General features: G+C 69.4%; 64 protein-coding genes and 1 tRNA gene (1 of these 65 running past the window's edge). 14 read left to right on the top strand and 51 right to left on the bottom strand.

Annotation, left to right across the window (positions count from 1 at the left end):
• The 22 genes from QM638_RS01300 to QM638_RS01195 all read right to left on the bottom strand — a co-directional run.
• Positions 1–75 carry the 5' portion of a hypothetical protein gene (locus tag QM638_RS01300; protein WP_415140122.1) on the bottom strand. 267 nt of this gene lie to the left of the window's left edge, so only the first 75 of its 342 coding nucleotides appear in the window; its start codon is at positions 73–75; the stop codon falls past the left edge of the window.
• A 17-nt stretch (positions 76–92) separates the two neighbouring features.
• Positions 93–2,357, bottom strand: a complete 2,265-nt coding sequence (locus tag QM638_RS01295) for a hypothetical protein (RefSeq protein WP_415140121.1) — start codon at positions 2,355–2,357, stop codon at positions 93–95.
• Complete coding sequence (locus QM638_RS01290; protein ID WP_415140120.1) at positions 2,350–2,628, bottom strand: hypothetical protein; 279 nt, start codon at positions 2,626–2,628, stop codon at positions 2,350–2,352. The genes QM638_RS01295 and QM638_RS01290 overlap by 8 nt, the downstream gene beginning before the upstream one ends.
• Positions 2,625–3,413: a hypothetical protein gene (locus QM638_RS01285; RefSeq protein WP_415140119.1), complete on the bottom strand. Its 789-nt coding sequence runs from the start codon at positions 3,411–3,413 to the stop codon at positions 2,625–2,627. Before QM638_RS01285 ends, QM638_RS01290 begins: the two co-directional genes overlap by 4 nt.
• Positions 3,410–6,955, bottom strand: a complete 3,546-nt coding sequence (locus QM638_RS01280; protein ID WP_415140118.1) for a phage tail tape measure protein — start codon at positions 6,953–6,955, stop codon at positions 3,410–3,412. The genes QM638_RS01285 and QM638_RS01280 overlap by 4 nt, the downstream gene beginning before the upstream one ends.
• A gap of 59 nt (positions 6,956–7,014) precedes the next feature.
• Positions 7,015–7,428, bottom strand: a complete 414-nt coding sequence (locus QM638_RS01275; RefSeq protein ID WP_415140117.1) for a DUF5361 domain-containing protein — start codon at positions 7,426–7,428, stop codon at positions 7,015–7,017.
• Positions 7,428–7,868 carry a hypothetical protein gene (locus tag QM638_RS01270; protein ID WP_415140116.1) on the bottom strand — a complete coding sequence of 147 codons (441 nt, stop codon included), beginning with the start codon at positions 7,866–7,868 and terminating at the stop codon, positions 7,428–7,430. The genes QM638_RS01275 and QM638_RS01270 overlap by 1 nt, the downstream gene beginning before the upstream one ends.
• Positions 7,869–7,981: 113 nt before the next feature.
• Entirely contained in the window at positions 7,982–8,572 is a 591-nt protein-coding gene (locus QM638_RS01265) for a hypothetical protein (protein WP_415140115.1), read from the bottom strand.
• A gap of 83 nt (positions 8,573–8,655) precedes the next feature.
• On the bottom strand, positions 8,656–8,856 hold the full coding sequence (locus QM638_RS01260) for a hypothetical protein (protein ID WP_415140114.1): 201 nt from the start codon (positions 8,854–8,856) through the stop codon (positions 8,656–8,658).
• The gene (locus tag QM638_RS01255) at positions 8,853–9,245 is read right to left on the bottom strand and encodes a hypothetical protein (RefSeq protein WP_415140113.1); all 393 of its coding nucleotides are present in this window, start codon (positions 9,243–9,245) and stop codon (positions 8,853–8,855) included. The genes QM638_RS01260 and QM638_RS01255 overlap by 4 nt, the downstream gene beginning before the upstream one ends.
• 4 nt (positions 9,246–9,249) lie before the next feature.
• Entirely contained in the window at positions 9,250–9,516 is a 267-nt protein-coding gene (locus QM638_RS01250) for a hypothetical protein (protein WP_415140112.1), read from the bottom strand.
• Between the two features lie 11 nt (positions 9,517–9,527).
• On the bottom strand, positions 9,528–9,857 hold the full coding sequence (locus QM638_RS01245; protein WP_415140111.1) for a hypothetical protein: 330 nt from the start codon (positions 9,855–9,857) through the stop codon (positions 9,528–9,530).
• A gap of 4 nt (positions 9,858–9,861) precedes the next feature.
• Complete coding sequence (locus QM638_RS01240) at positions 9,862–10,245, bottom strand: hypothetical protein (protein ID WP_415140110.1); 384 nt, start codon at positions 10,243–10,245, stop codon at positions 9,862–9,864.
• A gap of 13 nt (positions 10,246–10,258) precedes the next feature.
• Positions 10,259–10,693, bottom strand: a complete 435-nt coding sequence (locus QM638_RS01235) for a hypothetical protein (RefSeq protein ID WP_415140109.1) — start codon at positions 10,691–10,693, stop codon at positions 10,259–10,261.
• A complete protein-coding gene (locus QM638_RS01230; protein WP_415140108.1) occupies positions 10,690–11,625 on the bottom strand; it encodes a hypothetical protein in 936 nt (311 codons plus the stop codon). The genes QM638_RS01235 and QM638_RS01230 overlap by 4 nt, the downstream gene beginning before the upstream one ends.
• Positions 11,626–11,640: 15 nt before the next feature.
• A complete protein-coding gene (locus tag QM638_RS01225; protein WP_415140107.1) occupies positions 11,641–12,081 on the bottom strand; it encodes a hypothetical protein in 441 nt (146 codons plus the stop codon).
• Position 12,082: 1 nt separating this feature from the next.
• Positions 12,083–13,360 carry a head maturation protease, ClpP-related gene (locus QM638_RS01220; RefSeq protein ID WP_415140106.1) on the bottom strand — a complete coding sequence of 426 codons (1,278 nt, stop codon included), beginning with the start codon at positions 13,358–13,360 and terminating at the stop codon, positions 12,083–12,085.
• The gene (locus tag QM638_RS01215) at positions 13,357–13,509 is read right to left on the bottom strand and encodes a hypothetical protein (protein WP_415140105.1); all 153 of its coding nucleotides are present in this window, start codon (positions 13,507–13,509) and stop codon (positions 13,357–13,359) included. Before QM638_RS01215 ends, QM638_RS01220 begins: the two co-directional genes overlap by 4 nt.
• Entirely contained in the window at positions 13,506–14,783 is a 1,278-nt protein-coding gene (locus QM638_RS01210) for a hypothetical protein (RefSeq protein ID WP_415140104.1), read from the bottom strand. The genes QM638_RS01215 and QM638_RS01210 overlap by 4 nt, the downstream gene beginning before the upstream one ends.
• A gap of 52 nt (positions 14,784–14,835) precedes the next feature.
• Positions 14,836–16,494, bottom strand: coding sequence for a hypothetical protein (locus QM638_RS01205; RefSeq protein ID WP_415140103.1), 1,659 nt, complete (start codon positions 16,492–16,494; stop codon positions 14,836–14,838).
• A complete protein-coding gene (locus QM638_RS01200) occupies positions 16,460–17,005 on the bottom strand; it encodes a hypothetical protein (RefSeq protein WP_415140102.1) in 546 nt (181 codons plus the stop codon). The genes QM638_RS01205 and QM638_RS01200 overlap by 35 nt, the downstream gene beginning before the upstream one ends.
• Positions 17,006–17,170: 165 nt before the next feature.
• Entirely contained in the window at positions 17,171–17,527 is a 357-nt protein-coding gene (locus QM638_RS01195; RefSeq protein WP_415140101.1) for a hypothetical protein, read from the bottom strand.
• Positions 17,528–17,589: 62 nt separating this feature from the next.
• Here QM638_RS01195 and QM638_RS01190 point away from each other — a divergent pair, with 62 nt between their 5' ends.
• Positions 17,590–18,048 carry a hypothetical protein gene (locus tag QM638_RS01190; RefSeq protein WP_415140100.1) on the top strand — a complete coding sequence of 153 codons (459 nt, stop codon included), beginning with the start codon at positions 17,590–17,592 and terminating at the stop codon, positions 18,046–18,048.
• Positions 18,049–18,096: 48 nt separating this feature from the next.
• Here QM638_RS01190 and QM638_RS01185 read toward each other — a convergent pair whose 3' ends face one another.
• From QM638_RS01185 to QM638_RS01065, 25 genes are all read right to left on the bottom strand, one after another.
• Positions 18,097–19,011 carry a hypothetical protein gene (locus QM638_RS01185; RefSeq protein ID WP_415140099.1) on the bottom strand — a complete coding sequence of 305 codons (915 nt, stop codon included), beginning with the start codon at positions 19,009–19,011 and terminating at the stop codon, positions 18,097–18,099.
• Positions 19,008–23,846, bottom strand: coding sequence for a DNA polymerase (locus QM638_RS01180; RefSeq protein ID WP_415140098.1), 4,839 nt, complete (start codon positions 23,844–23,846; stop codon positions 19,008–19,010). The genes QM638_RS01185 and QM638_RS01180 overlap by 4 nt, the downstream gene beginning before the upstream one ends.
• Positions 23,843–23,989, bottom strand: a complete 147-nt coding sequence (locus tag QM638_RS01175; protein ID WP_415140097.1) for a hypothetical protein — start codon at positions 23,987–23,989, stop codon at positions 23,843–23,845. The genes QM638_RS01180 and QM638_RS01175 overlap by 4 nt, the downstream gene beginning before the upstream one ends.
• Before the next feature lie 2 nt (positions 23,990–23,991).
• Positions 23,992–24,447 (bottom strand): hypothetical protein, encoded by a 456-nt coding sequence (locus QM638_RS01170; RefSeq protein WP_415140096.1) that lies wholly within the window; start codon positions 24,445–24,447, stop codon positions 23,992–23,994.
• Positions 24,444–25,574, bottom strand: coding sequence for a hypothetical protein (locus QM638_RS01165; RefSeq protein WP_415140095.1), 1,131 nt, complete (start codon positions 25,572–25,574; stop codon positions 24,444–24,446). Before QM638_RS01165 ends, QM638_RS01170 begins: the two co-directional genes overlap by 4 nt.
• Entirely contained in the window at positions 25,571–25,747 is a 177-nt protein-coding gene (locus QM638_RS01160) for a hypothetical protein (protein ID WP_415140094.1), read from the bottom strand. The genes QM638_RS01165 and QM638_RS01160 overlap by 4 nt, the downstream gene beginning before the upstream one ends.
• Positions 25,744–25,935 (bottom strand): hypothetical protein, encoded by a 192-nt coding sequence (locus QM638_RS01155; protein ID WP_415140093.1) that lies wholly within the window; start codon positions 25,933–25,935, stop codon positions 25,744–25,746. Before QM638_RS01155 ends, QM638_RS01160 begins: the two co-directional genes overlap by 4 nt.
• Positions 25,932–26,432 carry a hypothetical protein gene (locus QM638_RS01150; protein WP_415140092.1) on the bottom strand — a complete coding sequence of 167 codons (501 nt, stop codon included), beginning with the start codon at positions 26,430–26,432 and terminating at the stop codon, positions 25,932–25,934. The genes QM638_RS01155 and QM638_RS01150 overlap by 4 nt, the downstream gene beginning before the upstream one ends.
• Positions 26,429–26,719 carry a hypothetical protein gene (locus QM638_RS01145; protein WP_415140091.1) on the bottom strand — a complete coding sequence of 97 codons (291 nt, stop codon included), beginning with the start codon at positions 26,717–26,719 and terminating at the stop codon, positions 26,429–26,431. Before QM638_RS01145 ends, QM638_RS01150 begins: the two co-directional genes overlap by 4 nt.
• Complete coding sequence (locus QM638_RS01140; RefSeq protein WP_415140090.1) at positions 26,716–26,943, bottom strand: hypothetical protein; 228 nt, start codon at positions 26,941–26,943, stop codon at positions 26,716–26,718. The genes QM638_RS01145 and QM638_RS01140 overlap by 4 nt, the downstream gene beginning before the upstream one ends.
• Positions 26,940–27,488: a hypothetical protein gene (locus QM638_RS01135; protein ID WP_415140089.1), complete on the bottom strand. Its 549-nt coding sequence runs from the start codon at positions 27,486–27,488 to the stop codon at positions 26,940–26,942. Before QM638_RS01135 ends, QM638_RS01140 begins: the two co-directional genes overlap by 4 nt.
• Positions 27,489–27,779: 291 nt before the next feature.
• Positions 27,780–28,466, bottom strand: coding sequence for a hypothetical protein (locus QM638_RS01130; RefSeq protein WP_415140088.1), 687 nt, complete (start codon positions 28,464–28,466; stop codon positions 27,780–27,782).
• Complete coding sequence (locus QM638_RS01125; protein ID WP_415140087.1) at positions 28,463–30,322, bottom strand: SNF2-related protein; 1,860 nt, start codon at positions 30,320–30,322, stop codon at positions 28,463–28,465. The genes QM638_RS01130 and QM638_RS01125 overlap by 4 nt, the downstream gene beginning before the upstream one ends.
• Positions 30,323–30,324: 2 nt before the next feature.
• Positions 30,325–31,158, bottom strand: coding sequence for a hypothetical protein (locus QM638_RS01120; protein ID WP_415140086.1), 834 nt, complete (start codon positions 31,156–31,158; stop codon positions 30,325–30,327).
• Positions 31,159–31,787: 629 nt separating this feature from the next.
• Positions 31,788–32,654 carry a hypothetical protein gene (locus QM638_RS01115; RefSeq protein WP_415140085.1) on the bottom strand — a complete coding sequence of 289 codons (867 nt, stop codon included), beginning with the start codon at positions 32,652–32,654 and terminating at the stop codon, positions 31,788–31,790.
• Positions 32,651–33,022, bottom strand: a complete 372-nt coding sequence (locus tag QM638_RS01110) for an HNH endonuclease (RefSeq protein WP_415140084.1) — start codon at positions 33,020–33,022, stop codon at positions 32,651–32,653. The genes QM638_RS01115 and QM638_RS01110 overlap by 4 nt, the downstream gene beginning before the upstream one ends.
• Positions 33,019–33,222: a hypothetical protein gene (locus QM638_RS01105; RefSeq protein ID WP_415140083.1), complete on the bottom strand. Its 204-nt coding sequence runs from the start codon at positions 33,220–33,222 to the stop codon at positions 33,019–33,021. The genes QM638_RS01110 and QM638_RS01105 overlap by 4 nt, the downstream gene beginning before the upstream one ends.
• Positions 33,219–33,353, bottom strand: coding sequence for a hypothetical protein (locus tag QM638_RS01100; RefSeq protein WP_415140082.1), 135 nt, complete (start codon positions 33,351–33,353; stop codon positions 33,219–33,221). The genes QM638_RS01105 and QM638_RS01100 overlap by 4 nt, the downstream gene beginning before the upstream one ends.
• On the bottom strand, positions 33,350–33,613 hold the full coding sequence (locus QM638_RS01095; protein ID WP_415140081.1) for a hypothetical protein: 264 nt from the start codon (positions 33,611–33,613) through the stop codon (positions 33,350–33,352). The genes QM638_RS01100 and QM638_RS01095 overlap by 4 nt, the downstream gene beginning before the upstream one ends.
• Positions 33,610–33,951 (bottom strand): hypothetical protein, encoded by a 342-nt coding sequence (locus tag QM638_RS01090; RefSeq protein ID WP_415140080.1) that lies wholly within the window; start codon positions 33,949–33,951, stop codon positions 33,610–33,612. Before QM638_RS01090 ends, QM638_RS01095 begins: the two co-directional genes overlap by 4 nt.
• A 100-nt stretch (positions 33,952–34,051) precedes the next feature.
• Positions 34,052–34,402 (bottom strand): hypothetical protein, encoded by a 351-nt coding sequence (locus QM638_RS01085; protein ID WP_415140079.1) that lies wholly within the window; start codon positions 34,400–34,402, stop codon positions 34,052–34,054.
• Entirely contained in the window at positions 34,402–34,878 is a 477-nt protein-coding gene (locus tag QM638_RS01080; RefSeq protein WP_415140078.1) for a hypothetical protein, read from the bottom strand. The genes QM638_RS01085 and QM638_RS01080 overlap by 1 nt, the downstream gene beginning before the upstream one ends.
• Entirely contained in the window at positions 34,878–35,318 is a 441-nt protein-coding gene (locus QM638_RS01075; RefSeq protein WP_415140077.1) for a hypothetical protein, read from the bottom strand. The genes QM638_RS01080 and QM638_RS01075 overlap by 1 nt, the downstream gene beginning before the upstream one ends.
• Positions 35,318–36,211 carry a hypothetical protein gene (locus tag QM638_RS01070; protein ID WP_415140076.1) on the bottom strand — a complete coding sequence of 298 codons (894 nt, stop codon included), beginning with the start codon at positions 36,209–36,211 and terminating at the stop codon, positions 35,318–35,320. Before QM638_RS01070 ends, QM638_RS01075 begins: the two co-directional genes overlap by 1 nt.
• An 83-nt stretch (positions 36,212–36,294) precedes the next feature.
• The gene (locus tag QM638_RS01065) at positions 36,295–36,504 is read right to left on the bottom strand and encodes a hypothetical protein (RefSeq protein ID WP_415140075.1); all 210 of its coding nucleotides are present in this window, start codon (positions 36,502–36,504) and stop codon (positions 36,295–36,297) included.
• Positions 36,505–36,683: 179 nt separating this feature from the next.
• Between QM638_RS01065 and QM638_RS01060 the strand changes: the two genes are divergently transcribed.
• A complete protein-coding gene (locus tag QM638_RS01060) occupies positions 36,684–36,971 on the top strand; it encodes a hypothetical protein (RefSeq protein WP_415140074.1) in 288 nt (95 codons plus the stop codon).
• A 122-nt stretch (positions 36,972–37,093) separates the two neighbouring features.
• Here the strand turns inward: QM638_RS01060 and QM638_RS01055 are convergent, their stop codons facing one another.
• On the bottom strand, positions 37,094–37,315 hold the full coding sequence (locus tag QM638_RS01055) for a helix-turn-helix domain-containing protein (RefSeq protein WP_415140134.1): 222 nt from the start codon (positions 37,313–37,315) through the stop codon (positions 37,094–37,096).
• Positions 37,316–37,574: 259 nt separating this feature from the next.
• Between QM638_RS01055 and QM638_RS01050 the strand changes: the two genes are divergently transcribed.
• Positions 37,575–38,120 (top strand): hypothetical protein, encoded by a 546-nt coding sequence (locus QM638_RS01050; RefSeq protein ID WP_415140073.1) that lies wholly within the window; start codon positions 37,575–37,577, stop codon positions 38,118–38,120.
• A 51-nt stretch (positions 38,121–38,171) separates the two neighbouring features.
• Positions 38,172–38,594 carry a hypothetical protein gene (locus QM638_RS01045; RefSeq protein WP_415140072.1) on the top strand — a complete coding sequence of 141 codons (423 nt, stop codon included), beginning with the start codon at positions 38,172–38,174 and terminating at the stop codon, positions 38,592–38,594.
• A 22-nt stretch (positions 38,595–38,616) separates the two neighbouring features.
• Here the strand turns inward: QM638_RS01045 and QM638_RS01040 are convergent, their stop codons facing one another.
• A complete protein-coding gene (locus QM638_RS01040; RefSeq protein ID WP_415140071.1) occupies positions 38,617–39,732 on the bottom strand; it encodes a tyrosine-type recombinase/integrase in 1,116 nt (371 codons plus the stop codon).
• Between the two features lie 194 nt (positions 39,733–39,926).
• Between QM638_RS01040 and QM638_RS01035 the strand changes: the two genes are divergently transcribed.
• The 5 genes from QM638_RS01035 (at position 39,927) to QM638_RS01015 (ending at position 45,066) form a co-directional block, all read left to right on the top strand.
• Positions 39,927–40,051, top strand: a tRNA-Ser gene (locus QM638_RS01035).
• 426 nt (positions 40,052–40,477) lie between these two features.
• Complete coding sequence (locus QM638_RS01030; RefSeq protein WP_415140070.1) at positions 40,478–41,902, top strand: aldehyde dehydrogenase family protein; 1,425 nt, start codon at positions 40,478–40,480, stop codon at positions 41,900–41,902.
• 136 nt (positions 41,903–42,038) lie between these two features.
• Positions 42,039–42,644, top strand: a complete 606-nt coding sequence (locus QM638_RS01025) for an HtaA domain-containing protein (protein WP_415140069.1) — start codon at positions 42,039–42,041, stop codon at positions 42,642–42,644.
• On the top strand, positions 42,641–43,732 hold the full coding sequence (locus tag QM638_RS01020) for a zinc-binding dehydrogenase (protein ID WP_415140068.1): 1,092 nt from the start codon (positions 42,641–42,643) through the stop codon (positions 43,730–43,732). Before QM638_RS01025 ends, QM638_RS01020 begins: the two co-directional genes overlap by 4 nt.
• A 53-nt stretch (positions 43,733–43,785) precedes the next feature.
• Positions 43,786–45,066 (top strand): cytochrome P450, encoded by a 1,281-nt coding sequence (locus QM638_RS01015; RefSeq protein ID WP_415140067.1) that lies wholly within the window; start codon positions 43,786–43,788, stop codon positions 45,064–45,066.
• Positions 45,067–45,126: 60 nt separating this feature from the next.
• Here QM638_RS01015 and QM638_RS01010 read toward each other — a convergent pair whose 3' ends face one another.
• A complete protein-coding gene (locus QM638_RS01010) occupies positions 45,127–46,293 on the bottom strand; it encodes an alkene reductase (RefSeq protein WP_415140066.1) in 1,167 nt (388 codons plus the stop codon).
• A 132-nt stretch (positions 46,294–46,425) separates the two neighbouring features.
• Here QM638_RS01010 and QM638_RS01005 point away from each other — a divergent pair, with 132 nt between their 5' ends.
• The 3 genes from QM638_RS01005 to QM638_RS00995 all read left to right on the top strand — a co-directional run bounded on the left by QM638_RS01005 (position 46,426) and on the right by QM638_RS00995 (position 50,092).
• A complete protein-coding gene (locus QM638_RS01005; protein ID WP_415140065.1) occupies positions 46,426–47,664 on the top strand; it encodes a cytochrome P450 in 1,239 nt (412 codons plus the stop codon).
• Between the two features lie 108 nt (positions 47,665–47,772).
• Positions 47,773–49,086: a Rieske 2Fe-2S domain-containing protein gene (locus QM638_RS01000; protein WP_415140064.1), complete on the top strand. Its 1,314-nt coding sequence runs from the start codon at positions 47,773–47,775 to the stop codon at positions 49,084–49,086.
• Positions 49,079–50,092: a hypothetical protein gene (locus tag QM638_RS00995; protein WP_415140063.1), complete on the top strand. Its 1,014-nt coding sequence runs from the start codon at positions 49,079–49,081 to the stop codon at positions 50,090–50,092. The genes QM638_RS01000 and QM638_RS00995 overlap by 8 nt, the downstream gene beginning before the upstream one ends.
• Before the next feature lie 30 nt (positions 50,093–50,122).
• On the opposite strand, the gene QM638_RS00990 is transcribed toward QM638_RS00995, so the two are convergent.
• Entirely contained in the window at positions 50,123–50,560 is a 438-nt protein-coding gene (locus tag QM638_RS00990; RefSeq protein WP_415140062.1) for a nuclear transport factor 2 family protein, read from the bottom strand.
• Positions 50,561–50,701: 141 nt separating this feature from the next.
• Between QM638_RS00990 and QM638_RS00985 the strand changes: the two genes are divergently transcribed.
• Both QM638_RS00985 and QM638_RS00980 read left to right on the top strand, forming a co-directional pair.
• Positions 50,702–51,787, top strand: a complete 1,086-nt coding sequence (locus QM638_RS00985; protein ID WP_415140061.1) for a phosphotransferase — start codon at positions 50,702–50,704, stop codon at positions 51,785–51,787.
• Positions 51,777–53,546: an AMP-dependent synthetase/ligase gene (locus QM638_RS00980; protein ID WP_415140060.1), complete on the top strand. Its 1,770-nt coding sequence runs from the start codon at positions 51,777–51,779 to the stop codon at positions 53,544–53,546. The genes QM638_RS00985 and QM638_RS00980 overlap by 11 nt, the downstream gene beginning before the upstream one ends.
• Positions 53,547–53,666: the final 120 nt, after the last annotated feature.

The following is a 53,666-nucleotide window of genomic DNA, read 5'->3' as shown; positions in this document are numbered from 1 at the left end:
GGCGGCGGTCACCGCGTCGTCGATCGCGGCTTGGATGTTGGCGCGTGAGGGGATGCCGGAGGCTACGAGTGCCATCGGAGTCAGGCTCCTGTCTACCGTGATGCAGTCGGGTTGTCGTCGAAGTCGTCCCAGGTGGACGCGGCCCAGGCGGTGTCGAAGTCGGCCCAGGTGGACGCGGCCCAGGCGGTGTCGAAGTCGGCCCAGGTGGGCGGCAGCAGCACCAGGTCGAGCGTCTGGTCGTACTGGCCGGCCGAGCCGTCGTAGGAGACCTTGGAGACGATGGCCTTCTGTGCCAGGCCGGTGCGCGCGTGGACGAGCGCGAGCACGTCGCCGATGTCGTGGGTCCAGTCGAGCTGGGTGTGGACGCTGGAGGCCTTCCACATCGGCGCCGAGACCCGCGACCAGATGAAGTCGGCGATCTCCTCGGCGTCGGCGGTGGTCTGCACGTACTTCCCGAGGTCGACGGTGACCGTGTTGACGGAGACGTCGGCGTCGAGGCCGCGGGCGATCGTCGCGGTGTCGGCCTGACGCACCACGTAGGCCGGCGTCAGGTACAGGCAGGGGTCGCCGTTGGCGTCCACGGTGTAGAGGTCGGTGGAGGTCTGGTTCTTGATCTTGATCTGGGCCGTGCCGGTGGTGGGCGCGGTGACGGTGATCGAGACGTTCTGCGACGTCGACCCGGTGCCGTCCGATGCGGTGTTCAGGCCGATGATCCCCGTGGCCACGCTGTCGGCGTCCTCCGCGAAACGCCAGGTGAACTCCAGCGGCGCGACGTTCGCCCACGCGTCCAGCGTGGCCAGCACGGTCACGGTCTTCTTGGCGGGGATCGTGACCACGCCGTCGCTGCTCCAGGCGATGGGCCAGTACGGCGAGGGGTCCTCGGCGACGGTGATCACGGTGGCCGGGTTGTAGGTGACCTCGAGCCGGTCGGCGGTGTCGTCGGGGTCGAGCGACCACGGCACGTCCTCGGCCAGGGTGCCCACGTCGAACGCCGTCGCGGTGGCGCCGAGCCCGGCCATCGACTCCTTGTTCTTGACGTACAGGACCCCATCGGCCCCGACCCAGGCGGCACCGCACCAGGCGGCCACGAGCCCCTGGAGGGTGTCCCACAGGGTCAGGCTGGAGTCCAGGTAGGGGGTTGCGAGCGTGCCGCCGAGCATCTCCAGCGACGCCGTCCGCGGCTGCCACACCGCCTCGTCCAGCTCGGTGTGGAGCTGGACTCCGGAGACTGTCGAGCCCGCGTTGATCATGCCGTAGAAGAACTGGAACTGGTCGATGCTGCTCGATGCCGAGTGGGTGACCCAGGCGCTCCAGGCGCTGTCGTCGTCGGCGGAGCGGACGCGGCCCTTGTAGCCGGTCCATGCACCGGTGGCGCCGATGCGCTGCATCTCGATCTGTACGCGGTTCGGCAGGTCGCTGTCCGCGCCGGGGGTCCACGTGCCCGAGGTGTAGGTGCTGCCGTCCGCGGACACCCGGAACTCGCCGGTGACCGGGTTGACGTAGACGAACCCGGCCATGCCGGCGGCCCATCCAGGGTCGGTGGCGCCGGAGTTCCAGAACATGAACGCGACGCCGCCGGCGGCGACATCGGCGGTGATGTAGTACGAGTCGGTCGTCACGGTCGGCGAGTCGAGAGACCCGTCGTAGAGGTCTCCTTCGAAGTCGATGCGTGTCGTCGCCGAGTACGCCCCCAGCGCGCCACTGCTCGTGACCCATTCGACGTCGGACGGGAGCGAGATGAAACCAGCGCCGCCATAACCCTTGTACGACCCCGCGAACCCGCACATGGAGGCGTTGTAGAGCGACGACTCGACGGTCGGGGGCGTCGAGTAGAACCCGAGGGCCCTCGCCAGCATGTCGACGAGGACCACCTGGTCGAAGGACGGCAGGTAGAACGTCGTGTTGACGAGCGGCCCCTGGCTGATGCTGGCCGGGAGCACCTTGCCGACGTAGGACTTCTCCAGCAGCTCCACCTCGGAGACGGCTCCGGTCAGGGCGCCCGAAGCGGCACCGACCTGCCAGGCGCCGAGGCTCATGACGTCCGCGGCATCGGGCCCGTCGTAGGAGACGAACCAGGACGCGTCGCCGCCCGTCTCGACCTTGCGGGTGCTACCCGATGGTGCCCACGGCGTGTACCGGCCGGTGCTGTCTCCGTGCTTGATCGTGACGCTGCCCGACCCGATCGACAGGCCGGACATGCCGCGCACGTTGCCCGGGAACAGCGACCCCTGCAACTCACGGTCGAGCGACCACGACGAGACCGCGAGGGTGCCGAGGTTCGGCAGGGTCACGTAGACGGCGGGGAGCGTCTGGACCGGCGCGGAGGCCGGCCAGGACGCCGGGAGCGCACTAGGCACTCCCCGACTCCTCGACCTGGTACAGGTGCCGCTTGCCGTCTCCGGTCGCGGCCAGCCAGGTCCAGTCGGCCGAGATGCCCTGCTCCGGGGACACGGCCTGGACGAGCACTGTGTCGGTGTCGGTGACGTCGCCGGAATCGTCCAGGGTGACCTCGACGTAGGCGGTCATCGTCATGCCGAAGGCGTCGGCGGCGAAGGCCTTGACCGGGAGGGCGGGGATCGTGGCCGGGCTGCCGGACGCCGCGATGGTGTAGCCCTTGATCTGCTTCACTGTGCAGCCACCTCCTGGATCGTCACCGAGTAGTCGGCCCATGAGGTCTCACCCGCCGTGTTGCCGCCGTACCAGGCGCGGTTGACCGTGATGTCGGGGTCGACGATCGCGACCGGGCACGGGGTGCCCTGACCGATCACGAACGCCGTGGGCGTGGTGGCGGTCTCGGCGAAGATCGGGCCCCACGCCGTCTTGCCCGCGGCCGCGGCGAGGGTGACGGTGATGGTGGTGTCGGCCAGCGTCGTGAAGCTCGCCGAGACGCCGGGGTTGCCCGACTGGCGCGTGAGCGTCACATCGGTGTCGCCGTCCGTGTCGGTGATGCTGCCGACCGTGGTGCCCACGGAGTGGTCGGTCACGACGCCGAAGAAGTAGGTGGTGTCGGCGCGGCACGAGATCTCCCACGAGACGCCGGTGTCGAGCGGGATGCCGTCGATGTAGACGCCTGCGCCGAGTGCCCAGCCTGCCGCGCCGTCGCCCCAGCAGTCCTCGGGTGCGAGCATGTTCTGCGCGCTCATCGTCGTGTCGAGCAGCAGGGTGTCCGTCGACCCGCCGACACCCGCGGCCGCGGCCTGGAGCGCGGCGATGGCGTCCGGCGTGGCGTAGGTGTAGTTCAGCTCCCATGACCGCGGGCCACGGGGAGCACGCTGCCAGATCTGGTAGCCGTCCGTACTGATGAACGAGGACGAGGGGCGCGCCATCGCGACGTCGACGCCCGGGGTCACGCCCTCGAGGTGCACCCACAGCCCGTTGAGCCGCAGCCAGTACGGCGACTGTGTGGCGATCATCCCAGTGCCTCCGCGAAGACCTTGCCGTCGAGATACCACTGGGCCTTGGTGCGCTTGTCCGCGCCGAGCTTCACGTTCAGCGTGAGCCGGCTCAGCGCCGAGGCCAGAGCGGCGTCGCTGCTGGTGCTGCTCGCTGTCGAGCTGGCGGCCGGCGCGGCGACCGAGGTGGACGTCAGAGCTGCGGCGACCCGATCGGACTGATCGACGATCGTGTCGACCATGCCGTCCATGGTGCCCTGGCCGGACGGGGTGCCGACCTGCTTGTACAGCAGCCGCGAGGGGGAGTGGATCCCGAGCGCCTCGCGGACGGCCTTGGTCAGGTGCTTGGCCAGCTTCTTGGCTGCCGCCTTGATGGTGGCGGTCTTCAACAAGCCCTTGAGGATGCCCTGCTGGGCGGCGATCCCGGTGCCGTAGAAGGCGTTCGCGAGAACCTTCCCCGCGGTTGTGGCTCCGGAGCTGATCGCGGAGTAGTCGGCCTTGAGGCTCTTGATCTGGGACTTCGAGCCGGTCAGCAGCGCCTTGAAGACGGGGATCGCCTCGTCGGTGCCAAGGTTCAGCACCTCCTGCACGAGCCCCTTGGGGATGCCGGCGGCCAGCGCCTTGCGCATCAGGCTCGTGACCTGCTTGATCCGGGCGGCCAGGCCGGAGACCACCGAGGCTACCGCGGTGAACGAGGTGGTGGTGGAGCTGAAGCCGAACGAGTTCGTCGTGGTAGTCAGCGCCGAGGACAGGTCGAGCTCGCCGGTCAGGCTCGACTTCACCGAGGAGACCATGTCCTTGTAGGAATCCTTGAGCTTGGCCAGCGTCTTCGCGTGCGCGGCGTACTGCTTCGCGATCGCGGTCAGGCTCGTCTTGGTGGACCGCACCCACGCCTTCATCGAGTTGGCGCTGGCGTTGGCGGCCTCGCGCATGCTCTTCGCGGCGGCCTTGCTGATCTTCTTGTTCTTGAGCAGCTTCTCGATGTGGTTCAGCCGCTTCTCGGTGACCGTGGTGATCGCGTCGGTGACCTTGCTCAGGGTGTCCTTGAGCCCGGGCACGCCCTGCGTGATGCCGGTCACCAGGCCCTGCATGATCATGCGGCCGGCCGGGGTCAGGATCCGGGCGTCCCGCTTCGGCGGGCCCTTCCACGAGGTCAGCTTGTTGGTGATGCCGCCCAGGGTGCTGGCGACGTCGCCGATCTTGGACTTGATGCCGTTGATGAAGCCGGTGATCAGCGAGACGCCCGCGCCGTAGAGCAGGTTGCCGAGGTTGCCCAGCGCGCTCTTGATCCGGCCCGGGATCGACTTCACGAACGAGACGACCTTGCCGAAGGCGGACTTGACGCCGCCGATCACCCGCTGGGCGCCGGCGGTGATCTTGTCCCAGTTCCTCACGACCAGGATCACGGCGGCGCCGACCGGGCCGGTCAGGATGGAGACGATGGTGGCCCAGTGGGACCTGATCCAGCCGAGCACGGAGGAGACGGCTGACTGCACGGCCTTGAAGCCCTTGGTGACCGCGTTCTTGACCGCGTTGGCCCCGGCCTTGGTGACGCTGGTGACCTTGTTCCAGGTGGCCGGGATCGTCTTGGAGAAGAAGGCGGCGACCGACTGGGCGGCCTTCTTCACCCCGGCGAAGGCGGCCTGCACGATCGCACGGAAGGTGGCCGACTTCTTGTAGGCCAGCACCAGCGCGGCGCCCACGGCGGCAAGGCCGGCGACCACCAGAAGCAGTGGGTTGGCGCTCATGGCGGCATTGAGCAGCCACTGCGCCGCGGCGTACGCCTTGGTGGCCGCCGCAGTGGCGACCATGGCCACCTTCTGCGCAACGAGCGAGACGACCTGCGCCGCGGCCGCGGCTGTTGCGCGCACCTGGGTGGCCACCCAGAGCGCCGCCGTACGGGTGGCCGAGACGAAGGCCTTGCCCTGGGTGACGAGCGCCTGCGCGCCAGCTGAGATCTGGCCGGGCAGCGCTCGGAGCTGGCCGCCGACCTCGACCAGGTCGTCCTTGAAGCCGATGACCTTGTCTTTGGCCTCGAGCAGACCGTCGCGAAAACCGAGGACCTTGTCCTTGGTGTCGCTCAGTGTGGAGGCCACGCCCTTGACGCCGTCGACGACGCTGTTGCCGATCTTCACCGCCGCGAGGGTGGCGAGCGCACCGGCCATCCCCTTGGCCGCGACCTCGCCGCCGTGGCCCCCGGTGATCGCGGAGAAGAGCGCCTCGATCCCCGGGACGACGGTCTTCACCAGGAATCCGCCGATGGGCTGCAGCGTCTGCCACAGATCGACGAAGATGTCCCGGAACTGGCCGCCGGCGCCGGTGCCCTTCTGCATCTGGGTGATGAAGATGGTGACCGCCGGCAGCAGGACGTTCGAGAGCCACTTGGCTACCTGCTGGACGGTCGGCGCAAGGGCCTGACCGAGCGCGAGCTCGGCGGTCTCGACGGCGCCCGAGAGCTGCTCCATTGCGCCGGCGGTGCCGGACATGTTGGCCTTGGCCATCTTCTGGGCGGCGCTCTGGTCGTAGGTGGCCTTGATGTACTTCCGGATCCCCTTGGTCCCCTCGTTCATCAGCACCGTGGCTGCGCGAGAGGCGTCCGATCCGAAGATCTGAGTCAACGCCTGCTGCTTCTCCGCATCGGTCAGGCTGCCGAGCTTCTTCTGCAGCAGACCCGAGATCTGAGTCAGCGACTTGAACGAGCCGTTGGTGTTCAGGAACGCCGATCCGGTCTTCTCCGAGTACAGGCCCAGGGACTTCATCGAGTTGAGTGCGGCCTTCGTGGAGGGCTGCAACCTGGTCAGCATCGTCTTCAGCGACGTACCAGCGTCGGAGCCCTTGATGCCAGCGGCGTCGAAGGCCGAGAGCGCTGCCACGGTCTCCTGCAGCGAGAGGCCGGCGTTCTTCGCACCAGGGCCGACCTGCTGCAGGCCCTGGCCAAGAGACTCCACGGAGGCCGAGGACGCGTTGGCGCCGCCGGCGAGAGCCGCCGCGATCTTGTTCATGTCGCGGCCTTTGAGGTTGAACGTGTTCATCGCGTTCGAGGCGATGGTGGCCGCGGTGGCAAGGCTGGTGCCGCCCGCGGCAGCGAGGGTGAGGGTGCCGCTCAGGCCGCCGCCCATGATGTCCTTGGTCGAGATGCCGGCCTTGCCCAGCTCGAGCATTGCGTCGGCCGCCTCGTTGGCCGAGAACACGGTGTCTGCGCCGAGCTTCATCGCCAGTTTGCGCATCTTGTCCATGGCGCTGCCGCCGGCGTTGGTCGAGACCTGGACCTGCGCCATGGTCTTGGAGAAGGCGGCCTCGAGGTTGACCGAGTCCTTCACCACGCTGGCGATGCCGATACCACCCATCAGTCCGGTGATCGCTCCCAGCGGAGACTTGAGCGCAGCTATGAACTTCGAGCCATACCGCTTTCCCGACTTGCTCGCCGAGGATTCGATGCCCCTGCTCAGTCGGGTACCGGCGTCACGGCCGACGCTGTCGAGCTGCCGAGTGAGCTCCGTGCTGGAGGTGTCCAGCCGGGCGGTGAGGTTGATGTAGGCCGTAGCCAGATCGACACCGCTCACGGGCACCTCCTCTATTCAGTTCAGGGCCACGACTCGCCGCGGCGAGCCGGCTGCGTCGGCTATGCGATCTTGGGGAGCGGCCAGTTGAGGGCCTTCGCCATCTGCTCGATCGGGACGACGTCGAAGTCGACCCAGTTATCGGCGCGCTTCTTGCGCTCGGCGGTCCGCTCGGCCTGCGTGATCGCCAAGGGCTTCGGTGGGTTGCGGCCCTTCTGGCCGTCCTCGGTTCGTTGCCAGGCGAGCACGCGTAGGTCGAGCTCGATCAGGCGCTGGAACGCGATCTCGGGGGTGATCCACCAGTCGTCGTCGAGGGCGCGCCGCGTGGCGGCGTCGTAGGGCAGGTGTGCGACGTAGTCGGCGATCTCCCGGGCCGGTATGCCGTAGTCGGCGAGGTGGGCCAGGGTGAGGTTGTAGTAACGCCGGAGGTCGGCGGCGAGTGGCCCGCGGTGCTCGGAGAGGAGCCTCGCGAGCATCAGGAGTTTGGGTCGAGCCCCTTGATCACCTCGGCCACGAAGGTTACGCCCGCCTCGACGCCGACACGCCCGGTCTCCGGGTCCCGCAGGTTCCGCATCGCGACCCTCATCTGCTCGGCGCCCAGAAGCCGGCGCAGGACGGACGGGATGCGGGTGGCGTCCTCGTCGTCGATGCGCGCCAGGTCGTCGAGCAGCTCGAAGTCGTCGGCGGCTTCGGGGAGGATCGTGTAGTCGTGGCCGTCGATCGTCACGACGCGCTGGTCCGGATCGGACGCGCCGGCCCTCTTGGGCTTCCGGTCGGCCGGCATCTTCACGCCGGCCGGGACCGTGGTGGCGGCCTCCAGTACCTCGCGGGTCCCGTCCGGTAGTCCGGAGAGGTCGGCGTCGGCCTTGATCTCCTCGATGGTCCTGCCGGTCTTGCTGGTCTGTTGCTTGCCCATGGCGCTAGCCCTCTCGTGCGGTTGCCGGCCCTGTGCTGGTGTGTTGATGTGGTGGCCCGGTGCGGCGGCGGGCTAGCGGACGGACCGCCGCACCGGGTGCTGTGAGGCGGCGATCAGCCGGTGGCGTCGTCGAGCTCGTAGTAGCGGTAGCGGACGTTGCCGAGCTCGTCGGGCAGGCAGGTGACCTGCACCTCGAGCCCGGAGACGGCCGAGTGCACCATCGGGTCCTCGGAGTTGAGGATGGCCGAGGCGTTCGGCACCACGATGCGGGCGAGCTTGCCGCCGTAGAACCCGGTGATGACGATGATGCCGCTCTTGGGGTCGGTGCCGTTCTCCGCGACCGCGATCTTGGTCGGGGTCGACTCGGTGGCCGCCGTGACGGTGACCTGGTCGTCGCCGAAGGTGTACTGCAGCACGTCGGAGTCCAAGACGCCGAGCAGCTTCGCGGTGAAGCGGGCGACGCGCTTGGTCGAGGTCAGGGTGGCGACCACATCGCCGCCCCAGGCCACGGTGTCGTCGGTCGAGGCCGCGTCGGAGGCGTCGGCGATGCCGTCCTCGGAGACGTAGCCGAGGGCGACCGCAGCGGCGGGGAGCGCGGTCGAGGCGTCGGTGGGCAGGGCCGTGCCCGGCGGCAGGTAGGCGATGCCGCCCGCGACCTTGTCAGGCGACCAGGCCGCGACGGCAGCGGTGGTGGGAGTGGCCATCAGGCGTTCCTCTCTGGTTGGGTGCTAGCCCTGTCCGCCGGCGGTCGCCTGAGCGGGAGAATCCTGGGTGGCTGGTGGGGTGGCTACTTGCCCTCGACCCAGCCCTGTGCGACCCACTCGGCGAGCTTGCTCGCGGGGACGGTCTTGGTGACCTTCTCGCCGAAGATCGGGTGGACGACCTGCACGGTCTCAGTGCTGGCCGTACTGGCCTTCTCAGCGCTGGCAGTGCTGTCGGTGCTGTCAGCGCTGTCGGTGCTGTCGGCCTTCTTGGTGGTGGTGGTCATTCGAGCTCCTCCAGGTCGGTGGTGATGGTGGCGATGAACTGGTACCGCGGGCTGGCCGTGTCGGGGTCGGGGTAGTTGACCGGCTCGGTCAGCGAGATCCGGCCGCCCCAGACGCCGGAGCCGCCGTAGTTGGCCCACAGGTGGCCGTAGGCCAGGCGCGCGAGGTCGAAGGCGGCGACGTCGTCCGGCGCCCAGCACTCGACGAGCACGCGGGGGTCGGACTGGATGAGGTTGCGGGGGCTGCCGCCGGATCGGGTGACGCGCCCGTAGGCCTCGCCGGACGGCCGCGGGTTGGGGACGCGGGTGGCGAAGGTGAGACCGGTCTTGGTGGTCAACAGGTCACAGACCGCGGTCTCGATGTCGACCGGGGCCAGGATCGGCTCACTCACGGCGTCATGCTCCGGCGTCCATGAACCGGATGAGGCGCTGCCGGCGGGCCTCGTCGTCGTTCTCGCCGATGGACCACACGTTCACGCTGGCCACCTCGGCGCCGTCGACCGGGCCGGACTCGTAGCCGCCCCAGCTGGAGTCGGCGTTGCAGGCGTCCGCGATGGCCTGGCCACGGCGGTTGAGGTCGTCTTGGACCTCTTCGGAGCTGAGCAGCTTCTTGATGGCCGCCTCGTCGAACTTCAGGCCGGTGATGGTGCCGTTCTTGGCCATGGTGGTCTCCTTCAGCCCTCTGCGCGCTTGAGCTCGACCACGGCGCCGGCGGTCGGCTGGTACCAGCGACCGCGGGTCCAGTCGCCGGCGCGGCCCTCGACGTCGTAGTCCACGTCGTCGAGCACAACCCGGTCGAGCTCGCCGGGCAGCGAGTCGTCGTTGGGGGCGTAGATCGTCCACAGGATCAGCGAGAGGTCCCGGTTGGTGCGCCAGGGCTCGGCTGAGGCGCCCGGGGCGATGTCCCACACCTCCCAGTCGACCGGGTCGGCGTAGGTCACCACGGGGTTGTTGTGGGCGTCCAGGGCGCCGATCTGGCGGCGCTTGACCTGCAAGGTGGTCACGACGTCACCAACAGCCGAATCGATCGGGGAGATCGGGCAGCGCCGGGTCGGGGAAGCGCTGGGGCGGCGGGAACGATCCCGTGGGCTTGCCGGCGCCCACCGACTGGGCTACCTCCTCGAGGATCGCCGTTCGCCGGGCGGCGTCGAACTGCACGCTGAACGGGCCTGAGGTGTTGGTGGTGAACCCGCCGGGATTCTCGTGCGCGATCCCGCCGAGCTCGATCGCCCAGCCGAACAGCTCGTCGGGCACCGGGTCGGGGCGCTCGTCGAGCTTGAGGATCGGCTTGAGCCAGCCCCAGACGACGCGCTCGGCCACCGTCGCGTCGGCCTCGGTCACGGGCTTGTGCAGCCAGCTGGTGAGGTCGTCGGCGGTGAAGAGCGTCGTCATCTGGGGCCGCCTCTCAGGACCCGGACGCGGTCACGGCCTGCGCGGCGTCGAGGATCGCGGTCAGCGCCTCGACGAGGGTGGAGCGCGGCTTGTCCTTGGCCTGCTCGGCGTCGAGCGCGGCCTGGGCGCGGTCGGTGTCCTCGCCGACCCACGCCAAGACGTCGTCGACGCTGCCGGACGGGACCCCGGCATCAGTCGAGTCCGCAGTCGAGTCCGCAGTCGAGTCCGCAGTCGAGTCCGTGGCCGAGTCCGCAGCCTCGACGGGCTTGACGGCGCCGGCCTTGACCAGCCGCCGGGCCTCCTCGACGTTGAGTGTGACCACGGCGCCCTTGCGGTGGGTGACGTAGTCGTAGGGCTCGCCCGGCTTGCTGGTGATCTGGCGCCAGCGGTGCGCGACCAGCTCGTAGTCGCCGGCCTTGACCTGGCTCAGGTCGATGCGTCCGCTCACGGGGTCACCACCCCGGTGATCCAGCACGCGGCGAGCGGCTGGTCGACCCCCATGGTGCGCTTGGCCGAGGTGTCCGAGCGCCAGGCCTGGCGCGGGCCGCCGTTCGGGCCGTTGCCCTCCGGGTAGAGCCCGGTGGACTCCAGGGGCCGCGAGTCGCTGTAGAAGCCGACCGTGCCGCGCTCGAGGACGAGCACCCGGTCCTGGGGCCAGTGCCGGGCCTCCAGGGCCGCCATGCCCATGATGTCGCGCTCCAGCTTGCCGGTGTAGCGAATGTCCTGGCTGGACAGGCTGTCCTTGTACACCGACAGGAAGTTGTCGTTGTCCATCAGGATCGGCTTGATCGAGCTCGGCAGCACCGTCGTGTCGGCGCTGAAGCCGAACTCGTCCTCGGCGTCGGTGTCGCCGGAGACGGACGCCGATGCGATGGTCTCCTGCGCCTGGGCGATGTCACTGCGGGGCTTGCCGCTGGAGGTGTCCCACGCGGCCGAGGCGGCGATGGTGGGGATGGTGTCGTCCTGCAGCAGCGCTCGCAGGGCACGGGCCCGGGACCGGATGAAGGTGTTGACCAGCTGGATGATCTGGTCGTTGACCTCACCGGTCTTGTTCTCGTCCCGCATCCTGCGCGAGATCCGGATGCCGAGTGCGTTCTCCACGCCGATGGCCATGGCCGGAGTGCCCTTGCCGCCGGCGGCGACCGGGATCTCCTCGAACTCACCGATCTCGGCCGGGTCGTCGTCGAAGTAGAGCGGGCGCGACTTCTCGAAGGCGACCAGGCCGTTGATGCTGTCACCGGCGTCGCGGAGCAGGGTCTCCTCGATGAAGGCGTTCTGCAGCAGCTCGATGACCCGGGTCGGCAGCCACATCGGGTTGCCGAGGATGTCGCTGACGGTGACCTTGTAGCCGTCGTTGACGGTCACGATCTTGGTAACCATGTCTGGGCTCCTTCCTCAGAGAATCCGGGCGAGCCCGGTGGCCTTGGTCGCGACGGTGACGCCGGCCGGCTCCGTGCAAATCGCCACGACAAGTGCGGGGTCGGTGTCGGTGCCGGACACGAACGGGGTGACCGCGCCGGCGGCGGCGGCCTTGAGTCGCTGCCCGAAGTCGGCGTCGGCGGCGTAGGTGAGGGCCACCTCGTGGCCGGACTTGGCCACCACGGCGCGGGTCGGGAGCGGCGCGGCGTTGAGCACGTTGTTGGCGTCGACGCCGGTGCTGATCGAGGCGGCCGTGACCGCGTCGTTCAGCGCGACGCCGAGCACCGTGGTGCTGTCGGCGGCGGCGACGCCGACCTGCGAGTCGTCGCGGGCCTCGACGAGCTGACCGCCCGTGATGGCCTCGGCGACGTCGTAGGACTGCGGGCCGCCCTGGGTGCGGACGGGGATGCCGGCCATGTCAGAACCTCCAGTTCTGGTAGTGCGGGTCGTCGGAGACCGACGCCTCGGCGTCGTCCTCGTTGGCGTGCCCGGTCTCGGTCACGGGGATGATGTCCGGCATCGCGCTCAGCGCCGCCGAGGCGGCAGCGGGGTCGAGGTCGTACTGCTGGGACCAGGCGTCCCGCAGGCCGGTGGGGTACTTGGCCCGGTTGGCGTCGAGGAACGCCTCGCGGTCGCGCTCGTGCAGCGTGGCGGCGGCCGCGGCGCCCGCACGCGCGCCGGCGCGCAGGGTCTCCAGCTCGGCGCTGGCGATGACGGTGTGCCCCTGGGGCACCTCCGCGCTGAGGGACGGATCGGGCTCCGCGCGCTCGTCGAGGGCCTCGTCGAGGGCCGCCAGAATGGTGGCCTCGTCCGCGTCCTCGGCGACGCCGAGCCTGGTCCGCAGGGTGTTGGTTCCGGCGTCGCTGAAAGCCACGGCCGACTCCTCTCCTTCGGGGGTGGACCCGCCCGCGGACGCGGTCGGGGGCTTGGGGGTCAGGCCCTCGGGGGCCTTGTCGAACAGCGAGAGGTCGTAACTCGCGCGAGCCCGCTCCTCGATGTCGTCGGGGTCGACCGGCTCCGGAGTGTCGTCGCCCGCGGTCTCTGCCTGGCCGACGTCGGGCACGGTGGCGACGCGCTTCATGAGGCCCGACTCGACGGCGCTCGCGGCCGTATACCAGGTCTCGGCCTTCTGAAGCTCGCGCCACTCCTCAACCGTGCCGCCAGCGATCTCGGCGTAGAGCTCGGCACCGCTGTTGGAGAGCACGTCGAGGGTGTCGGCGGCCTTCCGCATGGCGTCGGCGTTGCCGTAGAGGAAGGTGCTGGTGTCGTGGATCATCAGCGTGGTGCCGGGGCTCATAACGCTGTCATCGCCGCAGGCCGCGATGTAGGAAGCGGCGGAATACGCCGCGCCGTCGACCACGGTGATGATCTCCGCGCTGTGTGCGCGGAGCAGGTTGACGATCGCGCGGCCCTCGGCGGACTCGCCGCCGGGGGAGTTGACGCGGACGATGATCCGGTCGGCGTCGCCGAGCAGATCGAGAGCCTGCGCGACCTCCTTCGAGGAGACGCCCCACCAGCCGCCCCAGGAGTCGACCGGCCCGTAGATCCGCAGTGTGCCCGTCCTCGACGGCTGCTCGACAGGAGCGGTGCGCGCCGTGGCGGAGACCGCCTCCTGGGGCCGGGTGACGCTCAGGAGCGGGCGGCTTGTGTCGGGCTTCTGGTCGCCCCAGTAGCGGTAACGCCCCATCTTGGTCATGCGGCCACCTCTCGCCTGCGCTGATTGCGCTGTTGCTCGCTCGCCGTAGCCCATCGGCAATTGCCGGGCTCATAGTCGCCGTCGTTGTCGATCCGGTCGATCGTCGTCAGGCGGTTGAAGCTGTGCCCGGTCAGGTCGATGAGTCTCATGCGGTCTCCTCCAGGGGTGCACTGGCGCCGCGCGCCGGCAGGCCCAGCGCCGTACGGATGAACTGCTCCAGGGGCTCGTCGGGCTTGAGCACCCCGGCACCGACGAGGGTGGCGATCGCCGCGACGATCGACTCCTGGTTCGAGCCGATCTCGTCGAACACCAGCCGCGGTGCCCGGGCGCCGGGCCAGTTCCAGTGCACGAGGTCGCGGATGATGTGGCGCGAGGCGGTGCGCGCGATGTCGCCGGCGACCGCCTGCAGGCTGAGGGTGAAAAAGTCGGCGAACGTCGAGCCGAGCGCCCAGGAGCCGGTCATCGTTCCCAAGTTCAAGAAGTGGGCCAGCACGGCGCGGGCGATCTGCTCGTCGTTGTAGCGCTTGACCTTGTCGACGTCGGGCAGGGTGCCGGTGTAGCCCTTGGGCTCGAGGCTGGCGCCGTTCGGGATCGCGGCGCCGGCACTCTGGCCGGAACGCGCCTCGGTGGCGATCGTCTTGCCGGCGGAGAGGTCCTTCTCGTTCTCGGCGGCCTCGTAGACGTAGAGCGGACTGCCGGCACGCTCGATGAGCGTCATCTCCACGCGCATGGCGCGGTTGTTCAGCAGCCACGGCGTGTAGGCCGGACGCAGCAGGGAGCGGCCGCGCCAGTTGCCGCCCTTGCGGCCACGGACGTAGGCCACCACCCGCCCGACCGGGAGACGGACAGGGCCCGGGGTGCCGGTGACCAGGCTGGAGATCAGGGTCTGCTCCAGCGAGACCAGGCCGCCGTCGCGGGCGATGTTGATCTTGCTGATGGTCCGGCCGGGCCGCCAGCCGAGCTTGACCAGGTGCCAGCGCTCGTCGTCGCCCCAGGCCGCCTTCTGCTCGTAGAAGCTGTGGCCGTAGCGCAGCACCTCCTCACCGGCGACCTCGAGGTGCTCGCCCCACGAGAAGCGCTCCTCGGCGTTGCCTGTGTCGGGGGTCTTGTCCTGACCGAGGATCGGCAGGCCCAGATCGCCGGCGACGTGCGCGGTCACGTCCGCGTCGCAGCCGGTGCCGTCGATACGCCAGCCGGTGCGCAGGATGGGCATCAGCACGGCCTGGAAGACCGAGGAGACCTGCGGGTTGTCGGCCATCTGGTCGTACACGTCGTACGCCGCGGGCCAGCGCAGCTCCGGGACGCGCTCGGCGGCCAGGTCGTCCCACCACCCGGTCTGGGTCGTGGTCACCGCGGCACCGAGCTCGCGGCTGGGCGCGGTCACGGGAGCCAGCTCGGCAGGAGCCACAGGGCTCTCGGTCATGGCTGCCTCCCTTCAGGATCGAGTCGGCTCAGAACGCGACTCAGAACGCGACTCAGAACGCGACGGTGTCCCAGTCGATGGCGCTGTTGCCGTCGAGGTTGTTGCTGGTGTTGCTGTTGGTGATCGACTCGGCTGAGCTGTCGGGGATCGACTCCGGCGAGGGCGGCGAGGTCTTCGCCTTCTCGGCCTCGGCGAGCTCGAAGCGGTACAGCGCGGTCGAGGTGGCGACCAGCGGCGAGATCGGGATCGGCGTGTTGCGGCTGTCGAAGTACCGGCCCTGGCGGCCGACCTGACGGGTACGGGCCACGGTCACCGCGGTGTCGAGCGCGGTCTGGCCGAGGTGGGTGACCTCGCCGCCGGCGATCTTGGTCAGCAGCGCCGAGCAGCCCCCGGACAGGTCGTTGTGCACCAGCTTGTGCCACTCGATCTCGGCGGCGTTCAGCGCCGGGATGAGGGTCTTGGCCTCGGTCGAGGGGTGCAGGGCCACCTCGAGCACCTCGATGTTGGCCCGAACCCGCTTGAGCCGGTCGATGACCCAGGCCTCGCCCGACCCGGCCGGCTCGGTGTGCTCGAGGATCACCAGGTCGCCCGCGGAGTTGCGGCCGGCCACGCCGATCGAGGTCACCGACCGGTCGGGCTCGGTGTACAGCACCACGCAGGCCCGCTTCGGCGCGGGGGCCTTCGGGTCGCGCAGCTCCTTGCTGGCCCACCGCGTCGCGTTGATCGCCGGTGGTCCGCCGGCGTCGGTGGGCAGATCCTCCCAGCCGAGGCACTCGCGCATGTAGCCCTCCGGCGAGAGCTCCTGGCGCAGGTTGCGCAGTGTGCGGATCGTGATGCGGCCGGTGTCGAGGGGATTGCCCTCGGCGTCGCGGTGAACGGTCGGGTTGGCCTGGAGCAGCAGGTGCTGGCGGTCCAACGCGCAGTCGATGCCGCGGTCCAGGGCGTCCTTGGGGTGGGTGCACTCCGGGTCCGCGCACGGCTCGCGTCGGGCCAGCCACTCCAGGTAGGACAGCTCGGGTGACTTGTGGTTGCGCCCGCGGTCGATCAGGTCGCGCAGCGCCTCGGCGTCGGGGTCCAGCGGGGGAGCGCTCGAGCCGTAGAGCACCTGCGGGTGGTACTGGGCCAGCAGGATCGGCAGCAGCGCGTCCGCGGTGCGCTTCTTGAACTTGAAGGCCTCGTCGATGATGACCTTGGGCTTCTTCAGCCCGCGGCCGCCGTCCCGGGTCCGGGTCTGGAACCACACCGTCTGACCGGTGTTGAGCTCCTGGCGCTCCTTGCCGTTGGTGTCGTACTTGCCGCCGTTCTGGGTGGCCGGCAGGTACCGCGAGAGCGAGGAGGACGACAGGATCTCGAACAGCTCGTCCTGGGCGTCCAGCGAGGTCTTCAACTCGTGGGCGGACCAGGCGATCTCGGGCACCTCGGTGACGAACAGCCAGCCGATCGACGACTGCAGGAAGAGGCCCGACTTGAGGTTCTGCCTCGCGCAGACCACGCAGAAGGCGAAGCTCGCCGGCGCGCCGTCCGACCGGATCGCGAACACCAGGTCGAGGCCGAGCTCCTGCTGGGGATCTGGAGGGAAGCCGGCCTGGGCGCAGACGTCCGCGACCTCGGGACCGTAGGTCAGCGCCGGCTCGGGCCGGACCCGTACGCCGTGCGGACAGGTCCAGTAGTCCGGCTCAACGAGCTGCCGCTTCGCGAGCCTTGCGCTCACGGGCTTCCCTCGCTCGCTTCACCTCGTCGTCCTCCTCCACGGCGTGATCGGACGCGGTGCCGGGATCAGTCGAGCCAGCTGAGTCAGCCGGGTCAGCCGAGCTCGGCGCGCCAGCCAGAGCAGCGCCCATCACCGCGCGCAGCTCCTTGCTCAGCGCGGTGGCACCGGACTCGTCGGGGTTGACCAGCTTGCGCGCCAGCTGGAGCGCGAGCTGACCGTTGAAGGTCATCGCCTTGCCGGCCTCCTCGAGCTCGAGCCGCACCGCCTTGACCAGGTCGTGCTCGGCGAGGCCCTTCGCGGCGTCCGCGCCCACCGACTCCTCGGCCGCCCGGCGGGCACGGGCGGCGCGCTGGCGGCAGGTCGCCGAGCAGAACCGAGCCGTCGACCGCTGAGGCGTGAAGCGCCTGCTGCACTCGGGCACCTCGCACTCGCGCTCCGGATGCTCGACCCGGCGCTCGGTCCGAGCCGAGGTCTGGCGCGGGGCCTGGCGCGGGACCTGGCGACGGGCCATCGGGGCCTCCTCCGGGTGCGGTGACTAACGTGACGAGGCGGCGGTGGGCGGCGCCCGGAGGGAGAAGAGCGGCGGCATACCCCTCCGCCAGAGATCCGCGGCCGCGAGATTTTTCCGGGCCAGCTGCGGCAAGTGAGACCGGGGCGGGCCGGGGCGAGGCGGGGCTCAGTCGAAGATGGCGAGGGCGCTGGGCGCCGCGCCGGCTGCGCTGTCGGGGCTGCCGAACGCACCGGGGTCGCCTGGATCACCGGCCGCGAAGCTGAGGCGCTGGACCGGGGTGCGGCCTCGAGCCAGGTTGCACGGACCGCAGCAGCCGCGCAGGTTGGCCCGCGTCATGGCCAGATCGGGCCGCTGCGTCTTGGGGATCACGTGGTCGGCCGTGGTGCTGACGTGGGTGCAGATGCCGGCGAACCCCAGCCAGCACACCGGCTCCTCGGCCACGACCTGATCGCGCAGCCGGCGCCACGCCCTGTCGCTGGTCGGATCACTGGGCCAGTAGCCGACCCACCACTGTGCTGCCATCGGCTCCAGCCTTACTCAGCAAACGCCTGACACTGTCGGCCCGGGCGCCTACCGTTGCGGTCGTGCGTCGATTGATCCTGCTCGTCCTGCCTGCCCTCGCTCTCACCGCGTGCGGCGGTGGCGGCGACCAGAAGACAACCATCAGCGTCACGACACCAGCCGCGAGCACCAGCACCAGCACCAGCACCGAGGCTGCGGAACCGAGCGCGAGCGATTCGGCGCCGCGGATCCGTGACGCTGTACAGGCCTACTCGGATGCGTTCCTGACGGGCGAGGGAGCGAAGGCCTACGGCCTGCTCTCGACTCGGTGCCAGGAGCGGACAAGCCAGAGTGACTTCGAAGCCACGGTGTCACAGGCGGGTGAGCAGTACGGGAACGCGCTGTCCTTCGCCAGCTTCAGCGCCGACGTGTCCGGCACGATGGCCCGGGTCACCTACACCTACGCCGACTATCCCGAGATCGATCAAGACTCCGAGCCGTGGGTGCTTGAGGACGGTGCCTGGCACGAGGACGACTGCTGACCACGCTGACCCGGACATAGCTTCGCCCCCGGATCGAACGGGGACAAACTAGCACGCGGTGCCCTCCGAGCCGCAGCGCGAGGCGTCGATCCTCCGCGTGTCGCGCTCCACGAGGGCGAGCACATCGCCGATGCGGTAGTGCTTGCGGGCGACGGGATCGGGGCCGCTGCCGTCGTCGTAGTGGCGCAGGCCGTAGTCGTCGAGCTGCTCGCGTTGGACCCACTTCTTGATGCGTTGGATCATACGCTCGACCGAGGGCTCGCCCGGGACCAGCAGCACCACGGCCCGGGCCACGACCCGCAACGGCGCCAGCTCGTCGGCGGTGGCCTGCTTCAGCGCGGCCCGGCGCGCCGCCACGTCGTGGCTGTGCCCGCACTCGGGGCAGGTCTTCCACGACTCGCCCTCCAGCGCGTACAGGCCGCGTGGGCAGGTGAGCACCTGGCCGTCCTGACCGTCCTGCCGGCCCACCTCGGCGCCGCAGCGGCCGATGAAGTGCCCGGTGTCGGCATCGTCCAGGACGCGCCGCAGCGCATGGGCGGTACGGCGCAGGTCGCGCAGGCACTCGGCCGCCCAGCCGAGCGTGGCCACGGTGGTGGCGTAGGACTCCAGCCAGGACGCGAGGCGGCGCACGCTGCTCGGCAGGTCGCGCAGATCGATGCACGGCGGGGTCAGGCCGCGGTCGTCTGCCAGGGTCCGGCACCAGGTGGTCAGGGTGTTCTCGGCGTCGTACATCGCCGCGTCGACCCGGCCCCAGCCGTCGCCGCCGGCGCCGAGACTCGGGACCTGCGAGGCGGGCGCACGGCGTACCCGAACACTGTGCCGCATGGGCTTGAGGCTCTCGGTGTCGGCGTAGTAGGCCGCGAGGTTGGTCAGGGCCTCGCTGAGGGCGTGGAGGTGGCGCTGACACAGCACCAGGCCGTTGGTCGTGCTCGCCCCGCAGTGCAGGCAGGTCAGGGTGCTCATGCTGAATCTCTCCAGAAGAAGCTCGGTTCGTCGGCCTTGGCCACGATCGGCACGCCGTACAGCTCGGTGGCCATGGCCGCCTCGAGTGCGGCGGTCGCCTCGGTCGCCTCGCCCTCGGGAACCATGACGAGGATCTCGTCGTGCACGGGCATGAGCGTGCAGTGCCCCCACCTGGTCTTGTCCCAGCGCATGAGGGCGTCGATCAGCAGCTCGCGGGCGGTACCCTGAATCGCGTAGTTCGGGCCGGCGTGTGGAGCCTTCTTGGGCAGGTGTACGACACGGCCGGCGTAGGTCGGGTACTGGGTGCGGCCGGCCTCCACCGCGCCGCGCACGTCGGCCGACCAGGCCGAGAGCCCCGGTGTCATGGCGTCCATGGCGTCGATGACACGCCTGGCCACGTGCACCCCGGCGCCGTCCGTGTGTGCCATGCCGTCGAGTCCTTGGCCGTAGATCCTGCCGAAGACCTTGCGCTTGGCCATGTAGCGGTTCGACTTGGTGAAGCCTGGCCCCCACACGAGCTTGGCGATCTCGCCGTGGAGGTCGACTTCGTCGAGCAGCATCTGGATCAGGGCCTGGTCCTGGGACAGCGCGGCGGCCACCCGGATCTCCACCGAGGCGAAGTCCGCGGTGATGAGTAGGTACCCGGGGTCTGCCGAGATGCAGGCGCGCATGCCGCCCTCGCGGGTGATCTGCTGGAGGTTGAACCTCACCGAGCTCATCCTCCCGGTGTCGGCGCCCAGCGTGTGCACCGTCGAGCGAGCACGGCCGTCCCCGTTACGCACCATGTCGCGCCACGGGTCGAGGAAGAGCTTGAGCGCGGTGTCGTGATGCCTCCAGTCGAGCACGAGGCGGGCGAGCTGCTGCACCGGATCGGCGGCGTCTGTGGCCCAGCTCCCGTCAGCGTCTCGGGCGCCGGCCAGGGGCTCGAGCACTCCCTTGGCCACAGACGGCTTTCCGGTTCCTGTGCGTGGCAGCTGCGCACCGATGGAGGCCAACGCCGCGCCGATCTGGTCGTTGCTTCCGGGGTTGTCCACCGGGATCGCCTCGGCGAGCTGGGCGCGCTCGGCCGAATGCTGATCGTGCAGCCGATCGATCTGCTCGGGGACGAACCGGAAGCCGGTGTGCGCGACTCGGGCGGTCATTCGCTGTGCGGTCTTCTCGCGGTGGAGTTGGCCCGGCGCGGGCATCGGCAGCCGGCGGGCGAGAGCGGCACAGTCGAGCACGTCGGCACCGTCGTAGCGGGCCATCGTCTCGGTTCGATGATCCGCCTGGGCCCATCCAGAGCGCTCGGGCGGCGTGGTCACCTCGACATCGGTCAGCCAGCGGCCGGCCTTGAACAGGGCGCCGCGTGCCTGGTCGGCAGCCGGGGACAGGGCAGCCTCGCCGAGCACAGCCTTGGCGGCGCCCTTGAGGTCGTCGTTGTTGCCCGTCATCGCCGGGTCGGCGAGCTTGGCCAGCACGCCGGTGTCGATCGTGCGGGACCACGCCTCCTCGGCCTCGACCAGGCCTGCTACTGCGAGGGGGACGATGTCGGCACCGGCCGAGTGGGCGTGCAGCGTCCGCGCAGCCGCGAGGTGGCGTGCGGCAACCTCGTTGTGCGCCGCCTCCTGGTGGTCGAGCACGACCGCGAGGTTCTCGTCACCGAGCTGGATCGTGCGCAGAGCGTAGTGCTGGTGCCCGATCGGGTAGCCGGTGTGCTCCACGTCGATGGTGAGCTCGCCGTGGCCGCGTTCGCCGGTGATGGTCTCGAGCAGCTCGTCCGCCTGGTCGAGCGTCACCGTCCGCACGCTGCCGTCCCGGGTGACCAGCGCCGGCAGCTCGACCGTCGCGCCGGCCGCCTCGGCGATCGCCGCGGCCCGCTTCTCGGCCTTGACCTCGGCGGCTCGCCTGGTCGCCTCGGCTGACCTTGACGAGCGCCGGCGCTTCGGCTCGGCAGGCTCGCTGAGCGGCTCGCCCGGCTGCGTGCTGACCGGCTCGCCGAACAGGTCGCGCGGCGGCTCGCTCGACGGATCGTGTGACGGGTTTGAGCCAATCTCAGGTCGGCTGTTCACGCGCGGGCGCGTGTGCGTGTGAGAGACAACCTCTTGCTCAAACCCGTCAGACCCGTCAGGCTCCACGGAAACACTGTGGTTGACCTGCGGATTCGCGCTGACGGGTTGGGGGTCTGAACCCGTCAGGAACCCGTCAGGGTTGGGGGTCAACCCGTCAGGATCACCCCCGCCGATGGGGCTGACACCGTGATCGGCATCACTCGGACGTGTCGGCTGACCAGTTGCCCGGTCCAAACCCGTCAGGGGCTCCATACCCGGCAGGAAGCCCCCGCTGCGGAGCTTCAACGGCCTGCGCTTGCCCCGCTCGGTGTGGATCGTCGGGACGCCGAGCCGGGTCAGTGCGCGGCCCCACTTGGTCTCGCTGGGGATCGCGTCGCGGCGCAGGTTGTTGCGTAGGCAGGAGGCGGTGAACGCCTGGTAGAGCTCGCGGCTCGGGGTGCCCTGCTCGAAGGGCTCGGTCTCCTCGTTGACCCACACGCTGACCGGGTCCTGCTCGGCACCGAGGTGCTCGGCCAGGTAGCGCACGTTCTCCGGTGCCGCGGTGACGGCGGCGGTGGTGGGGTCGGCCAGCCACGCCGCGGCCTCGGCCATCAGGGCGGCGAGCACACCCGGAGCCTCCCTGCGCCACGCGGTCCCGGCGATGTGCCCGATGGCGGCCCGGGCCTGCCGTACGGCCTCGGGGTCGCCCTCGCAGGGGATCAGGCGCACGCGGGACCGTACGGCCGGGTCGGTGAGCGTGGGCTCGTCGTTGGCCGTGAGGACGAACGTGTGGGTGGGCGCGAAGGTCACCGGGTCCTGGTTCATCCGCCGGCCGGTCAGCTCACCGCCGCCGGTCAACTGCTTGAGCCGCTCCTGACCGGCCTTGGCCTCGCTGGGCGCCTCGTCGATGAACGAGAGCCGCCGACCCTTGAGGTCGAACACGATCGTGTCGTGCTCGTTGGCGGTGGGTGCCAGCAGCTTGGGGTTGGCCGCGTGGGCGTAGGAGCCGAGCACGCTCATGATCAGTGCGACGACCTGGGTCTTGCCGCGGCCGGTCTCGCCGAGCAGTACCGGGAGTGCCCGATCGGCGTAGCCGGTCAGCGCGATGGAGAGCACGCGGATGGCCCACGACCGCAGCTCGGGGTCCGGCCACACCGCGGTGAGCAGCGCGTCCCACAGCGGGGTCTCGCGGCGCTCGGGGCGCACCCCTCCGGCGTGCAGGTGCGGGGTGGCCGGGTCGATGTGCTCGGCCGGCACCGGGACGACGTCGGAGAACCGCAGCGACCACGGCACGCCGCCGGCCCACAGCACCTCCGGGTCGGCGTCGAGGTCGGCCAGGGCGACGCTCGCAGGGTGCAGGCCGCCGGAGACCAGGTCGTCCATCTTGCCGGCCACCGCACGGGCGCCGGCTGTGGACATGAGCCGGGCACGGCGCACCGAGCGATCGTGCTGTTCGCTGCCCTTCTCGGCACTCGGGTCGCCGACCGGCATCAGGGTCGCGCACTGGGCCACCGCCCACGGTGAGAGCCGGCCGTGCAGCTCCCAGCGATCCGGGAGGCGCAGCAGCCAGCCACCGGCGTCGTAGGCGTGGCGCAGCGCCGGGTAGGTCCGCTCGAGCACCTTCTCGGCCAGGGTCTGGTCCAGGCCCGCCTTCGGGTCGAAGGCCTCGGCACCGATCACCGAACGTACCGAGGCCCAGCGCGGAGGCTCGGCGATCTGCACCGGCTCCTCCACCGTCTCGCCGTCGATCACGCTGGTGACCACGGGCGGGGTGTAGAGCAGCAGCGGGATGCCGCCGGCGACCAGCAGACACGGATCGTTGGGGACCTGCACCGCGCCGTGAGCCGTGACGGCCTTGCGGGCGGAGGTCAGCAGAGCCCGCTCCAGCTCGTCCTCGCGGTCCTCGCCCGCGGTCAGCTGTGCCCAGGACGCGCGCAGCTCGAGGAAGGCCGCGCCGGCGCCGGTGTGGCCCGAGGACGCCAGCTGCACCAGGTGATGTACCCGGGCGGTCATGGCGTCGTGTCGGCTGCCCTCGTCGGCCTTGGTGAGTTCGGCCGCTGCGAGGAGCCGGGCGTTGGTGATCTCGGCACACTCGGGCCGGTGGTCGTCGAGCAACTGGTCGAGCAGCGCCTGGCCGGCGTTGACGTCGGCGGAGGCGGCCGCCTGGTCGGTGGCGCCGGCCGCGAGGTGCTGTACCCAGGCCGGTGGCAGCTCGGTCAGCTGGCCCGGCGAGGGCACCCGGGTGCTTGGCCGTCCGGCCGGGTCGTACCAGGTGTAGGGCGTGCCGGTCTCGGAGTGCACCGAGGGCCACACCACGGCGTAGCGGTGGTGGTGCTGCAGGATCTCGATGTCGCCGGTGACGCCGCCCGGACTCTGCGCCTTGAGCGCCGTGGCGTAGCGTGCGGGCGGCACACGGAACAGCATCACCCGGCTCGTACCGGGGCCGGCCGAGCTGCCGCGAGCCGTGCTCGACCAGGTCGCCGGTAGCGGCCCGAGACTCGCCTCCAATGCAGCCAGGGTCTGCGCGCCGTGCTTCTGCTTGCCCTTCTTCTCGTACTGGTCGACGTCGATCCCGACGACCCCGATCGGCAGTCGCAGCGCCACGGCGTGGCTCGGGAATCGGGTGGCCAGGTCGACGATCGTCATCGGGTCGGTGTCGCGGCCCTCGGCGCCGGTGAAGCCCACAGGTGGCGGGAACTTGGCGTCGGCCGGCACCGGCAGTACGCACGTCCAGCCGGCCAGTGCGTAGTCGGCGACGTGGTCCCGGTAGGGCTGGCTCGTTGGTGGTAGCTGTTGGGTGGTCACCGTGGCGTGACCTCGAACTTCTCCAGCAGGTGCTCGGCCAGCCAGAGCGCGGTGTCGTGACGAAGGCCTGCACCGATGTCCGAGGAGGACGCCAGCAGCGCTTCGACGATCTGCTCCGCCCCCTCCGCCGTGGGCTCGCCCATGATCACGCCGCACCTTCCGGCGCGCTCTCGCCCTCAGCCGCCCCCTCGGGCTCAGCCCCGCCCTCGGGCTCAGCCGGCGTCTCAGCTGGTGCCGGCTCGAGCGCCGTCCGGATCGCCTTCGCGAGCTTGCTCGTCGAGGGCTTGCAGATCCGCAGCACCTCGACCAGCAGAGCCTGCTGCCGGGTGCAGAGCGCCTTGAGCTCGTCCACCTCGGCCATCAGCGTGTCGATCGTGTGAGCGTCTGCTGCTGTGGTTGGGGAGGTGCTGTCGGGTGTTGTCTCTCGCGCCATGCACTCGGCCATCGTGCGCAGCGAGGTCGCGATCGACGTCAGGGCCAGTTCACCCTCCAGCACCTGGACCAGGTGCTCGTCCTCGTCGAACGGGTCGGCCGGCCAGTTCGAGGGTGACAGGAACTCCTCGGGTGTCGGGATCTGCCGGGTCTGCGGGTACGTGCTCATCCTGCGGTCCTCTCGGTTCGGGGTGGTGTCGCAGTGGTGCTGCGGTAGCGGTGCGGATTGATGCCGGCCCGGCGCTCAAGCTCGTTGAGTGAGCGTCCGACCGCGAGCCAGCGGCGCACGAGCTCGGCGGCCTCGCCCGGGGTGAGTCGCACCGATCTGTCGCCGGCCATGCGACGCTCGATCGCCACCGCGTCGAGGGGCCGTCCGCGCAGTCGGTCACGCTCGGCCGGCATGGCGCCCAGGTCCGGGAGCGCCAGTGGGGGAGCCCAGCCGTGAGCCTTGGCGTAGTTCCGGGACCGGCTGGCCGAGATCCGCCCACGCTGGGTGGTCTCGGGCGGCAGGGTCATGCCCAGCTCGTCGAACAGCGCCTCGATCCGGTCGACGGTGCGGCGCTCCATGACGTGGCTGCCGTGGACGAGCGGACCGAAGTTGGCCGGGTTCACGTCGAGTAGGCCCGCCAGCCGGCGCATCGACCAGCCGAGCGCGACCAGCGAGCGGAGCTTCAGCCGCGCCAGTTCGGTGCGGTCGGGATCCGGCTGCCCCGGATTGCGGTTCTCCGGGATCGCCTGGACGGCGAGGATCTTCTCGGCGGTGGTGCGCAGCACGCGCTTGGCCGGTCCACGCACGAGCTTGCCTGAGCTTCCCCGGCCACCCCCGCGGCCGGTCGGCTCGTAGACGCCGTACATCAGCTTGCTCATCGCGCCGTGGGCGATGCCGGCCAGGGCGGCGACCCGCTTGGCGCCGATGCCGTACTCCCGCAGGGCGTTGACGTGGGCACGCACCGGCTCGGCGTCGACGTACTTGTCGTAGCGCCCGTAGAGCTTCTGACGCTCGCGCCAGTTCGTGGCCTCGGCGTTGGCTTTCGCGCACGGCTTGCACCGGCACCGATCCAGCACGTAGCAGGCCCGGGTGCCGTGCACGTGAGTGACCCTCTTGTGGTGGCAGGGCTTGGGCGTGCGGTAGCCCGCCGCCTCTCGCGCCGCCTCTCGCGCCGCGGCCGCCGCCAGGCGCTCAGCCTCCCGGCGCTGCTTCTCGCACGAGTGCCGGCTCAGTGCGTACTTGGCCTTCTTCTCGCTGTCGTAGGTGCCCGACCAACCACACACGCAACGGGCGCTGAAGGTGCTCATCGCCGGTCACCACCTTGGCGCGGCCCGCCGACGTGCGGCGGCCGGAACAGCCGCTCGCTCACACGCTCGATGTGGTCGCGATAGGTCCGCTTGCCGGCCGGCGTGGTGCAGGGCTCGTCGATGCCGGCACCGCACCTCGGGCAGGTGACGTCGAGGAACTGGTGCCGGGTCACTTCAGGTCACTGATCTCGTGGTCAGGGCAGACGTGCCGCCAGGCGCTTAGCGATCGGCGCTGCACCTTCCAGCCGGCCTCCACCAGCGAGAGGTACGCCGAGGTGACCTCGTCCTCACCGTACGGGACGGTGATCCGCGCGTCGCAGCCGTTCACGTCACACAGGAAGGTGGTGCTTGCGATCTTCATGAGTTCCTCCTCGAGAGCGGATCCGGGATACCGCCGTCCTTGACCGCGGCGAAGAGGGCGTGGCGGCATGCGTCCTTCGCGTGCCGCATGCCCTTGGTGGCCTCCAACAGGCCGGCGGCCTCCAGGCGTGCGTCGGTGGCCCAGGCCTTGACCTCGTTCGCCGAGCGCATCACCACGCTGACGTTCGGCTGAGCATCCGCCTCGCGCTGGAGCCTCCCGATCAGGTCGCGGGTCTGCTCACCGGCCTTGCCGCCGCGCATCGAGGCCCGTCCGACGACGAAGCGCTCGATCTGGACGAGCGCAGGCGCACGCCCGCCCGATTTCTGGTGTCCTCGTATCTCGTTGAGCAGGCTGTAGAGCACCACCGGGGCGGTCGATGCGCTGCACTGCACGACGTCCGGGAGCAGCTGGGTGCGGCCGCCGGGGTGGAACTTCGGGGTCAGCATGACGATGCCGGGGATGGGTCCGGGGTCGATGCCGATGACGTGGTCGATCACGACTCCTCACCGCCCTCGGTGCGCAGTTCCTCGGCCCGGGCGATCCCGTCGTTAACGGCTTCCTTCAACCGGCCGAGCCACTTGCCTACAGCGCTGTTGGCCACCTCACGGCCGAGCCACTTGCCTACAGCGCTGTTGGCCACCTCACGGTCGTGCTCGGCCAGCCAGGGTGAGTCGAGTAGTCGACTTGCGAAGTAGTAGGCGGCTTGAGTGTGGTGCTCCTCCGTGTAAGCACCGAACTCCTGAGCCATCAACTTCTGGAACCACAACACCAGGTCTTCGTTCATTTGTCGGCTTCCTCAATGAGTTCGTACCCCGCATCTGCGAGGGAGGTTGCGGTGACGAGATACTGGGCCACCCCGAACAGGGAATCCCACAGAGGATCTCGGTTCTCGGCCCATGCGATGTCGTCCGAGAGCGTGGGTATGCCCGTGTGCGTATTTACGGTGCCGGTAACTACCAGGTAACTGCCGGCTTTGTTGCGATACAGGCCGCGTTTCACACTGCTCATGACTCACCCCCGTTCTCGCGGAGGTCGGCCTGGTCGAGCGCTCCGCGAAGAGCGCGGATGACGGTTCGCAGGAACTTCGCCGGTAGGTCATCAGGGACGGGCCAGCCGTCGTCGCACGCTGTCCACCAAAGATCCACCGCGGCCCTCTCCGACAGCCGCTCAATCTCGCCGAGCACCCGCTCTCGTTCGGCAGCGACGGCAGCAGCCTTCTCGGCCTCGGCATCCTGTGCCTTGCCGACGTACATCTGGAGCACCGCCGCCCCGTTCTCGGTGCTCATCACGAGTCGGCTGAGTTCGTCTCGCTCACGCTCGGCCTTCTCGGCGCGGGCCCGCCAGAGGTTGCGAGAGGTCTCCCACTGCTCCTCCCGCTCCAGCAAACGCTTGACGTTCTCGGCGCGGGCACGCAGGGTGGCAACCTCTTGTGGGTCGAGGGCCCCGGCCTCGCGGTCGGCTTCGTAGGCACGGGCGAGTTCTCGTGCGCTGATCGAAGCCCCCGCTCCCCACTCCTCGATCAGCGCGGCGACCTCGCTCTCAGGCGCGGTCATCGGATCCTCCCGCAGCCGTAGCAGCGCTGAACCTTGGCGCCATCAACCAGCAGGCACCAGGCCCAACGGTGGACATGAGGCTCCGGAGAACGAGGCTGTGGTGTCGCGTTGATGACGATCTTGTTCTTAGGCTCGGTCATGAGTCGGCCCTCTCGTCATCCGTGAGTGCCCGGGCGACCTCGGACGGGAAGTTGGGCTCCTCGGCGTCACACTCGTGTGGCTGTGGGTGACCGTTCGGTTCGCCGAGCATCAACCGCCCACAGCCCGGGCAGTGCACGAACCCTGCGCCAGTCACGCCGCACCGACCTGGTGCTCGCTGGGCTGCACAGGCTCCGCCTCGACGACCTGGGTGCCGACGCAGAAGTCGGTGTGCTCGTGCCACCACAGCTCCCCGGTCACGCCCTCGATCTCGGCGGTCAGACCACATCGCTCGCAGACCCGGATCCGGGCGGCGGTGGTCTTGCTCGAGGCCTTGAACGGCTGGCCCTCGGGCTTGAGCGGAGGCTTGGTCCAGCCGCGGCGGATCGACCGCGCAAACGTGCTGTTGGCGGTCCCGCCCGTCTTGTACTCGGCACCGTTGTAGTCGGGGTGGCAGCGCGCCATGTGGGCCTCGAACTCGGCGCGGTCGGTGGTGTCGAGGTTGCAGGGGATCCGGGCAACCTCGATGTCGCGGCGACGGTCCCAGCTGAAGACGCCGCTGAACCTGCCCTCGGCTCGCAGTCGCGCGTCCTCGAGCTCGGCCGTCTTGCGCTCGACCTCGGTCAGGTCACTCACGGGGAGGTACGCCCCGAGGACGCAGGTCGCGCGGAAGGCGCCGGGCTTGCGCAGCGGCGCGGTCGTCTCGACGTAGTGCCGTCCCGCGGTCGTCTCGGCGTCTAGGTAGGTCCGGCAGGCCTGGCGCCAGCCGCAGCGACAGCTCGCGGTGCATGCGTCGACTCGGATGCCGGTGTGGTCGGGGTGCTCGTTCTTGAACGTCATGCGGCTGTCTCCTCGCGGGGGTTGGCTGTGGGTACGCGGAGTCCGCCGAGCAGCTGTTGGACGATCCGAGGATCAGCGACCAGGTCGGCGAGCTGGCCGCCGCGCTCACGCAGGACCGCGCGGACGCGGGAGTCGATGGCGTTCTTGGCGACGACGTCGATCACCTCGGTGCCGCGGGTGGCCGCGAGGTCGCCTTCGGCCCTGTCCTCGGCCTGCAGGGACTCGACCAGCGACCAGGGGCGCTGCAGGAAGACCAGGGTGCCGGCGCGCGAGAGCGTCAGGCCCGTGCCGCCGGCGCCGGTGGTGACGCACAGCAGGTCGAGCTCTCCTGCCTGGAAGGCCTTGCGGTTGCGGGTGCGCTCGCCCTGGGACTGGCCGCCCACGACGTACCCGACGCGGTAGCCGGCCTTGGCAGCGGCCTGACCGGCCAGGTCGATGAGCTGCTTGCTGGGCGCGAAGCAGACCACGGGATCAGTCGCCTGTGTGGCGGCAGGTCCGGTGGCGCGGGGCGTGCAGCGCTCCTCGAGGATCTCCAGCAGGGCGTCGACCTTCCAGCTCGGGGCCTTGAGGTCGAGGTGCACGTGCCGCTTCGGCTCGCCGGTGATCTTGTTGAGGTCGGGCCCGTAGGTGATCTGGACGTCGGCCGCGGCGCTGGCCAGCGCGGACAGGTGGGTGAGCACCGAGAGCCGGTCCATGACCGAGAGCTCCCCGCCTCCGTTGCCGTCCTCGTCCGTGGGGAGCTCGGCGAGCATCTGACTCTCGAGGTCGTCGTAGGCCCTGCGCCATGTCGCCGGCAGCTCGACGGTGCGCACCGAGTAGACCTTCTCGGGCAGCTGCGCCATCACGTCGGCGCGGGCCACTCGGCGGTGCTGGCCGAGGATACTCAGCCGGAACTCGGGTTCGCGGGCGGCGTTGAGGCCAAGGATGTCGTCGTCGTAGTCGCCGGGCACGACGTCGCAGTAGCGGTTCACGTAGCGGTCCCGGCTGGGGAAGGCGCCCGGCTCGATGGCGCTCAGCGCCGACCACAGGTCGCCGGGGTGGTGGGTGATCGGCGTGCCGGACAGCGCGACCACCGCCCCACCCCGGCCGACCGCGGCCCCGGTGAGGCGGAGCACGGCCTGCGTACGCAAGGCACGATGGTTCTTGCACATGTGGAACTCGTCGATCACCACGGCGCAGGGCTTGAGGTCGAACAGCGGCCGCAGGGACCGCTTGCCGTTGCTGGTGACCGGGCCGGCGTCGAGCCGCGCCGTCTCGTAGCTGGTGACGTACACGTCCGCGGTGCCGGCCAGCGCCTCGCGCTTGGGGCCGCGCCAGGCCACCGTGCGCCAGTGCGGTGCCCAGTCGGTGAAGATCTCGACCCAGGGGTCGACGACCGAGGCCGGCGCGATCACGACGATCGGGACGACCGGGGCGCACCTCAGGCTGCGCTCGGCCAGCCCCAGAGCGGCGACCACCGATTTTCCCGTCCTCGGCTCGTCGAAGATCAGGGTGCGCCCCGTACGCGCGATCAGGGCGGCGCCGTCGACCTGGTACGGCCGGGGGACGAGCCCAGCAGGCGGGGCGTAGGTCAGCGGGCCGTCAGCGGGCGCCGTGCGCAGCCGCGCCTGGTCAGCGATCCATCCGGTCAGGCGCGGGCCGGGCCGCCAGGCGTCGCCGAACGTGGCCGCCAGCTGCACCACGCACGCCCACGTCAGTGGAGCGGTCAGCGCGCCGGGCGGCTTGCTCTTGGAGAACAGGGGTGTGAGCGCCTTCAGGCGCCGCGCGGCCTCAGCCACGCCGTCCATGTCGAGGCCGCCAGCGACGAGAACCAGTTGGTCCCCGCCGCTGGCGATCTCTCCGTGAATCACGGTCACGACTAGCCCTGCCCACCAGTCAGCCGAGCCAGCAGAGCAGCCTGGTCGGCGCTGAGCCCCTCAGGGACAGCCGGCTGCTGCGCAGGGACCTGAGCGGCCTGCTGCGGTGGGGCAGCCTGCTGGGGCTGCTGCTGAGCGGTGTACGCCTGGAGCTGCTGCTGCTGGGCGAACGACTGCGGCGGCTCCGTGACCTGCTGCTGAACAGGCTGCTGGGCCGGCTGGTAGTTGACCTGCACGATGTTGGCCGGGTTCATGCCGGGGCCCGAGGGGCGGCGCTGGACCAGGGTCACCTGGATCGCATCGCCGGCCTTCGGGGAGCCGGAGACACCGGCCTCGATCATCGCGCGCACCAGCTCGTCGCGGGCCTGGCCCTTGACGAACCAGCTGGCCTCGCCCTCGGGGAACTCCTGGGAGGGCTGGACCTTGAGCGGGACCTTCATGGCGAACTTCGGGCGTCCGTCGCGATAGACCTGCGGCTGACCGGTCTTGATGTCGGTCTGCTGCTGCACGTCGGCGTTGGTCACGTCGCGTGCGACGATCCCGGCGTAGGTGGTCCCGATCGGCTTGGGCTGCTGCGTCTGCTTGTCGGTCCAGCTGATCGACGGGCCACCGCCCACGCTGGGTTGGCTGTAGAAGGCGTCGAGCGACCCCTCGGCCAGTGGAATCTGCGGCTGCTGCGGCTGCTGCTGGGGGTAGCCCTGTTGCGGGTATGGGGGGTAGGGCTGTTGCGGCTGGGTCGGGTACGGAGGCGGTGCCTGCTGCGCGGGCGGCTGGACGTACTGCTGCGGCTGCGGAGCCTGGGGGTACTGCGGTGGGTAGTACGGCTGCTGGGTCATCAGGGTTCCTCGATCTGGAGAAGGTGTGAAGGGGTGATGGAGAAGGGGCTGACCGTTCCGGGACGGGCAGGTCAGCCGGTGACCGCCGGATCAGCCGGCGGAGTCTGTGAGAGCTCGTCGATGACGCGTTGCACGCCACCCGAACCAGGGAAGAGGTCGTCGACGGTGTCGATCGCGGGGTCGTAGCCGAGAGCGTTCAGGATCCAGCGCGTCCACTCCGGTGGCTTGGATCCTGCGAATCGGTTCGGTCGATGGGATGTGATCAGATGTGTAGGCACGTGGAGGCCGGACGCTCGATTCCGGCGCTCCTGGCATGGCGTTGGGCTTGATCCACGCGAGCAGCTCGCAACCCACCGGCAGCGGCCCGTAGGCGTTGAGTCCGTCAGGCGTGGTCGCGAGCGCCCAACCGTCGTAGCGCTGCATCAGTTCGTCGAGCAGCTGTCGGTGGCGCGCCGGCGCATCCCATTCGCCGGCGGCGGGGTGGAAGTCCGCGGGCAGGTGGCCACCTTTGACGGCGTCCCCGTACCAGCGGCGAGCCCGTGAGCGCACCGTGATGCGTGTGCCACCGTTCGCGAGGTCTCGGCGCTCGGTCAATCTCGGCGGGTAGGGCGGATCGGCGATAGCGAGCCTCACGACGCACCTCCCTGAGGAAGCGCGTACGGCCCCTGCGTCGAGGTGCCCGGGCATCCGGCTCCGCCGTCCTTGGCGGCCTGGGGCCGGTAGAAGGGGCAGAAATAGCACTCGCTCGAGTCGGGCTCGGCGGCCACGTCCTCGATGCGCAGCCGGCCGGCCAGGAGCTCGTCGGCCAGGGCGCGGCGGTGGGCGGTCTCGGCGAAGGTGCTCTCCAGGGCGGCCAGAGCCTCGGGCACGATGACGCCCTGCTCGTCGGCGAAGGCGTGCTCCCACACGTAGAGGCCGTCGAGCGTGGCTGCGGTGCGCGGGTAGGCCGCCAGCACGACGCGCCGCACCGGGAGGCCTAGCTTCCAGTAGCCGAGCCCGTAGAGCAGCAGCTGGCGCACGTACTTGCGCGGCGGGTCCTTGCGGACCTTGGCCATGCTCGACTCGCCGAGGAACTTGTGGTCGACCACCGCTTGCTCGGCGGCGTCGTACAGGTCAGCGGTACCCGGGTGGTCGGGGTGAGGGCTCACACGGGTCTCGGTGACCCACCGCAGCAGCCCGCCGCGCATGTTGTCGGCGTCGAAGGCCCTCTCCGCCCACGCATGGCAGGCCGTCCCGACGATGCTTGGCCACGGGTCGGCCACGTGGTTGGTGGTGGGCAGCGCCGCCATCTTCCCGACCACCTGGCGATCGCACGCCACGCCGAGCTCGGAGGGACCGAGGTGCTGCTGCAGCGTGCGCGGTGCCCGGGCGGCGTGCTCCAGGATCACCCGGCGCAGCTCGGCGGCGTATCGGCTCGCCCAGGGGGTGGAGCCGCTGACCGACTTGGGCGCAGCGGCCATGAAGTCGTCCGGACTCGGGGTTGCGAAGGCGGTCACGAGCGCACACCCCCGCCCGTCTCGGAGTTGCAGCGCTGGCATGCAGGCCTGATGTTGTTGCGGCGGTAGGTGCCGCCCTTGCAGCCGGGCACGATCCGGTCGACCGTCACCGTGTCGACGGTCAGCAGCTCGCCGCAGCGGTAGCACCGGCACGCCGGGACGGACAGCCAATGCGGGCACTGGCGAGGGATGCAGACGAACGCGGCATCGTGGGCCTCGCGGTCGAGCACTTGCGCGTCCACGTTGGCCCGGTAGGTCATCACCAGCCACTCACGACGCCGACGACGGTCCTCCGAGCTGCCGCGGGCGTTGCCGTTGGTGGTGCCCCGGACGGTGCGCAGCTCGCCGTCGACCGTGCGGATGCTCATCGCGTCGCCTCCCGCCACTCGTCGGCGCGCAGCTGCGCGAGCGTGCCCGTCTCCCGATCGTGGAGAGCCGCGACGAAAGCGAGGGTGGCGTGCGCCTGGGCCAGGCCGATGTTGGCCATGACCTGATGGAACTCGCCGCCGCGCTCGGCCTTCGCCAGCTGCGCCTCGGCGGTCGAGTAGTGCTCGGGTCCGCTGCTCATCGAACATCACCCAGCTCGGCGATCGCGTGCAGGGCGCAGACCATGCCGGCCCCCGAGGCGCTGGTGAAGACGCCGGCGGAGTGGCACACCAGGCAGGGCGTGCTCAGCAGCGGGGCGTGTGCGTACGTCATGAGGCGCTCCCGCCTCGGTGGTCCTCGTCGTGCACGGTCTGACGAGCGTCTGACGGAGTCGCCACGATCCGGTGCACGTCGTAGGCCCACTGGACCAGCGCCTGCAACTCGTGCACCGCCAGTGCGAACTCAGCGCCCTTGCCGTACGAGCCCGACTGGTTCGGGTCAGCCAGCCACGTGACCCCGTCCTCTACGCACACCCGACTGGTCGTGAGTGTGGAGAGGCGCCGTACGTAGGCCGGGTCAGGCTGCAGCGTCATGACGCGCTCCCGCCGCCCGCGGTCTGGATCTTCTCCAGCTCGAAGTCCATGCCGGCGTCGGCCGCGATCTCGGCCAGCTGCTCCTTGGTCAGCGCCGCGGTCATCGGGTAGTAGGTGAAGACGCCGAGCACCCGGCACCAGCCGCAGATGCTGCAGTGCTCGAGGTACTCGCGGTAGCTGTCGCGGAAGAACCTCTCCTCGGCCTCGCGCAGGGACGCCTCGTGCTCGGTGATCGCCTCGTCGGCGATGTTCCGCTCGCCCCTGGCCAGCAGGCTGTCGGCCAGCGCCCAGCCCACCATCAGCCCGAACAGCACGCCGCTGGCGACCAGGAGAGTCACCTGCCAGCCGCTCACTGGGGCACCGCCATGGCGGCCAGGGCTACGAAGGCGAAGACCAGCAGCCCGTAGGTGAAGCTGTACAGGATCGTGCGGAAGGCGTTCACCGGTCCTCACCCGCCTGTGGGTCCTCATCAGGCATCAGGGCAGTCAGGAGCATCTGCAGCCGGGTGCAGAGCACGGCGCGTTGGAGAGGCGTTCCGACGAGGTCCTTCAGGTCGTTGAGCGAGAGAGTGTCATCGATGCTCAGTGGCTCGTCGTCGCCCAGCCAGATCGTCAGCCCTTGGTAAGCGGGTAGCTCGGCGACCACACGATCGCCAGGAGCCACGAGGAGCTCTTCGAGCACCGCCTTGATACCGGCACGGCTGCGTGCACCGGTGAGACCCTCTCGATCAGCCCGGTTCCACGCCTGCTTGAAGATCAGCGTCAGCACGTTCAGGTCGACCCACGTCATCACTGCTCACCGCCGTCCGCGGCGTGCTCATCGGCGGAGACCGCCTTCAGCGTCCAGGCGCCACCCTTGCGGGCGTACCGGACGTACGTCACCGGGTCCTCGGCCTTGAGCTTGCGGCTGTCGATCGTCCAGCGCTCGACGTAGGCCAGGCTCAGCGACGGCCCGGCCACCCCGGTCAGCGCGATCCTGCGCGGCTGCGCGGCGCCTGCGTCGTGCCCGGGTCCGGCGCGCTGCTGCAGCTCCAGCTTGATGGCGTCGGTGCAGGCCTTGTACCGCTTGGCGGCCTCGTCGGCCTGGGCCTTGAGCTCGGCGTACTGCGCGTGCAGCTGCGCCAGACGCTCGTCGCTCGCGGAATCGATGACGAAGAGGGAACCGGCGCCCGCGTCTACCCCCGCTTCCTCCCCCGAGGGGACTGCGGGCGCCGGTGGCTGGGCTGGGACCTGAGCTGGCATCTGGGCTGGGATCTGGGCGGACATCAGTCCGGCACCTCCTGGGTGAGCAGTTCCATCGCGTAGGGGTTGGTCAACTGGGCGCCGGCTTCGGCGAGGATCAGCAGTCGCTCCTCGGGCGTGCACCTGTCCGCCTCGGCGAGCTGGTTGGTGACGGCGTCGAGGGTGGCCAGCGAGCCGGCGTTCCAGCCCTCGTCGTAGGAGTCGGCCAGCGCCGCAGCGTTCACGTCGTCCGCGTCGCGCTGGGCGCGGGCCAGGCGGTGCCTGAGGTCCCGGATCACGCCGCACATCGCCGCCACGTCGCCGCGGGAGACGTGGCCGTTGAAGAGCGCCTGCTGGCGGATGATCTGCAGTCGGCCCGGGGTCAGCGTCTCGGCGCGCTTGGTCAAGACCTCGTCCATGCTCGGGACCGGCGGCGCGTCTGGCGCCTTCTCCGGTACTAGGCCGGAGGACTCGGGGGTGAACATCAGGACACCTCGATGCGGCGCGCGGCCTGGTCGCTCACCACGACGCCGTCGAGGTCGACCTGATGCAGAACGGTCAGGCTCGGCACCTTGCACTTCGGCGTGCTGTCGGGGATGACCCGGATCGTGTCGACGTCGACCGCGCAGGCCAGCAGCTTGAGGGTCGGTCCGTTGTGGTAGGCCTTCGCGTGAACCGGACGGGGACTGAGATGGAGACCGCCACCACAGTCGTTGTCCGGGCGCCAGTCGTCGCAGGCGACGGTCTCGCCGAGTGGGTAGGCGAAGCCTTGATCACTGTGCAGGTTCGCGTCGACGGCCTTGAAGAGGACAGCGACGCCGTCACGCACCTCGATGCCGTGGTGCTCCAGCCACGCCGTACTGGTCTTCTCGACCTCGGTGACGTCGATCAGCACACCGCCTTCGACAACGGCGTTCTTGGAATGGAGGTACACCGCCACATGCGGAGCGGCGTGCACGACCGCGCAGCCCCAGGCGTGCACGGTCGCGCTGTCCGAGGCCTTCACGGTCGCGCTGCCCGAGGCCTTCACGACCGCGCGGCCCGAGGCCTCCACGTTCGCGCGGCCCGAGACCTTCACGTTCGCGCTGCCCCAGGCGTGCACGTTCGCGCTGCCCCAAGCGTCCACGGTCGCGCTGCCCCAGGCGTCCACGTTCGCGCTGTCCGAGGCCTCCACGGTCGCGCTGCTCCAGGCCTCCACGGTCGCGCTGCCCGAGGCCCGCACGGTCGCGCTGCCCCAGGCCTCCACGGTCGCGCTGTCCGTCGACTTGATTGAGATCCAGACACCTGCGGGGGAGCGGACCTCGATGATCCCCCAGGCGCCGTCGAGGGCGGCCAGCGCCGCGTCGTACTCGGCTTGGGTGGTGACGATCGTTGACACCGGTAGACTTCCTTCTGTTCGTGAGCCCCTGGTCTGTCTTGTCGGATGGCCGGGGGCTCCGGCTTGTGTGGGGAGGCAGACGCTCAGGCGTCCTCGAGCTGCTCGAACCACTCGCGCAGTTCCGCGACGGCGTACAACTCCTTGGTGACCTGGCCGTCCTTGCGAGTGCTGACGGCCTTGGCGCGGAGCCGGCCCGACTCCTTGGCGGCGCGGATCGTGTCGACCGAGACGCCGAGCATCGCGGCCGCTTCGGCGCGGCTCACACAGATCCGCGGGAGCTCGCCGCGCTTCACGCCGGCACCTCGCTGCTGCTGCTGCTGCTGCTGCCCGCACCCGAGCCGGGATCCGTCGAAGTGGGGGTCGCGGACCCTGGCTCGGGGCTATCTTCGGGAACACACTCCGTGGCAGCGGAGGCGTTCGTGGCCGACGCGACGAATGACGTCGGCGCGACCGAAGAATCAGGAGAGTCGCCGTGGGACGACTGCTTATCGACGAACTGGAGCTGAGGGCCGACGACGTCTGGCTTGACGCCTTCCAGGAGCGGTTCGCCGAAGCCGCATCGGATGGTTCGGGAGGTTTCTGGATCGCCGGACCGTTCAAGAAACCGGAGGGCAACCACTGGACGGTCCTGCCCGGAGAGAAAGCTGACCCGGACGGACACCAGGTGGCCTGGGTCTCGGTCACCAGCCGCGTCCGCATCTGGTTCGACCGGTCGATAGACGCTCCCGGCGGACAGGAAGCATTCCCACTCCCTGCCTGACTCGCCCCAGTCGGTGTCGTCGATGACGATGCCCGGGATGTCGGTACGACGTGTGAGCGTGCCCTCGCGAACAACGTCACCGCCCCACGCGAGGACACGGGCGGGCAGAGTCTCTACGGCGTTCATGCCGGCACCTTCTGGCGACGTCGGGGCGTGTCGGCAACCTGCAACATTCGAGGCTCGAAAAGGAACCCCGGAGGGCACTGAAGTGCCTCCTCGATGGCGCGGGCCGTGGCGAGTGAGCAGGAGTTCCGGCGCCGTGCGACGAGGTGCCCGACTACGCCAGGCTTGAGGCCTGCGCGCCGCGCCAACTCGTAGGCCGAGTCGATGTGGTGGAACTGCATGTACTCAACGAGCGCTCGGTGCGACTTGAGCTTCACCGTGAGCCTCCATTGATCGGGTTTCATCCTGTCCTCCGGACTGTAGTGATTCGTGTTGCAGGTTGTCAACAACCTACGACCATTGTGCACAGGAAACTGCACATGCGCAAACCCGTCTGTAGTGATTCTGAGCGAGACCACCGCGTTACAACGCTGTAGTTTGTGCATAGCTGCGCACAAGCGATGTTGCAGCCGCACAGTTCGTCAGACGAGAGTTGTAAACGTGACAGCGTTGAGCGAGTACCTCGCGAAGCACAAGGGCACCGACACGATCGACTCGATCGCCGAACGTGCTCGTCGGGCGGGGTTCAGCATCGACCGGAGCACGGTGTCGCGGTACCTGGCAGGCAAGCACGCCAAGCGCCCGCCGGAGGTGCAGTTGCAAGCTCTGGCGGCGGGGCTGAAGTTGAACATCTCAGACCTCCGCGAGCTCGCGGGGGTGCCGAGAGGGGAACTCGGTCCGTGGCAGCCACCGGCAGAAGCGAACCAGCTGAACCGGGATCAGCGCGTCGCACTGGAACAGCTCATCAAGACGATCGTACGAGAGGACGGTGAGCAGGGTGCAGGAAGTACCCCCGCCATCAAGATGCCGGCGCCGGGTCCGGCCAACCAACCCGGCACCACCCCTGACCTGTGGGATACCACGGCAGGCAGGAAGGCTGCCCGCAGGACCGAGGGCGGCAAGCCGTCCCGTGGCCAGCAGCTGCGGCGTGCTCAGGACGAGGCCGGCGAGGCCAGCCAGGATCCCGACGACGGCGGTGACGGGTGACAGCCGCGCGCTGACCACCGATTGTCGGTGGCACCTGGCAGCCTGCCGCGCATGTACCACCCGTGGCGCGCGTTCCGAGCTCTGGCGCACTACACCCTCGATATCGCATGGCTGCCGGACGGCGTGCTCGCGGTCACCGACTTCGAGGCGCACACCGTCACGATGGCCAAGGGCCTACTGCAGGCCGAGCGCCGCTCGACGATCGCGCACGAGCTCGAGCACATCAGCCGCGGCTGGGCGCCCTGCCAGGGAGTCGGGGCGGGCCGGGAGGAGTGCGTGGTCGACCAGGCGGCCTCCCGGAGGCTGATCCAGATCCGAGACCTGGGGGAGGCGCTCGCGTGGGCGCACGACCTCGACGAGGCCGCCGAGGAGCTGTGGGTGGACCGGGCGATGCTCGAGGTACGCCTGGCCCACCTGCATCCCGCTGAACGCGCCTACCTGCGCCGCCGGCTCGAGAACGCGCCTGCGGGCTGAGCGCAGCCCGCCACGGAACAGGTCACTGGAGCCCACCCTTCATCTCGAGGCCAAGTCTGTCAGCGACCGCCGATAGTGCTTGGCGAGCCATCTCGGTGTTCGTGTGCTGATAGCCCCGGGTGGTCAGAATGGAGGAGTGGCCCATGATGGCGACGATCACGGCCGGGTCGACGCCGCATTCCAGCAGCAGGGTGGCCGTCGTGTGTCGCGCTTCGTGGATGGTGAAGAGCCGGCCGGCGGGGTGCTGGACGTCCGCGGCCTGCTGCAGCCCGTACCACTCCTCGTCGTCGACCTTGTAGAAGGTGGGGGAGCCGTCCAGGTTCGGCCAGACGAGCCCGTGAGGGTTGGCCCGCACCAGCTCGCCCTGGGTCTTCTGCCAGCGCTCCAGCGCCTCGTGCATCACCGGGATGATCGGGATGACCCGGTAACCGGCCTTGGACTTGGGCCGCACCAGGTGGAGCGCGCCCTTGAGGTGCCTGGCCTCGTACCCGTCCGGGATCCGGAAGCCGAGCTCCTTGCGACGGTGGTCGCGGTAGGGGATCGGCCGCAGCTGCCAGGCGATCGTGATGGAGCCGGCGCGTAGGTCGACCTCGTCCCAGGTCAGCCCCAGCGACTCACCCTGGCGCATCCCCTGCAGCAGCGCGGCCAGGAACCGGGAGCCGTGGTGCAGCTCGCCGGCGTGCGGCAGGATCGCCAGGGCCTGCTCGACGGTCATCGCGTCGCGGTCGCTGACGGCCTTGGTCGGTGGCCTGGTAGCCAGGACTCGGGGGTGTACGGGGTGCCCCTCGACCATCGCCGCCTTGAGCATCGTGCTGAGCACCGAGTGCGTGCGCAGCTCGGTCGAGGACGAGCGCCCTGCCTTGCGCTGCGCAGTGGCCACGGCGCGGACGTCGGCCGGCGTGAGGTCGGTGAAGCGCTTGTGTCCGATCACCGGGACGATCCACAGGTTGACCGAAGATCGGGCGGTGGCGAACGAGCTCGGTCGCATCGTGCGCTCGGCCTGGCGCAGCCACTCCTCGGCCCAGGCCTTGACGGTGGTTCGCGCACTGACGACCGGCGCGCCGTCCTGCTCGATCTGGGCCCTCTTGGCCCGCAGCTTCCGCTTGACCTCGGCCTGGGTCTTGGCCGATACGGTCACGCGCCGGCGAGTGCCGGTGGCCGACCAGCCGACCTCGATGGTCCCGATCCAGACGCCGTCCGAGCCGCGCTGGTAGATCGACCCGGTCCGGTACTCGCGTCGCTGCCTCGTGGTCCTCGTGGTCCTCGTGGTCCTCGTGGTCCTCGTGGTCCTCGTGGTCCTCACCCCTGCTGTAGCCATCTTTGTAGCCATCTGGATCTGTAGATACCAGTCTGATCCTGCCTGTTCAGCGCTCATTTTCACAACTGGATCGTCCTCTATGCGAACACTCTATCCCTTCGCAATGAGAAGGCCAGGGGTTCGAATCCCCTCAGCTCCACCCAAGGAAAGCCCCTCTGAACTGCGGAAACGCATACCGGAGGGGATTTCGATTTCGGGCGTCGAGTCTCACGCACCGTTTGCTCAACGGTGGCGGCGCCGGGGGTTCTTCAGGTCGTCCTTAGGACCGAGGAACTCGTCCAAGACGCCTCGATGTCGGGCAGAACGAGGTCCTTGGCTGCGTAGCGCCTCGGTGTGACCTTCGGGCGATCGCGGGCGCATTTCTCGGCCGGCCCCAGCTCGCCATGGCGCGGGTGCCGGTACCTGGCAGACTCGACCACAGCCCCCAATCGTTGCGGTCTGGGTCACAGTCCCCTATTCTGACACGCATAGTTTCAAAAGAAGCGCCCGGTGCTGTCGAGCAAGTCGAACCAGTGATCCGCCTCGAACCGGGACTCCGCATTCAACGCCCCGTGAGAGGTGGCTCATGGCCGAGTTGCTCACCGTCGAGATGACGATCGACGGCAAGTCCGTGTCGAGCGAGGAGTGCGCCGACGTCATCGACCCCGCGACCGAGGAGGCCTGGGCGCGAGTCCCAGAGTGCTCCGCCGAGCAGTTGGACGAGGCATTCACGACGGCGGCCGCGGCACAGCCGTCCTGGGCCGAGGACGAGGCTGCCCGGATCGCGGCGATCCATGCCGTCGCCGACGTGATGCGGTTGCACGAGGACGAACTGTCGGAGATGCTCACCCGGGAGCAGGGCAAGCCGCGAGTCGAGGCTCGCTTCGAGATCCAGCTGGCCGCGACGTGGCTCGACGACATGGCGGACCTCGAGGTCCCGGCCGAGCGTGCCCTGCGGCAACTGCCCGGACTCGCGGTGCGTAGCGAGCGACGCCCTCTCGGGGTCGTGGCTGCCATCACGCCATGGAACTTCCCGATCGTCCTTGCCTGCTGGAAACTGGGCCCGGCCCTGCGCAGCGGCAACACCGTAGTGCTGAAGCCCTCGCCGTATACCCCGGTGTCGACGTTGCGCATGGGTCAGCTGATCGCCGAGGTCGTCCCGGCCGGCGTGGTCAATGTGGTCTCGGGCGGCGACGACGTCGGCAAGATGATGACCGGTCATCCGGTGCCGGCCAAGGTCAGCTTCACCGGCTCGGTGGAGTCCGGGAAGTCGGTGGCCCGCAGCGCGGCCGACGACCTCAAGCGCATCACGCTCGAGCTCGGCGGCAATGATCCGGCGATCCTGCTCGAGGAGGTCGACCTGGCCGACGCGGCCGAGAAGATCTTCGTGCTCGCGTTCGCCAACAACGGGCAGCTTTGTGGATGCATCAAGCGGGTCTACGTGCCCAGCCGGCACCGCGACACGGTGGCCGAGATGATCGCCGCGAAGGCCCGTGCGGCCACCGTCGGCCCCGGCATCGCCGACGCCAGCGATTACGGGCCGATCAACAATCGCCCGCAGTACGAGCGTGTCATCGAACTGCTCGAGGACGCTCTCGCCAACGGCGCCACCGCACTCTCGGGCGGCGCCCCGCTCGAGGGGCGCGGATACTTCCTGCCGCCGACGGTGCTGGTGGGCGTGGCGCCGGACAGCAGGATCGTCCAGGAGGAGCAGTTCGGCCCGGTCCTGCCGATCATCGGGTACGACGATCTCGAGGCGGTGCTGAACGACGTGAACGAATCGCACTATGGTCTCGGCTCCTCGGTCTGGGGATCGGACCCGGTTGCGGTCGCCGCCGTTGCTGCGCGCCTCGCCTCCGGAACGGTCTTCATCAACACCCACTCGATCGCCGATCCCGCGATCCCGGTAGGCGGAACCCGGTGGAGTGGCATCGGGGTGGAGAACGGCGTGGAGGGTCTGCACCAGTTCAGCGAGCTCCACGTCACCTTCGAGGCGCAGCCCGTCGACTGACCTCGACCGACCTCGACCGACGCTGTCCTCGTCGTCCGGGCGTCTGGGGATCCTTGCGGGGAGGGTTCCCGTGGCCGAATTATGAGACTTAAAATCAATTAATTGTGGGGCCAACTCCCGAAGAGAGCTGAGCAGCATGAGCAAGCACCTCCAGCAGCCGAGGAGCCTGGACGTTCCGCAACGGGCTCCTGGCTTGCATTGGGGCATCAAGGACAGCTTTCTCGACTATGTCGCGAGCACTCGCGACGGGCAGTGCACCGTCGGTGGCGGCGCCAGTCCGAGCCCGTCGGGGGTGTTCCTCTTCGAGCCCGACCGTCTGGCGCGGTCCGCGTGGCCGGAGCGGCGGTTCACCGGAGAGGTCCGCTTCGAGGCCCATGGCGGGATGTTGTTCGTGAGAGTGGTTGATCCGTGGATCAGCGTCGAGGACGGACAAGGGGTGCTCTCGGTCCTCGATCCCGACTCGCCCGATGCGCAAGCCCGGCTGACGCTGGCCACCTTCGCCCTCGACGTCGCGCTGATCGATCCGGAGCAGCCCTGGGCCGTGAGCGATGTTCGGCTCGCGGCCGCAGGAACGAGCATCTTCGACGACGTCTACCCCGAGCGCGAGCCGTTCGCTCCGCTCCTGGTCGTCCCCGGCCACTCACATCCCGGCCGCCCAGCTGTTGAACGAGACCAGAACGCCATCGCGCTCGACTCCGTGGGTCGGGGAGCGAACGCCGAACAGGAAGAGGAAGAAGCATGAAGGCATCGATCGTCGAGGCCCAGGGCAAGGACTTCGTGGTCCGTGACGTCGCCATCGCCGAGCCCGTCGGCAGGGAGGTGCTGATTGACGTCAAGGCGGCGGGGCTCTGCCACTCCGATCACAGCATCGCCACCATGGGCCTGGGCTATGAGTTCCCGATCGTTCTGGGGCACGAGCTCTCCGGAGTCGTGAGCGCCATCGGGCCTGGCGTGAGCGACGTGAAGGTCGGCGACCGGGTGGTCGCCAGCCTTCTGCAGTTCTGCACCACCTGTGTCCAGTGCCTCTCCGGGAACACCCATCGGTGCCTCAACAACGAAGCCACGTTGCGGACGGCCGGCCAGCCTTCGCGGCTCTCCTCCGATGGCGAGGCCATCACCCAGATGAACGGTCTGGGCGGCTTCGCGGAGCAGGCGCTCGTCCACGAGAACCAGGTGGCGGTGGTTCCGCCGGAGATGCCCTTCGCGCCCGCGGCCCTGATCGGATGCGGCGTCCTCACCGGCGCCGGTGCGGTGCTGAACACCGCCAAGGTCCAGGTCGGCGAGACGGTCGTGGTGGTGGGTGCCGGCGGAGTCGGCCTCAATGCGGTCAGCGGGGCGGTGATCGCCGGGGCCGCCACCATCATCGTGGTGGATGTCGAGGACGAGAAGCTGGAGCGGGCACGGGCGTTCGGTGCCACGCACGTGATCAACTCCCTGATCACCGACCCGGTGGCAGAGGTGCATCGGATCACCGGAGTCGGGGCCGAGCACGTCTTCGACTTCGTGGGGCTGACTCCGGTGACTGCCCAGTGCGTGGAGATGTTGACCCGCGGCGGCGGGCTGTACCTCATCGGGCTCGGTGCCAGCGGTGCGGCGCTGTCCCTCGAGAACGTCACCATGATCACCCGCCAGATCCACGTCCACGGCGTGTGGATGGGATCTTCCAATCTCAAGCGGGACATCCCGCTCTACGCCTCCCTGTACCTGCAGGGCCGGATGAACCTGGACGGCCTGATCACCCGCGAGATCTCACTGAGCGAGATCAACGAGGGGTACGGCGAGCTCCGCGACTCGATGACCGCGCGCATGGTCGTCACCGACTTCTCCTGATCTGACATCCCAACAGCTGCGTCCCCGCCATCGTCCACTCATCAGGAGATCTCGTGAGCATCAACGACACGACTGCCGGTACCGCCTCAATCGGCATCGAGGAGCTGCGAGCTCGCCATGCTCGCGACTACAACCCATACAACCCGGTGTCCTTCGAGGAGCATCTGGCGGAGATGGCCGAGCGCCGTCGCGAGATGCCGGTGAGCTTCTCGCCGCGCAACGGATGCTGGGTGTTGACCCGGTACGACGACGCCTCGTCCGTGCTGCGGCGCAGCGGTCGGGGGGTTGTCAGCTTTCCGAACAACCCCGACGGCGCCAACGACACCGGTGCGGCGGAGGGCATGATCCCAGTCGAGATCGACGGCCCGCGGCACCGTCAGTTCAGGGCGCTCCTGGATCCGTTCTTCTCTCCCGAGCGTGTGGCGTTGTTGGAGGACGGCCTGCGCGAGTGGGCAAACCGGCTGATCGACGGCTGGATCGAGGACGGGCGCTGCGACTTCGTGGACGGCTTCGCGCTGCCGTTCCCCGGCATCACCGTGCTGACCATCATGGGCTGGCCGTTCGAAGACCTGCGCCGGATGAACACCTGGGTGGGCTACCTCCTCCACGGCGTCAGCGGCGGCACGGTGGAGGAGACCAACGCCGCGCGTGCCCAGGCGCACGGCGAGATGCGGGAGTACATGCTCGCGCTCATCGCGGATCGTCGCGTCTCCGCGCCGCGAGACGATGTCACGGGCGCCGCTCTGCTGGCCGAGGTCGACGGCTCGAAGCTGACCGACCTCGAGCTGTTCGACCTGTTCCTCACGATGACTCTCGCCGGGCTGGACACCGTCCAGAGCGTGCTGGCGCAGTCGATGGCCTACCTGGCCCAGCACCCGGACCAGTGGGACCGGATGTTCGAGACCCCGGAGAGCCTCGAGCCGGCGATCGAGGAGCTGCTGAGGTGGTGCGCGCCGGCGACGCCGACCCGCACCGTGGTGGCGGACGAGCTGGAGGTCGGCGGGGTCGTGCTACCGAAGGGCGAGCGGGTGCACACTCCGCTGATCGCGGTGAACCGGGACCCGAAGTACTTCGAGGAGCCCGACGAGGTGAGGTTCGACCGCCAGGCGCGCCCGCATCTGGCCTTCGCTCTCGGCGCGCACCGGTGCGTGGGCGTCCACCTGGCTCGGCTGGAGCTGAAGATCGCTTTCACCGAGCTGCGCCGTCGGCTGCCCTCCTTCCGCCTCGTGGACGGCGTCGAGCCTCACGAGATCATCGGGCTGACCTACACCGTGGACAACGTGCACCTGGCCTTCACGCCCGGCCAGAAGGAGGTCACGGACTCCTTGGCCTGAGAGCCTCCGCCCGGCCGGAGGGCCGCGAGCTCACCGGCGTCGCCGTCCTCCGGCCGTCAGTCAGCGATCAGCCCCGATCAGCCCCGATCGGCCCGCGAGAGCCGGGTCGGTGGCCAGCGTCGGATAGTCGGTGTAACCCACCGAGAAGTCGCCGTCCGGGGTCTCGTAGAAGGTGGCCCGTTCCGGCCGGTTGAGGCCGGCGCCGATGCGGAACCGCTCGGGTAGGTCGGGATTGGCCAGGTACGACGCACCGAAGCTGACCGCGTCCGCGCCACCGCAGGAGAGCAGCCTCTCGGCGCGGTCCCGGGTGAACCCGCCATTGGCGACCAGCGTGCCGGTGTAGTGCTCGCGGACCAGGGCGATCGGGTCGTAGCGGCGCGGCTCGGAGTGGCTCTCGCCGAAGTCGGCGACCTCGACGAACGCGAGCCCGAGGACAGAGAGCCTTCCGGCCAGGTAGGAGTAGAGGTACCGGCTGTCCTCGTCACGCACGTCGTTGAAGCAGAACGTGGGGGCCAGCTTCACGGCTACCCGTTCTGCGCCGATCGCATCGGCCGCCCGCTCGAGGCACTCGAGCAGGAACCGCGTCCGCTTCTCGGGCGTCCCGCCGTACGCGTCGGTGCGCTGGTTGGTGTTGGAGCTCAGGAACTGCATCGGTAGGTAGCCGCTCGCGGCATGGATCTCGATCCCGTCCAGGCCGGCCCGTACGGCGCGCACGGCGGCCTGGGTGAAGAAGCCGATCTCGCGGGCGATGCCGTCGGTGTCGAGCGCCTTGGGGGTCGGGAACGCGCGGCCGTGTCGGGGGCAGCGGATCGCGTACCCGCGGAAGTCGGGGTCGGGCCGCACCGCGGACGGGCCGATCGGGGTGGCGGCACCCGGCAGCAGCTCGGGGAAGGAGATCCGTCCGACGTGCATGATTTGGGCGAAGATCCGTCCGTCAGCCTCGTGCACGGCGTCGGCCACCCGCGCCCAGCCGCGCTCGTGAGCTTCGGTGTAGAGGGCGGGCACGTTGTAGTACCCGCGTCCCATCGGGGAGGGGTTGACGCCTTCGGAGACGATGAGCCCGGCGCCTGCGCGCTGGCGGTAGTAGGTCGCCATCACCTCGGTCGGCACCTGGTCGACATCGGCGCGATGCCGCGTGCAGGGGGCGTGGAAGACCCGGTTCGGGGCGATGAGGGGGCCGACCTTCAGGGGCGAGAGGAGGTTCGATTCAGGCGTGGGCTCGTCCATATTGAGAGAGTCTGACTCAAAAATTCCGGGGCCGCAACGGCTCTACGACTAATTTGCGACGAACTGTCTTGCAATAGCTTCGAGGCTTGGTTAGCGTGACGTGCATCTCATGATGCAGAAGAGGTGTGGCGGGTGAATCAGTCGACTGTTGAGAAGCGCGAGTCGGTCTTCGGTCCCGACTTCGACCCCTGGGATCCGCGGTACCTGATCGACCTGGCCGCCCTGTATGCCGAGCTGCGCGAGCGCGAGCCTGTGCACTGGAACGAGCGGCGGGGACTCTGGTTCGTCACTCGGTACGACGACGTGGCGTCGGTGCTGGGTGACCGGGAGAGGTTCTCCTGCGCTCAGTACAACATCGACAAGCCACACATGGTGACGCGCAAGGAGGAGGGTGCGCGCTATCAGCCCTGGTCGGGGCCGACGATGGTCACGACCGAGCCTCCCGAGCAGACGCGTCTGCGCCGAGGCTCGGCGCGGGCCTTCTCGGTGCCGGGGCTGCAGCGCCTGACCGGTCGGGTCGAAGCGATCGCCGACCGACTCCTGGATCGCCTCGACGGGGCCGCGTCGATGGACGTGATCGCCGATTTCGCCTATCCGCTGCCGGTGTATGCGATCGCCGAGCTTCTCGGGGTTCCCGAGGTGGATCAGGAGCGGTTCCTGGCTCTGGCGCTGGCCGATCGTGAGGACCCGGGTCATGACCCGAACGCGACCCCGGAGATGCTCGCCGTCGCCGCGTCCCATGGCGAAGAACTGCGCGCCTTCGTCGAAGAGATCATCGCCCGAAAGCGGCTAGACCCGGGCGAGGACCTGATCAGTGCGCTGATCGCCTCCCAGCAGGCCGACGGCCTGACGGCGAGCGAGACCCTCGACACCGTCCATCTGATGATGGAGGCAGGCCATATCACCACGGTGAACCTGATCGGCAACGGGCTCGATCTGCTGCTCGATCATCCCGATCAATGGAGCCGGCTGCGCGATGAGCCGGAGCTGATGGCGTCGGCGGTCAAGGAGTGCCTGCGCCTCGTCGGCCCGGTCCAGTTCACCGGGCGTACGGCGAAGGTCGACGTCGAGATCGATGGTCAGCTCATTCGCGCAGGGGAGGCCGTGATCCCCCTGATCCCGGCGGCGAACCGTGACCCGCGGCAGTTCGAGGACCCCGACGTCTTCGACGTCGCGCGCAACCCCACGCGGCACCTGGGCTTCGGGGTCGGCGTCCATGTCTGCATCGGTCAGTCGCTCGCGCGCCTGGAGACGCAGATCGCGTTCGCTCGTCTGCTCGAGCGGACGCCGGACCTGCGCCGGAGCGGTGACGTCACCTGGAACACGAGCTTCGAGCTCCGGGGGCTGACGACCCTGCCGGTCGCCTGGTGATTCGGGTGCTCTCCTTCGCGCCGGACCCCTTGTCGTCGATAGTTCTGAGACACTAATATTCAGAAATGCCGGGGCGTGCCGCCTCGCAGTGATCGGATGGGACTCCTCATGCTGAACAAGGAAGACAACGACCTACTGACCCGCATCGAGGGCGACGCGCCGATGGGCCAGCTGATGCGCCAGTACTGGACGCCGGTGTACCTCTCGCAGGATCTGGTCGCCGACGGTGCGCCGCGCCGCGTACGAGCGTTCGGTAGCAACTACGTCGCGTTCCGCGACACCGAGGGCAAGGTCGGCGTCCTCAACGAGGCATGCCCGCACCGCGGCGCCTCGCTGGCGCTGGCGCGCAACGAGGACTGTGCCCTCCAGTGCCTTTATCACGGGTGGCGCGTGGATCGGGAGGGAAGGATCGTCGAGACCCCGTCCGAGCCCGCCGACAGCACCTTCAAGGACAAGATCAAGCACATCGGCTACCCGGTCCGCGAGGCCGGCGGGATCGTCTGGGCCTACTTCGGCGAGCCGGGCACCGAACCCGAGTTCCCGGCCTTCGACTGGACCGAGCGGGCGCCGGAGGAGATCTACACGATCCGCGTCGCACAACGCTGCAACTGGGCGCAGGCGCTCGAGGGTGCGATCGACGCCGCTCACTCCAACTTCCTGCACAACGACCTCAACCGTCGCCTCGCCACCGGCAGCGGCGAGTACACCGGCGGTGGCGGCCTGCTGAACTTCCAGCTGCTCGACGGCGCCCCGAAACTCGAGGTGCAGAACCTCCCGTATGGCTTCCAGTACGCCGCCATCCGGCGCGCGCTCGATGAGGGCCAGGAGAAGAGCTACGTCCGTACGACGCAGTTCGTGGCGCCCTTCTGGGCCCTCTTCGCCGCCCCTCCCGGCTGGATCTTCTCGCAGGTCTTCGTGCCCGTGGACGACTACAACACCGTCTTCTACTTCATCCATGCCCGCATCGACGGCGAGCCGATCGAGCCCGACTATCGCAAGAAGATCCTGGAGTGGTCCGGCGTCGGTGAGCTCGACGACGACTTCCACATGGACTTCCACACCGGCAACATGTGGCGTCAGGACCGCGACTCGATGGACCGCGCCAAGCACGGAGACGCCTTCAGCTTCAGCGGCATGACCGGCAACCAGGTCGAGGATCTCGGTGTGCAGGAGAGCATGGGGCGGATCGAGGATCGCACCCGCGAGCATCTCGGCACCTCCGACCTTGCGATCATCCGGATGCGCCGGTTGGTCCTGGAGGCCGCCCGCCGCCACCAGCGCGGCGAGCGACCCCTCGGCCTGGACAAGCCGTACGACTACAGCCAGATCCGTGCCGGGGAGGAGCTGATCGGGCCTGACGACGACTGGCGCGAGATCGTCGGCAGCCGCGGTGAGCGCTCGAGCGTGGTCACCGGTGGCTGAGGCCGCGCCGGCCGCGCCGGTCTCGCCGTACTTCAACGTCACCGAGGCCGACGAGGCGCTGCACGAGCCCGGTCCCGAGCCGGACTGGAACGAGTCGGCGTTCTTCCACCTGGTCGAGACCGACGGCCGCAGTGGTTCGCTCTTCCGGATCGGGCGCCGGGTCAACGAACAGCGGGCCGAGGTCACCGCGCTGCGGCTGATGGACGACGGCAGTGCCCTGGTCGGCTTCGACCGGCCGGCGATCAGCGGCAACGACGCCTGGCGCGCCGGGGCCCTCGACTTCGTCCGGGAAGCGGGGGAGTGGAGGGTCACCTTCGACGGCACCCTGAGCCATCTGGCCAAGGGCGAGGCGTTCGCCGACCCGGGGGCCGCGCTGCGGTCCTCGCCCCGGGTCGACACCCGTTTCGAGCTCGCGGCAACCGACGTGGCGCCGGCCTACCGGACCTCGGCCGACGGCACCTACCACGGCGGCGAGGCCATCGCGAAGGACCATTACGCTGGCGTCGCCCGCGTGCACGGACGTGTCACCATCGATGGCGAGTCACGCGAAATGGCCGGCTTCGGCTTCCGGGATCACTCCTGGGGGCCGCGCAACTGGCAGGCGATCGACTGCTGGCGCTGGGCCTACGGCCAGTTGGATGGGGACAACCTCTTCTCCGTCGTGGTGATGTGGCACGACGGCCAGCCGGACGTCGCCGGCATCGCGGTCCGCAACGGGCGCCCGGAGGTGATCCGGGAGGCGCGGGTGAGGACGACGTACGGCGCTCGGCCCACGTTCTACGCCGACGGCGTGAAGGTTGTCATCCCGCACCCCGAGGGCGAGATCACGGCGACCTTCCGTTCGACGAGTCGGTTGCCGTTGCGTCATCGCAAGGGCGAGGAGATTCTGCGGATCGTCGAGCAATTGGCCGAGGTCAGCATCGACGGCACACCCGGTGTCGGCTGGTTCGAGACCTGTGACCGGATGAGCGACGGGACGCCGTTCGGGATGGCGCAGGGCATCTGACCGCCGCGTGCGACGAGCCCCGGATGTGCCTCAGTCGGTGAGCGGTGTCAGCGCGAACCGCGCCAGGATGGTCGCGGTCAGTCGCTGGATGTACCACCGGCCGTCTTCGCGCCGGTACTCCTCGTCGTACCGGGCCAGGGTCAGGCGAGCGGGCCCGTCGTCGGGCTCGAGCATGCCGGAGAAGTGCCAGCTTCCCCAGGCCTGGTCGGCATCGAGACGCAGGTCGAGATTCGTGGCGTTGTGTTGGGATCGACGGACCCGTCCGCCGATCCCGACCATCGCCCGGCGGATCGCGTCGCGTCCTTGGTGGGTGCCGAGATCGGCGGTCTCCCAGATGCCGTCGGCGGCGAAGAGGCCGGCGATGAGGTCGGGAGCATGCTGACGGTCACAGGCATCGCAATACCGCGCCTTGAGGGCGCGGATCTCCTCGATCGCCTCGAGCCGGGCCAGCCGCTCCTCGATGGCCATGGCACTGCTCCCGCCTGATCGTCTCTTGACCGGCATCGGCGCCGATCCTATATTGATCCTACACATCTCAATTTATGTCAGACGGCAGTTCCCCACGTCAATCACGTCGTCGTGAGCGTGCTCCGAAGGAGACCAAGATCCATGTTGGACACCTCGAGTGCTCTGCCCAGCACTCCGGACGAGATCACCCCGGCCTGGCTCGCCCACGCGCTCTCGATCGAGCATCCTGGCATCACGGTGACCTCGCTCGAGACCACCAGGATCATCTGGGGCGCGGCGACCAAGGTGATGCTCGAGGTCACCTATGCCGGCCCGGGCGCCGATGAGCTGCCGCGTCAGCTGTGTGTCAAGGCGGGTCTGGACCGGCGTCTCGATGCCGTCTCCGACGATGCGATCCACCTCACCGAGGCGCTGTTCTACGGTGACCTCCGGCATCGCTTCGAGACCTCGGCACCGCGGAGCTACTACGCGGCGACCGATGCCGAGGGCCGTACCGGCCTGATCATCCTGGAGGACCTGGCCGCCCAGGGCGCCGTCTTCGTCGACCCGGGAGAGGCGCTGACGCCCGACCAGGTCGCGGACGGTCTGACCCATCAGGCGACGTGGCATGCGGTCACCTGGGGTGCGACCCCGGAGACGTTGCCGGGCGTGCGGGTGGGGAGCATCACCCGTCAGGCCGCGAAGCTCTTCTTCCGTCAGGACTATTGGGACCGGCACTTCGCTCAGCCCGAGGTACCCCACTACCCCGACCGGCTCGACGACCCGGAGCTGCTCAAGCGCGTCTTCCGTGGGCTGTGGGCCCACGACGACGCCCGCGTGCACTGCTTCCTGCACGGCGACGCGCACGTGGGCAACACCTATCTGCGCGCGGGCGGTGGCCTCGGCTTCATCGACTGGCAGTGCTATGGCCTGGGCCCATGGTCGTACGACGTGGCCTACTTCGTCTCCGGTGCGCTGACGGTCGCGGACCGACGCGCCAGCGAGATCGACCTGCTGCGTCACTACCTCGACGTGCTCGCGGCCCAGGGTGGTCCGCGGCTTGACTTCGACGAGGCGTGGCGCGACTACGCCAACCATCTGGTGCACGGGCTGATCTGGACCATGACGCCTACGCTGATGCAGCCGATCGAGCGGACTCAGACGATGAGCGAACGACACGTAACGGCCGTGGAGGACCACGACGCCGTCTTCGGAAGCGGATTGCTAGGAGCAGCCAGTGCCCGGTGAAGTGCAGAGCCTGTGTGCCGAGTTCCAGCGCGCGGTCGCGCAGTTCGGTGACGCAACCGCGATCCACTCGCTCGACGGGGCCTTCGCCGACGTGACCTGGGCGGAGTGGGCCGAGCACGTCGAGGAGACTGCCGGCGTACTGGCGGGCCTCGGGGTCGGCCACGGAGACTGCGTGGCACTGATGTTCTCCAGCCGGCCAGAGTTCCACTGGTTCGACCTGGCCGCACTGCACCTCGGCGCTCGCACGGTCTCGGTCTACAACACGGCACCGGCGGCGTTCGTGGAGCACCTGCTCACCAACTCCGAGGCCAGTGTCTTCATCACCGAGACGGCCTACTCCGAGCGCGCCGAGCAGGCTTCGGGACTGGTCGCCGAGGTCGTCGTCATCGACGCGGACGAGGCCTCGCCGTGGTCGTGGGCGAAGGCTGCCGCACGGCGACCGGCCGACCTCGACTTCGAGGCCACATGGCGCGCGGTCGGGCCGAGCGATCTGGCGACGATGATCTACACCTCCGGCACGACCGGGCCCTCCAAGGGCGTCCAGCTCACCCACGGCAACATCCTGTGGGCGGTCGGCACCTACATCGACGAGATGGGCCTGCCGTACGGGGCGGACCACCTGTCCTTCCTCCCGATGGCGCACATCGCCGCGCGCAACCTCGACTACTACGGTCAGATCCTGCGCGGCTTCCGGGTGCACCTGCTCGGCGACGGGGAGACGCTCGACGGGATCAAGAGGGTCCGGCCGAGCCTGTTCTTCTCGCCTCCGCGGGTCTGGGAGAAGCTGCGCAGTCGCATCCAGGCCTCGATCGCCGCCGAGCCGAATGCCGTCCGTCGTGAGCGGTGGAACAGCACGCTCGCGGCCGCGATCGAGCGCTGCCGCGCGGGTGAGCCGGCGGCGAACGCCGAGCAGCAGGCGGTGCTGCGCGAGATCGCGGGCCTGGTCGGGCTGGATCGGATGACGGCGGCGATCGTCGGCGGCGCGCGCGTCGAGCGTGAGCTGGTCGAGTTCTTCCACGGCCTCGGGATCCCGCTGGGGGAGTCGTACGGCCTCTCGGAGAACTCCGGGGTGTGTACGACGAACCCGCCCGGCCAGGTCCGCTTCGGCACCATCGGCGTGCCTGTGGGCGGTCAGGAGGTCCGCATGGCCGCCGATGGCGAGCTCCTGGTCCGCGGTCCCGGAGTGATGGCGGGCTACCGCGGCATGCCGGCCGAGACCGCCGAGGCGATCGACGCCGAGGGGTGGCTGCACACCGGTGACGTGGTGGCCCAGGACGAGGCGGGCTACTACCGGATCATCGACCGCAAGAAGGAGCTGATCATCAATGCGGCGGGCAAGAACATGTCGCCGGCGTTGATCCAGGGCGAGCTGCTCAAGGCCAACCCGCTGCTTGCGTCGGCGGTCCCGGTGGGGGAGGGGCGGCCGTACATCGTCGCGCTGCTCCGTCTTGATCCGGATGCGGTGGCGGCCTACTGCGCCGACCACGGGATTCCGTCGGCGCCGCTGGCCGCGTTGGCGACCGATCCACGGATCGCCGAGGAGATCGCCGCCGGGGTGGCTCGGGCCAATGAGAACCTCGCGCGAGTCGAGCAGGTCAAGCGCTATTGCGTGGTCGCCGACGAGTGGGAGCCCGGCGGCGAGGAGCTGACCGCCACCCTGAAGATCCGACGGCGTGGGGTGATCGCGCGCTACGCCGAGGAGATCGACGCGCTCTATGCCGCCGGGCAGGAGCCGGCGCGCGTGGGGAGTCCGGCATGAGATTCCCTAGGTCAACCTCAGGCGGCAAGAAGTTGCATGGCGCCTCCGTGGGGTTGGGGGTTGTAGGCGGTGTTGGTTTGCCAGCAGCGCCAGATCACGCGGACCCATGCTCGGGCCAGG

The sequence above is a fragment of the Nocardioides sp. genome (assembly GCF_047606145.1).
Taxonomy (GTDB): domain Bacteria; phylum Actinomycetota; class Actinomycetes; order Propionibacteriales; family Nocardioidaceae; genus Nocardioides.
This window is presented reverse-complemented; position numbering and strand designations above follow the sequence as displayed.

Excerpts from the sequence above, each read along its gene's own strand:
- QM638_RS01265 (WP_415140115.1), bottom strand. The coding sequence starts at position 8,572 with ATGGCCACTCCCACCACCGCTGCCGTCGCGGCCTGGTCGCCTGACAAG.
- QM638_RS01165 (WP_415140095.1), bottom strand. The coding sequence starts at position 25,574 with ATGAGCACCTTCAGCGCCCGTTGCGTGTGTGGTTGGTCGGGCACCTAC.
- QM638_RS01110 (WP_415140084.1), bottom strand. The coding sequence starts at position 33,022 with ATGAGCATCCGCACGGTCGACGGCGAGCTGCGCACCGTCCGGGGCACC.
- QM638_RS01000 (WP_415140064.1), top strand. The coding sequence starts at position 47,773 with ATGCTGAACAAGGAAGACAACGACCTACTGACCCGCATCGAGGGCGAC.
- QM638_RS01175 (WP_415140097.1), bottom strand. The coding sequence starts at position 23,989 with ATGGGCGAGCCCACGGCGGAGGGGGCGGAGCAGATCGTCGAAGCGCTG.
- QM638_RS01285 (WP_415140119.1), bottom strand. The coding sequence starts at position 3,413 with ATGATCGCCACACAGTCGCCGTACTGGCTGCGGCTCAACGGGCTGTGG.
- QM638_RS01045 (WP_415140072.1), top strand. The coding sequence starts at position 38,172 with ATGTACCACCCGTGGCGCGCGTTCCGAGCTCTGGCGCACTACACCCTC.
- QM638_RS01250 (WP_415140112.1), bottom strand. The coding sequence starts at position 9,516 with ATGGCCAAGAACGGCACCATCACCGGCCTGAAGTTCGACGAGGCGGCC.
- QM638_RS01145 (WP_415140091.1), bottom strand. The coding sequence starts at position 26,719 with ATGAACGAAGACCTGGTGTTGTGGTTCCAGAAGTTGATGGCTCAGGAG.
- QM638_RS01095 (WP_415140081.1), bottom strand. The coding sequence starts at position 33,613 with ATGACGCTGCAGCCTGACCCGGCCTACGTACGGCGCCTCTCCACACTC.
- QM638_RS01055 (WP_415140134.1), bottom strand. The coding sequence starts at position 37,315 with ATGCAGTTCCACCACATCGACTCGGCCTACGAGTTGGCGCGGCGCGCA.
- QM638_RS01215 (WP_415140105.1), bottom strand. The coding sequence starts at position 13,509 with ATGAGACTCATCGACCTGACCGGGCACAGCTTCAACCGCCTGACGACG.
- QM638_RS01135 (WP_415140089.1), bottom strand. The coding sequence starts at position 27,488 with ATGACCGCGCCTGAGAGCGAGGTCGCCGCGCTGATCGAGGAGTGGGGA.
- QM638_RS01085 (WP_415140079.1), bottom strand. The coding sequence starts at position 34,402 with ATGACGTGGGTCGACCTGAACGTGCTGACGCTGATCTTCAAGCAGGCG.
- QM638_RS01140 (WP_415140090.1), bottom strand. The coding sequence starts at position 26,943 with ATGAGCAGTGTGAAACGCGGCCTGTATCGCAACAAAGCCGGCAGTTAC.
- QM638_RS01195 (WP_415140101.1), bottom strand. The coding sequence starts at position 17,527 with ATGGCAGCACAGTGGTGGGTCGGCTACTGGCCCAGTGATCCGACCAGC.
- QM638_RS01170 (WP_415140096.1), bottom strand. The coding sequence starts at position 24,447 with ATGAGCACGTACCCGCAGACCCGGCAGATCCCGACACCCGAGGAGTTC.
- QM638_RS01010 (WP_415140066.1), bottom strand. The coding sequence starts at position 46,293 with ATGGACGAGCCCACGCCTGAATCGAACCTCCTCTCGCCCCTGAAGGTC.
- QM638_RS01030 (WP_415140070.1), top strand. The coding sequence starts at position 40,478 with ATGGCCGAGTTGCTCACCGTCGAGATGACGATCGACGGCAAGTCCGTG.
- QM638_RS01260 (WP_415140114.1), bottom strand. The coding sequence starts at position 8,856 with ATGACCACCACCACCAAGAAGGCCGACAGCACCGACAGCGCTGACAGC.
- QM638_RS01210 (WP_415140104.1), bottom strand. The coding sequence starts at position 14,783 with ATGACCGAGAGCCCTGTGGCTCCTGCCGAGCTGGCTCCCGTGACCGCG.
- QM638_RS01155 (WP_415140093.1), bottom strand. The coding sequence starts at position 25,935 with ATGAAGATCGCAAGCACCACCTTCCTGTGTGACGTGAACGGCTGCGAC.
- QM638_RS01130 (WP_415140088.1), bottom strand. The coding sequence starts at position 28,466 with ATGACGTTCAAGAACGAGCACCCCGACCACACCGGCATCCGAGTCGAC.
- QM638_RS01080 (WP_415140078.1), bottom strand. The coding sequence starts at position 34,878 with ATGTCCGCCCAGATCCCAGCCCAGATGCCAGCTCAGGTCCCAGCCCAG.
- QM638_RS01020 (WP_415140068.1), top strand. The coding sequence starts at position 42,641 with ATGAAGGCATCGATCGTCGAGGCCCAGGGCAAGGACTTCGTGGTCCGT.
- QM638_RS01270 (WP_415140116.1), bottom strand. The coding sequence starts at position 7,868 with ATGGGCAAGCAACAGACCAGCAAGACCGGCAGGACCATCGAGGAGATC.
- QM638_RS01275 (WP_415140117.1), bottom strand. The coding sequence starts at position 7,428 with ATGCTCGCGAGGCTCCTCTCCGAGCACCGCGGGCCACTCGCCGCCGAC.
- QM638_RS01185 (WP_415140099.1), bottom strand. The coding sequence starts at position 19,011 with ATGAGCACCCTGACCTGCCTGCACTGCGGGGCGAGCACGACCAACGGC.
- QM638_RS01100 (WP_415140082.1), bottom strand. The coding sequence starts at position 33,353 with ATGACGTACGCACACGCCCCGCTGCTGAGCACGCCCTGCCTGGTGTGC.
- QM638_RS01230 (WP_415140108.1), bottom strand. The coding sequence starts at position 11,625 with ATGGTTACCAAGATCGTGACCGTCAACGACGGCTACAAGGTCACCGTC.
- QM638_RS01120 (WP_415140086.1), bottom strand. The coding sequence starts at position 31,158 with ATGACCCAGCAGCCGTACTACCCACCGCAGTACCCCCAGGCTCCGCAG.
- QM638_RS01240 (WP_415140110.1), bottom strand. The coding sequence starts at position 10,245 with ATGACGACGCTCTTCACCGCCGACGACCTCACCAGCTGGCTGCACAAG.
- QM638_RS01025 (WP_415140069.1), top strand. The coding sequence starts at position 42,039 with ATGAGCAAGCACCTCCAGCAGCCGAGGAGCCTGGACGTTCCGCAACGG.
- QM638_RS01200 (WP_415140102.1), bottom strand. The coding sequence starts at position 17,005 with ATGGCCCGTCGCCAGGTCCCGCGCCAGGCCCCGCGCCAGACCTCGGCT.
- QM638_RS01075 (WP_415140077.1), bottom strand. The coding sequence starts at position 35,318 with ATGTTCACCCCCGAGTCCTCCGGCCTAGTACCGGAGAAGGCGCCAGAC.
- QM638_RS01220 (WP_415140106.1), bottom strand. The coding sequence starts at position 13,360 with ATGACCAAGATGGGGCGTTACCGCTACTGGGGCGACCAGAAGCCCGAC.
- QM638_RS00985 (WP_415140061.1), top strand. The coding sequence starts at position 50,702 with ATGTTGGACACCTCGAGTGCTCTGCCCAGCACTCCGGACGAGATCACC.
- QM638_RS01225 (WP_415140107.1), bottom strand. The coding sequence starts at position 12,081 with ATGGCCGGCATCCCCGTCCGCACCCAGGGCGGCCCGCAGTCCTACGAC.
- QM638_RS00990 (WP_415140062.1), bottom strand. The coding sequence starts at position 50,560 with ATGGCCATCGAGGAGCGGCTGGCCCGGCTCGAGGCGATCGAGGAGATC.
- QM638_RS01105 (WP_415140083.1), bottom strand. The coding sequence starts at position 33,222 with ATGAGCAGCGGACCCGAGCACTACTCGACCGCCGAGGCGCAGCTGGCG.